We start from the raw sequence: 56,119 nt of genomic DNA on the forward strand, positions 1-56,119 counted from the left end.
GGGCGGGTATCTCACCTGAGTTGCCCTCAGCTTCGGCCCACAAGCTCAAATCAAATTGTTGAATGTCGTTAAAACGCTCCGGATGGCGTGCAGCTATGGTCATTTTATCGCCAATGAAGACCACGCCGCCTATGTCATAGTATTCCCTGTTTCCTGCGTACGACCAATCACCGTCGACGATTTCCAAAACCCAGTCAGATCCGAAGCTCGCCACCTTCTCCATTGTTGGATAAAGAAGCGATGGGACTGGCAGATGCGGCGGCGCTGGCTGCAGGGTGAGGACTCCGAAACGGTTCCTCGGTCGCGGACCCAAGACAAAGGCAAATACAGACAGGTTTGCTCCTCTGATTCTTACCAAGTCTCCCGGCTTCGTTTCGCCTAGGTCTTTGATCGAAAAATTCGCTGCGATTGACAAAACACCCTCCCTCTTTTGTCGCGCGCCAATATGCGCGGGTGTGCACGGAAGGGCAAATGATTCGCCAGATGGACGCTAATGGATGCCGGCGAATATTAGGGAAAACTTGGGGGAAATTGCCTGCGGGCAGTCTGGATAGCTGCTAAGTGATTGAAATTGCTGGTACGCCCAAGGGGAATCGAACCCCTGTTACCGCCGTGAAAGGGCGGTGTCCTAACCGCTAGACGATGGGCGCGCTCAGACGAAGCGGCTTATACTGGCGTTGCGCGCAACCGGCAACCCGTCAGGTGCCACCTTGGGCAAGTTTTTTGCGAGCTGTCGAAGCGGCACATTCGCCAGGGCTGGGCAAAGCGCCAGCATGCCTTGGCGATCAGCGGAAACGCCCATCGCTTTGTCATCCTCGGGTCTGCGCCGCCATCGCTTCGCTCCTTGCTCCGCCCGTGGATGACGAAGTGCGGAAGGCTTAGGCTAATCACGGACGTCAGGGATGGTCCAACGGAACGATCTTGGCTGCTAATAGGCCTCGTCTGCTCCGCGCCGCTAGCCGTCGCCACCGCCGCTGCGCCGGCGGCAACGCCAGTTCCAGTCGCGCTCGGGCCCGACATCGACGTGAACCGATTCTGTGTGGCAATAGGTGCCGACGCCGCCGCGGCCGGGCATGGTTCTGATGTAGCTCGCCAGTTCCCATTTCGAAACGCCGGGGACCTGGATGTCGGCCGCGGCGCAATACATGTGCAGCGAATTCTTGGCGCCGTTGGCGCGGCGGTTGCGGGCCGGGTCGCGATAGCCCGAAGTCACCGTCATCTTGCGGCCGTAGTGGCCTTCGATCGTCTTGAGCACGCGGACCAGCGACGGCTTCAGGCAAGCCACATCGACGCTCTCGTTCTGCTTGAGCAATCCGTTGGGCGCCAACCGGGCCATGCCGGCGGCGGATGCCATCTGATAGGCGCCAGCGCCTGTACCTTCGTCCTCGTTGAGGTCGACGTCGCTTTCATCGTCGAGGCCGGACTTGCGCTTGATTTCGAACAGGGCTGTCTGGCGCACGCCGGGCAGGGCGTCGCTACCGGTGATGTGGCCGGTATCGCCACCAAGCGAAGCCAGTTGCACCGGCTTTGCCGCGGAATTGGCCGAGGCAAGCGTGATGATCGGCTTTGCCGCCGCTGGCGCTTCTTTGGCCTGCACTGTTGGCTGCTCGCCCGACCGGGTGTTGATGAGGGGTGCTGATGTCGCCGAGGCCGGTGTGGTGCCAAACATCGAGGCCAGGAAACCTCTTTTCTTCGGTGCTTCGGGCTGCGGCATCTCGCCAGCCGTCACATAGACCGGATTGTCCATTGCTGGTGCGGCTGCCGGCTTCGGCGCATTCACGCCGGCATCGGCGGCAGCGATCTTTTCGGCGACCGCGTCGCTCTGCTGGGTCGCCGGTGCCTGCTGCTGCAAGGACTGAGGCGTTTGTCCGATAATCGTCTCGGTGCCGGCCGGCGTGGTCAGCGGAAAGGCGGCTTGGGGCTTGGCTATAGGGACATAGGCGACCTTCTCGGGAAGTGCCGTATCGCTCGCCGTCATCACGGTCGTCTGCTCGGTCGTGACCTCGGACGAATCGGCGACCGCGGTCGGCGTGGCGCTGGAGGCGGCATTTATGTCCGATGCCGTGGCGTTATAACCGGGCATTCCAACCGACATTGTCGGGTCGCCAGCCGAGGTGCAGGAGGCCAGAAGCAATGAACAGAGCGCTGCCACGATGGCGCGGCGTTCTCCCTTTGCGAGGCTCCATCCTGCTGATTTCAAAGCCAAATTCCCCCTCGATGTCCGGTCGGTATATCCCTGGTGCGGCACCGATACGCCGCGTCAAGGTGACCTTTGTCTCCGATCCGGAAACGAGACCTGTGTCAAATCCGCAAGCCTGGAAGTATTTTTGCGGCGATTGCCGAATTACGGCTGCTTGATGGTTGACTACACCATCTCGCCCGCTTTTGCCGGTGCGTCAACTCACCAGACATTACAGTCCGTTACACACGCACCTTCACATAGGTCCCGGGAGCATCTCCCAAGGTTTTCATATGCTTGCCGGTTTTGCGGGCGGGCACGCGGGTGTTGTCCTTGGCCTCTATCCAGTCTTGCCAGTGCGGCCACCAGGACCCTGGATGCTCGGTGGCCTTTGCAAACCACTGGCCGAAATCGCCCGTCGGCGTATCCCCGGTCCAGTACTGATATTTGTTGGATGCCGGCGGATTGACGACGCCGGCGATATGGCCGGATCCGGCCATCACGTATTCGACCTTGCCGCCGAAATATTTCGAGCCGAGGAACACCGAAAGCGCCGGTGCGATGTGATCTTCCTTGGAGGCGAGATTGTAGACCGGGATGGTGATGTCGCCGAGCGAGACCGTGTGGCCCGCCAGTTCCATCATGCCTCGCGAGAGGTTGTTCTCAAGATAGCAGTTGCGCAGGTAGAAAGAGTGATTGGCCGCGCCCATGCGGGTCGAATCGGCATTCCAGTAGAGCAGATCGAAGGGCAGGGGATCCTTGCCGCGCATGTAGTTGTTGACGACATAGGGCCAGATCAGGTCGCCGGAACGCAGCATGTTGAAGGCGGTCGCCATCTTGGTGCCGTCGAGATAGCCCTTTTCGCTCATCGACTTTTCGACCGCCGCGACCTGCTCTTCGTCGACGAACACTTTCAGGTCGCCGGCATGGGTGAAGTCGACCTGCGTGGTGAAGAAGGTCGCCGACTTGATGCGGTCGTCGCCTTCGCGTGCCATCAGCGCCAGTGCCGCCGCCAAGAGCGTGCCGCCGACGCAATAGCCGATCGCATTGACGTCGCTTTCGCCGGTGGCCTTCTCGACCGTGTCGAGGCCGTATTGAAGGCCCTCGCGGATGTAAGCCTCCCAGCCCTTGGTGCCGTGGCGCTCGTCCGGGTTGATCCAGGAGATGACGAAGACGGTATGACCCTGTTCGATCGCCCAGCGGATGAAGGATTTCTGCGGGTTCAGATCGAGGATGTAGAACTTGTTGATCCATGGCGGGCAAATCAGCAGCGGTCGCTTGAGCACCGTTTCGGTCGCCGGATCGTACTGGATGATCTCGGCGACATCGCTGCGGCCAACCACCTTGCCGGGGGTGGTGGCGATGTTCCTGCCGATCTCGAAGGGCGAGTAGTCTGCCTGGCGCAGCTTCAGGTCGCCCTTGCCGGCGGCGATGTCCTCGGCCAGCATTTTCATGCCGCGCACCAGGTTCTCACCGTTCGAGGCGACGGTTTCGCGAAACAGTTCCGGATTGGTCAGGATGAAATTCGACGGCGAGATGGCGTTGGACACCTGCTTGACGTAGAAGCCGGCCTTGTGGCGGGTGTGCTCGTCGAGGCCCTCGGCGTGCTCGACCAGATCGGCCGCCCAGCGCGAGGTGACGAGATAGGCCTGCTTGAGGAAATCGAAGAAGGCGTTGCGGCCCCATTCCGGGTCGAGGAAGCGCTTGTCGCCGCGCTCCGGCTTGACGGCGTCTTCGGTCTCTTCCGCGGCGTTGCTGGTGCGCTGAATGGCGTTGGCCCAGACCGTCATGTAGCCGGAGAACAACCGCGTCTGCGCCTCCAGCGCGCGCTGCGGATCGGACAGCCAGTATTCGCTGAGCTTGGAGAAGGTCTTCACCATGTCGACGACCGGCTCTGCGACGTGATCGCGTACCTCGCCTTTTTCACGCGGCTCGGCCCAGGCGGAAGCGGCCTTGCCGGCCTGCTCGATCATGCGCGCCATGTTCAGGGCGAAGCGTTCCGGGTCCTTCACCAGATATTGCTCGACGGTCGAAGGCTCGTCATCTTCCGCTTTGCCCGAATCGGGTGTTTTGGACATGGTTGGCGGGGTTCCTCCCGGGGCCTTTTCTTGACATATTAACATGGGACATCCGACCGGGTCCAATCTCGCTCTACCCCGGCTGCCAAGGAAACAATATGACGATTAATTTTGGCGAGACTGTTTTTTTCGGCGCCGGACGTTTTTGCCGCATCGGTGCGGCGATCGTCCTCATGGGGATTGCCGGGTGCTCGAGCACCAACACCAGTGGCCCGACGCCGGTTGCCGTGGGCGCGGGACCGAAGGATACCGGTACCTTTCCGAACCTGAACATCAAGCCGCAAGTGGCGGCGCCGCAGTTCACCGAAGCCGAGAAGAACGCCAAGCTTGCGCAATTGAAGGCGGATGAGAATTCGCAGGCGGCAAAAGGCGGCGGTCCGAAGGTCGCCAATCAGGCGGCGCTGACGGATCTCGCCAAGAAGCACGGCGATGAAACGCTGAAGCAGATCGAAGCCAAATGCGACCCCGCCCTCGACCCTACCTGCAAATAAGTATATAGCGCGCGCCCAATACCCCCTTTGCTGTCTGGAACTGCCATGGAAGAATTTCACAAGGTCCGCCGGCTTCCGCCTTACGTCTTCGAGCAGGTCAACCGGCTCAAGGCCAGCGCTCGTTCGCGCGGCGCCGACATCATCGACCTCGGCATGGGCAATCCGGACCTGCCGACGCCCAAGGCCATCGTCGACAAACTGTGCGAGGTCGTGCGCGATCCGCGTACGCACCGCTATTCCTCGTCGCGCGGTATTCCAGGCTTGCGCCGCGCCCAGGCCAACTATTACGCCCGCCGCTTCGGCGTGAAGCTCAACCCCGACACGCAAGTGGTGGCCACGCTTGGTTCGAAGGAAGGCTTCGCCAACATGGCGCAGGCGATCACCGCGCCGGGCGACGTGATCCTGTGCCCGAACCCAACCTATCCGATCCACGCCTTCGGCTTCATCATGTCGGGCGGCGTCATCCGCTCGTTGCAGGTGGAGCCCGATGACGGCTTCATCCCGGCGCTCGAGCGCGGTGTCAAGCATTCGATCCCGAAACCCCTTGCGCTGATCCTCAACTATCCGTCGAACCCGACGGCGCTGGTCGCCTCGCTCGACTTCTACAAGGATGTGGTGGCGTTCGCCAAGAAGAACGACATCATCATACTGTCCGACCTTGCCTATTCGGAGATCTATTTCGACGGCAATCCGCCGCCTTCGGTGCTGCAGGTGCCGGGCGCGATCGACGTCTGCGTCGAATTCACCTCGATGTCGAAGACCTTCTCGATGCCTGGCTGGCGCATGGGCTTTGCGGTCGGCAACGAGCGGCTGATCTCGGCGCTGACCAGGGTGAAATCCTATCTCGACTACGGCGCCTTCACGCCGATCCAGGTGGCGGCGGCACACGCGCTCAACGGCGACGGCGCCGACATCGCCGAAGTCCGCGACATCTACCACAAGCGCCGCGACGTGATGGTCGATGCCTTCGGCCGCGCCGGCTGGACCATCCCGGCACCGGCGGCATCGATGTTCGCCTGGGCGCCGATCCCGGAGCCGTTCAGGCATCTCGGCTCGCTCGAATTCTCCAAGCTGCTGATCGAACATGCCGACGTGGCGGTGGCGCCGGGTGTCGGCTTCGGCGAACATGGCGACGATCACGTGCGCATTGCGCTGGTCGAGAACGAGCACCGGATCCGGCAGGCGGCGCGCAACATCAAGCGCTTCCTGGCAACCAGCGCCAAGCAGCCTAACAATGTCGTGCCGCTCTCCGCTCATCGGTAAGCTTGCCGCAGACAATTTCGAATTTTGAGGGACGTCGCCGGACATGGCTGAAGCATTGCGTGTTGGAATTGCCGGTCTCGGTACCGTCGGCGCGTCGGTGACGCGCGTGCTGCGTGACAAGGCGGCGGAACTGACCCGGCAATGCGGGCGCGATATTGTCGTCACCGCGGTCTCGGCGCGCGACCGGAAGCGTGATCGCGGCGTTGATCTCAGTGCCGCAAAATGGTTCGACGATCCGGTCAAGATGGCCCAGACCGCCGAAATCGACGTGTTCGTCGAACTGATCGGCGGCGACGAGGGGCCGGCGCGCCTATCGGTGAAGGCAGCACTCGAAGCCGGCCGTCACGTCGTTACCGCCAACAAGGCGCTGCTCGCCAAGCATGGCGTGGCGCTGGCCGAGATCGCCGAGAAGAAGGGCGTGCTGCTCAACTACGAAGCGGCTGTGGCGGGCGGTATTCCCGTCATCAAGACGATGCGTGAGGCGATGGCCGGCAATTCGGTCACCCGCGTTTTCGGCATCCTCAACGGCACCTGCAACTACATCCTGACCCGTATGGAGGCCGAGGGCATTTCGTTCGACGCTTGCCTGAAGGACGCGCAGCGGCTGGGCTATGCCGAGGCCGATCCGACCTTCGACATCGAGGGCCACGACACCGCGCACAAGCTGTCGATCCTGACCAGCCTTGCGTTCGGGACCAGGATTGCCGCCAACGACATCTACATGGAAGGCATTTCCAACATCACCCAGGCCGACATCCGCGCGGCAGGCGATCTTGGCTACCGGATCAAGCTGCTTGGTGTCGCCCAGCGCACCGAGAGCGGCATCGAACAGCGCGTGCATCCGACCATGGTGCCGACGGCCTCGGTCATCGCGCAGGTGCATGGCGTCACCAACGCGGTGGCGATCGAGACCGACATTCTTGGCGAGCTGCTGCTGTCCGGCCCGGGTGCTGGCGGCAACGCCACCGCGTCGGCCGTCATCGGCGACATCGCCGACATCGCCAAGAGCCGGCCCGGTTTCCAGCACGGTCCGGTCTTCGGCCAGCCGGCGAAGGAGCTGAAACCCTACAAGAAGGCGCAGATGCGCAGCCATGCCGGCGGCTATTTCATCCGGTTGACCGTGCATGACCGCATCGGCGTGTTCGCGGCAATAGCCAAGCGCATGGCCGACAATGACATCTCGCTGGAATCGATCGTCCAGCACGCGGTCAACGGCGAGGCGGCGGCACAGAAGACAGTGATCCTCGTCACCCATGAGACGACGGAGGCAGCCGTGCGCAAGGCCGTCGACGGCATCACCAAGGACGGCCATCTGACCGACAAGCCGCAGGTCATCCGCATCGAGCGGGCAGGGTAGTTTTCCGCCCGGTAGCCGCGCGGGGCCACGAATCCAGCGGGCGTTGGATGTCGGTCCGATGGCGATGGCCACGACCGGAACGAATTCGCGTCGGAGCCGTTCTCTTGGTCAGCAACCAGAGGGAGCCGCTTCATGGCCGATACCAACAAATCCGATACCCCTGATATCAACGACATCCAGAAGACGCTGGAAAAGCAGATTGCCGAACTGCGCAAGGAGATCACCAAGATCAACAAGAGCATGTCGGCACGGGGCGCGGAAATGCTCGATGACGCCAGCGAGCAGGCTTCCGAGTTCTATGACACGGCGGCTACCCGCGCGTCGCGAACCGCACAGCAGTTGCGCAGCCAAGCTCAGGCTGTCTCGGAAGTGGCGCGCGAAAATCCCGGCACCACGACCGCCCTGGTCGGCGTGATCGGTTTGCTCGGCTTTATGGCCGGATTCGCCATTGGTCAGTCGACGAACGATACGTCGCGCCGCTGGTATTGACCGCGGCGCGATAGGGCCGGGTTTGCCGGCACATTTCCCTGTTTCAGCAGATCATTTTTAAGGAGGGCACTATGGCTTCATCCGCCTTGATCAGCATCCTGATCACATTCCTCGTCATCATCCTCGTTCTCTATCTGGTTCAGCGCTTGCCGCTCGACGGGCGAATGAGGCAGATCGTCCAGATCATCGTCATCATCATCGGCATCGTTTCATTGCTCAGATATCTCGCGGTCTTCTAGGCCGCAAAGGGCGCCGACTTCCATTTTTTCAACCCGGCCCGGTTCATTGCGGTCGGGCCCGCGTCGTTTTGAAATACGGTTTAATCGATTGATATTGCTGGCTATTCGATAACATCCTTGGCGGGTCTTGCCGTTGTCATGCTCGTTTGACAAAACAGGCCCGCCTCCGGCGGGAGGCAGCATTGCCAACGAGGAAATCACCAGATGAATGTGGCCCAGAACATCGTCGCCGGCCTTGACCGGATACTCACCATGGAACTGGTGCGCGTCACCGAACGGGCAGCCGTCGCGGCCGCCAGGCTGCGCGGGCGCGGCGACGAAATGGCGGCCGACCAGGTCGCCGTGGATGCCATGCGCCAGGAGCTCAACCGGCTTGCCATCAAGGGCACGGTGGTGATCGGCGAGGGCGAACGGGACGAGGCACCGATGCTCTATATCGGCGAGGAGGTCGGCACCGGGAAAGGTCCGGCCGTCGATATCGCGCTCGATCCGCTGGAAGGCACGACGATCTGCGCCAAGAACCTGCCCAATGCGCTCGCCGTCATCGCCATCGCCGAGAAGGGCAGCCTGCTGTTCGCGCCCGATGTCTACATGGACAAGATCGCCATCGGTCCGGGCTACGAAGACGGCGTCATCGACATCGATGCCTCGCCGGCCGAAAACATCGCCAATCTCGCCCGGGCCAAGGGCGTCGCCGTGTCGGACATCACTGCCTGTATCCTCGACCGGCCACGTCATGCCAAGCTGATCGATGACGTGCGCGCCACGGGCGCGGCGATCCGGCTGATCGGCGACGGTGATGTCGCCGGCGTCATCCACACCACCGATTCCGAGGAAACCGGCATCGATATCTATCTCGGCACTGGCGGCGCGCCGGAGGGCGTTCTGGCCGCGGCGGCGTTGCGCTGCACCGGCGGCCAGATGCAAGGCCGGCTGATCCTCGACACGCCGGAAAAGGTCGCTCGCGCGGCGAAGATGGGTATTTCCAATCCGAAACGGGTCTATCGGGCCGAAGACATGGCGCGCGGCGACGTGCTGTTCGCGGCCACCGGCGTCACCGACGGCAACATGCTGGCAGGGGTCAAGTTCGGCCGCAACACCATCACCACCCACACGATCGTGCTGCGCTCGTCGTCGCGGACGGTGCGCGAGATCAAGGCCCGCCATCAGGACCTGGATAAGTTCTAGGTTCACTGTTGTTGGCTCGGGTGCTTGCGGACCGGCATCGCAGTTGTTAGCCCTGTGGCTGCATAGGATGATGCTGGGCGCAGGGATTTGACGATGAAACCGTTTGACTGGCACGCGGATCCGATTTCGCGCGCCACCGCCATCACGAAGTCCTATCGCAACACCCAGAACGTGCGCCGCTTTCTCATCCGGGAATGCGGCGACGCGTTCAGGTTCGACCGGCCTTTCATGGCCTGGCTCAAGGACGGTGCCGACAAGACGATGGGCGATGCGGTCGACGAATGGCTTCGTCGCCAGGCTGAAAAGCGGAAAGCGTAGTTTTCTTGAAATCTCCCGGGACGGCGCGCGAATCGCTTGGCTTTGCCAGCCTCTGGCCTAAAGCGCGTCGCGTTCACGCGACGCGCTTTAGATTGTTGTTTATGCATGTCGTTGTCCCAAAACCGCTGCGCACTTTCGGGGCGACGTGCACTATCCTGCGGCCAACCATGAGTTGGCAAACCGTATGACCGGCGAAAAACGCCTCTTCCTCGATGTCAGGCAGTCGGTATCAGGGGTTTCCTGGGAACACCGGCTGAGCGAGCGCCAGGACATGATCGCGCTCGCCATCGCGCAAGGCCATGGCGTGCCCGACATCGTCGCGCGGGTGCTTGCCGGTCGCGGCGTCACCGCCGAGCAGACCGAGCGATTTCTCGATCCGAGGATCCGCGACCTTCTGCCGGATCCGGCATCGCTGACCGACATGGACAGGGCGGCGGCCCGCATCGCCGCCGCGGTGATGGCCAGGGAAAAAGTGGCGATTTTCGGCGACTATGATGTCGACGGCGCCGCTTCGTCGGCCTTGCTGAAACGGTTCCTCACGCATTTCTCCGTGCCGTCGGAAATCTACATCCCGGATCGCATTTTCGAGGGCTATGGTCCCAATCCCGACGCCATGCGCGAATTGGTTTCGCGTGGCGCAACGCTGATCGTCACCGTCGATTGCGGCACCAACAGCGCCGTCTCCATAGATGCCGCCAACGAGGCCGGGGCCGATGTCGTCGTGCTCGACCACCATCAGGTCGGCGGCGCCTTGCCGGCGGCAATTGCCGTCGTCAATCCCAACCGCGACGACGACCTTTCCGGGCAGGGTCATCTCTGTGCCGCCGGCGTGGTCTTCCTGGCCCTTGTGCAGACCGCCAAAATCCTGCGCGGCCGCATGGCCGATGCCACGCCGCTGGACCTGCTTTTGCTGCTCGATCTCGTCGCCCTTGCCACCGTTTGCGACGTGGTGCCGCTGACCGGCGTCAACCGCGCCTTCGTGGTCAAGGGGTTGCAGATGGCACGCCAGCAGAAGAACGAAGGGCTGGCGGCACTCGCACGGGTCTCGCGTATCGGCGAGCCGATCAACACCTTCCATCTGGCCTATTTGATCGGCCCGCGCATCAATGCCGGCGGACGCATCGGCGATGCCGCACTCGGCAGCCGCCTGCTCGCGACCGACGATCCGGTCGAGGCGCGCACCATTGCCGAAACGCTCGACCGGCTCAACCAGGAACGGCAGCTGATGGAGCAGGAGATGCTCGCGGCGGCGCGCGCCGAGGCCGATACCGAGCTTGCCGGCGGCAATGGCCCGGCCATCGTCGTCACCGCCAGCAACAACTGGCATCCGGGCATTGTCGGATTGCTGGCCTCGCGATTGAAGGATCATGCGCGCCGGCCCGCCTTCGCTATTGCCTTCAATGCAAACGGCACCGGCACCGGCTCAGGCCGCTCGGTCTCGGGCTTCGACCTCGGCCGGCTGGTGCGCGAGGCGGCCGATGCCGGGCTGATCGTCAAGGGCGGCGGCCACGGCATGGCGGCGGGCATCACCGTGGAGCGGGCGAAGCTCGGCGAGCTCAGGGCGTTTTTCGAAGAGCGGGCGGCGGCCGATGTGTTCCGGCTGCAAGGCGAGGAAAGCCTAGCGATCGACGGCGCGCTTGCCGCCGAAGGCGCGACGCTCGGCCTGCTCGACGCGCTGGAAAAGGCCGGACCTTTCGGTGCCGGGCATGCAGCCCCCGTTTTCGTGCTGCCGCGTCATCGGCTGGCCGATGCGCGGCCGGTCGGCACCAACCACATCCGCGTCGAGCTGCAGTCGGAAAGCGGCGGCCGCATCCAGGCGATCGCCTTTCGCGCCGTCGATACCGCACTCGGCGAATTCCTGTTCAAGAACCGCGGCAAGACAATCCACGTCGCCGGCTCGCTGTCGGGTAACCATTGGAACGGCAACCGCACCGTACAGTTTCGCATCACCGATGCGGCGCGCGCGTAAGGTTCTTATGGGGCCATGATCTTCTTTGAACCGCGGGTTAGTGCGGCAAAATCATGGCAGGGGCGGGCATCCGAGAAACGCTATGATCGTATCTGCTTGCGAAATTCGCCCGGCGCCATGCCGGTCGTTTTGGAAAAAGTGCGGCTGAACGAAGCGACATCCTGGTAGCCCACCCGATAGCAGATTTCTGAAATGCTCAGCTTTGTTCCCTCAAGCAGCGACCTTGCCAATTCAAGCCGTTTTTCCTGGATCCATTTTCCCGGCGTCGTCTTGAGCTCGCTGGCAAACCTGCGGGATAGCGTTCGCGCAGACATGCCAAGTCCCGCCGCGAGAAAGCTCAAATCGATTTCCCGTATCTTGTTTTCCGCGAGTCCACGCAGTTTGTACTCCAGTGGATTTGTCTCTTTCGGCAATTCTTCGAGAGGGAATTCGTAGGGGCTCTGATATTTGCGCGAAGGCGGAAGAACCAAGAGCTTTCGGACAATCCGCTCCTCCTTCGAGAAGCCAAGATCGACCAGCAATGCCTTGGCGAGTTCCAGTCCAGAAAATCCGCCGCCGCAGGTGTAAAGGCGACCGTCGCGAACAAGCATGCGCGACGAGTCCCATTGGACTTGCGGAAATCGGCTGCTTGCGTGGGACTTCAACCACCAGGATATCGTCGCACGCTTGCCATCCAACAGGCCCGTATCGGCGAGCGGATAACATGCGCCGCAATGTGCCGCGATGATCGCTTGCTGTTGCCGCGCGAGCGCGATCAGCGGTTTTGAGTGTTCACTCTCCTCGTCGAGCGAGCGCAGAAGCTCGGGAATCTCGGCGCCCGGCATCGCGATGAGAATCAGCACATCCATTTTTCGGGACGGTTGCGTCTTCGCAGGGAAGGAAATTCCGGCCGTCGAAATTGCAGGCGACGTCCTGGAAACGAACTCGCATGAAAGAACCTGCGAACCGCGGACGTCATTCACGAGCTGAAACATTTCGACCAGCGTCGAGACAACCGCCGAATAGAAATCGGAAGGCAGCCAGATCACAACGTGGATGGGCTTTGCAGTCATTCGCCGCACTCCGGGTAGCGTTTCTCCGGTTGGCAAGTTTAACACAATCTTTGTCAAAAATGCCAATTCCGAAACGGCCGTGGCGCCTCCAGGGTGGCCGAATGCGGGCCTCCCTGCCGAAGGGCGGCGGAATCGAAAGCTGGGAAAGATGCAAATGCAGAAATCGCCAAATCAAACCGATAGGAACGCGTTGAGTGCGCTGGACGTAACCGGCGTCACGCGACCGCCACGTTGGTCCGGGCTGAGGCTCGCGCTGCTGGCGTTCGCGCAGTTCATAATCGCGATCGACTACAACATCGTCTATGTCGCCCTGCCGGATATCGGCCAGGATCTCGGCTTTACGCCGCAGTCGCTGCAATGGGTGGTAAGTGCTTATGCCGTGGCCTTTGGCGGTTTTCTGTTGCTCGGCGGACGGGCGGCTGACCGGCTCGGCCCACGGCGCATGTTCATCCTGGCCCTCGTGCTCTATGGCGTCTCGTCCTTCGCAGGCGGATTTGCACCTGACGCACTCACGCTGGTGATCGCCCGGGCCGTTCAGGGCCTGGGTGGGGCGCTTCTATTTCCTGCAACGCTGGCGCTGATCAATACGAGCTTCGCGGAAGGTGCCGAACGCAATCGGGCACTGGCGGTCTGGGGTGCCACGGGGAGTGGCGGCCTGGCGGCCGGTGCCATCATCGGAGGCGTCCTGACCAATGGCTGGGGTTGGCAAGCGGTCTTCTTCTTCACCGTTCCACTGGCTCTGGGCGCCGCTCTTATCGCCGCGCCGGCTCTTCTGGCGCCCGATCCGGCAGGTAAAGGCCAGCGGCGGAGTTTTGATCTACCGGGCGCGCTGGTGGTTACCGCAGCAGCAACATTGCTGGTGTTCGGCCTGGCCAGCGGACCCGAGGTGGGGTGGAACACGGTTCGCAGCACCGGATCGCTTGTAATCGGCGTGCTGCTGCTTTGTGCCTTCATTCTCATCGAAAGACGCGTGCGCGATCCGCTCGCGCCACTGCGGCTGTTTGCCAATCGCAGCCTCGCTACGGCCATGGGGGTGAGCTTCTTTCATCACATGGCGCTGAGTTCCGGGTACTACATTCTCACGACCTATTTTCAGAACCTGCTCGGCTACAACGCACTTGCCGCCGGCTTGGCATTCGTCCCGCTCGGGATGCTGGCGATGATCGGTGGAGGGAAGGGCGCTGCATTGCTGCTTACCAATTGGGGGACTCGCGCCACGATGTTCACCGGCATGTCGATCTATGGGATCGGACTGGTGGCGATTGCTCTCGCCTTGTCGCCGGGCGGTTCGTACTGGGCCGTTCTGCCCGGGATCCTCGTCTATGGTTTTGGTGGCGGCATCGCCTTTACGACGCTGTTCGTAGCCGCCGCTTCCGGGGTTGCCGCCAACGAACAGGGGGTCGCGTCGGCGCTGGGGTCGACCTCCTTGCAGATCGGCGCGGCCTTGGGCCTGGCCGCCGTTCTTGTCGTGGCCAATGTTGGTTTGGGTGGCGAGGCCACTGCCGCATCGGATGTCGTCGACGGATTGCGTATGGCCGGATTGTTCGCCGCCGCCGCGGTTTTCCTTGGCGCGGTTCTGGCTCTGATGCTTAGGCAGAATCCGGCAATACCTCAGGATGCCGCCCCGTCCGCCGAAGCTGCGTGCTGATCCGTCGTCAGCCACCTGTGCTTGAAGCGCGTCGTGTTGAGTTTAGGCGACGCGCTTCAAGTGGTTGTTTCCTGCATTGGAAAACCTGCATCAGGCGAGGACCGTTTGCAGCCGGGTCAGTTCGCCGATCTGCGCCATCGTCGCCTGATAGCCGAGGTTGATCGCCTCGTCGGCACGGTGGAACTCGGTCAGGCCGATATGGCTGAGCTTCGGCTGCAGCGACATGTCTGGCGGATCGCCCGCAAGCCTGGCGCGCGAAATGCGGTCCTGGATGATGTTGAAGGCCTCGACCATGACGCCAGTGATGCCGAGCCGGGTCTGATGCGACCGGTGCTCGGCGTCGATCTGGCCGGGCCTCGGCGCATCCTTTTCGATGACCAGCTCGCCGGCGCTGTGTTTTATCACCGCGGCGCGCCCGAACAGGTCGTAGTGAAGATTGACCGCCACTACGAGGGGCTGCTCATAGGCGCGGCAGACCGACACCGGAACCGGATTGACCAGCGCGCCGTCAACCAGCACGCGGCCGTTGCAATCCACCGGCTCGAACACGCCGGGCAGCGCATAGGAGGCGCGCATGGCGGTGATCAATGAGCCGCTCGACAGCCAGATTTCATGGCCGGTACGGATTTCGGACGTGACTGCGACGAACGGCTTGGCCAAGTCCTCGAAACGAATGCCGGCCATGTGCTCGCGCAGCCGGGCGTCGAGCTTCATGCCGCCGAACAGGCCGCTGCCGCGCAGGTTGAGATCGAGCAGGCCGAAGATGCGGCGCTTGGTCAGGCTGCGGGCGAATTCTTCCAGTTCGTCCAGTTTGCCGGCGAGATAGCAGCCGCCGACCAGCGCGCCGATCGAGGTGCCGGCGATCATCGACACTTCGATGCCGGCTTCGTCGAGCGCGCGCAACACGCCGATATGCGCCCAGCCGCGGGCGCAACCTCCGCCCAAGGCGAGCGAAATGCCGGTCTTCCTTGGTGGTTGTGTCCCCGAAGCGCCGCCGGACGAGGACAGGCCGTTGGCCTCCCTGACATCTGGTCTGCTACGCGATGACGCCCACTCGAGCATCACGATCTCCCTTGTCCCACGGCTAATATACTGGCGGGCCGTATCGAAATGATGAATCTGTGTCGCTGGTGTCAGGCAGAAGGTTCAAGCTGGTTTCCGATATGTGTTTTCCGCATCGAACAGCGGCTTGCTGCCATCGTCGGCAAGCGTCCCCTTGCCGTCGATCAGCCCCACAGTCCGATAAAAGCATGAACGCCGGCCGGTGTGACAGGTTGCGTCGTGGCCCAACACTTTGACGCGCAACCATATGGCGTCCTGGTCACAATCCGTGAGCATCTCGACGACATGCTGAAAATTGCCTGACGTTTCGCCCTTTTTCCACAGCGCGTTGCGCGAACGCGACCAATAGTGGGCGATGCCTGTCTCCAGCGTCAGCGCCAGCGCTTGCGCATTCATGTGCGCCACCATCAACAGCATGCCGTCTTCGGCATCGGTGACGACGACCGTGACGTGGCCGGCTGCGTCGAAGCGCGGTGAAAACACCGCGCCTTCCTCCAACGCTTTCTTGTCCGACGGAGCTTTTGGAAATTCCAGTCCCGACATCGCCGGTCCTTATCTAGCGAAGTCGGTGGGGCTATCAGATCCGCCGCCACGCACCATGGTGACGAAACGAACCTGCTCTTCGGGCGTATCCTTGAAGACGCCGGTGAAGGTCGAGGTCAGCGTGGTTGAACCCTGCTTGCGGATGCCGCGCATGGCCATGCACATGTGCTCGGCCTCGATCATCACGGCGACGCCGCGCGGATTGAGCACATCCTGGATGACGCCGGCGATCTGCGCGGTCAGGGCCTCCTGCGTCTGCAGGCGATGGGCGAAGATATCGACCACGCGCGCGATCTTGGACAGGCCGACGACCTTGCCGTCGGGCAGATAGCCGACATGCGCCTTGCCGATGATCGGCACCATGTGGTGTTCGCAGTGCGAGTGGAATGTGATGTCCTTGACGATGACCAGGTCGTCGTAGCCGGCGACCTCCTCGAAGGTGCGGCCAAGCTCCTCGGCCGGGCACATATCGTATCCGCCGAACATTTCGCGAAAGGCCTTGGCCACCCGCTTTGGCGTGTCGATCAGCCCTTCGCGGTCCGGATTGTCGCCGGTCCAGCGCAAAAGCGTGCGCACGGCGGCTTCGACTTCGGCTTCGCTCGGCCGGTCGGTAACCGGCTTCTCCATATAGGCTGACTGGGGCATGAGTTTCTTGATGACGGCATCCATAAAGGCGTCTCCCGTAGTTCCTCTCGGCGGAGGAACGAGTTGAACGGACCACGACCTTTCGGTGTCGGAAACTCGCCCCGTTTCCAGCCCCGCAAGTGGCGTGAACTTCCCGGCAAGAACACTGACTTTCGTTGTCTTGTCGATACCGGACTGCCAGCATTATATAAGATCGTGACGAGCGAAAGGAAGACACGTCAGCGGCAATCGCTGTTCGCTTGGCGGCGACGGATTGGAAAATAATGATAAACGACGTCTACAATGCGAAAATTCTGGGTTTCGCCGGAAACATCGCCCGCATCGGCCGTCTCGATCATCCCGACGCGACCGCCAAGGCGCATTCCAAGCTGTGCGGCTCGACCGTCACGGTGGACCTCAAGATGCAGGACGGCGTGGTCACTGACTTCGCCCATGACGTGAAAGCTTGCGCGCTCGGCCAGGCATCGTCCTCGATCATGGCGCGGCACGTCGTCGGCGCGAATGCCGAGGAACTGCGTGCGGTGCGCGAAACGATGCTGAAAATGCTGAAGGAAAATGGCGCGCCGCCTGACGGCCGCTTCGCGGATTTGAAATATCTGGAGCCGGTGCGCGACTACAAGGCGCGCCACGCCTCGACCATGCTGACTTTCGATGCCGTCGTCGATGCCATCGGCCAGATCGAGAAGAAGCGCGCCGAAGAACAAGCGGCCTGAGGGCCGATGACTGACGGTTATAACGCACGTCTGCTTTCGGCAAATTCGCCGCGTACCCAGTCGGCGAACGCGGCGGCAGGCTCCGAAAGATCTCGCAAACTCCTGGCCACCAGCCAATAGGCGCCGGATGCGACGTCGATGTCGAACGGCTTGATCAGCGCGCCGGATGAGATTTCTCCGCCGATCTGCAAGAGATCGCCCAGTGCCACGCCATGTCCGAGCAGAGCGGCCTGCTTTGAAAGCGACGCATCCGCCAGCATCGGACCGCGCGCCGGCACGGCGTCGGCGGGTACGCCGGCGGCTTCGAACCAGCGCGCCCAACCCTGACGGTTCTCCTCGTGCAAAAGCGTGTAGCGACCAAGGTCTATCGGCCTCTCAAGGCGAGGGCCCGAGGCAAGCAGCGCCGGCGACAGAACCGGTGAATCGACTGTCGAGGCAAGCCGCTCGGCCTGGCTGCGCGGCCAGGAGTTGGCATGCGCGCTGAAGCGCAAGGCAAGTTCGGGCTGATCGCTGCGGAACTCGATCAGCCTTGGATCGACTTCGAGCGAGACGTCGATATCGGGCCGCAATTGGCGAAACCGGTTGAGCCTGGGCACCAACCACACCGAGGCAAGGGATGGTTCAACGCTAACGCGAACCACGGACTGTGCCGGCGTCGCCACCAGTTCGCCAAGCAAGGTGTCGATGGCGTCGAAACTTCTGACGAGCTGATCCAGCAGACGCCGGCCGGTGTCGGTCAGTTCGACGCGACGATGGTGACGTTCGAACAAGGGCTGGCGCAGGAATATCTCGAGCTCGCGGATCTGTCGGCTGATCGCCGCCTGCGAGACGAAAAGCTCCTCGGCGGCCCGGCTGAAGCTCAGATTCCGGCCCGCCGCCTCAAAGCTCCTCAATGCCGTCAGCGGCAGGCGTCCGCGCTTCATTCGCATAACCCAGGATTATCCGAAGTGGAAATTATACTCGTTTGAAGGCGAAGGCCAGCGGCGGTCTAATCGCGTCAAAGGAGACACACCATGATCCAGTTGCTGAGCATCCTTGGCGATGTCATGCGGATCGCAACGTTTCAATGGCGCGACGAAAGACAGCATGAAAAGTGCCGAAAAGACCCGGCCAGTCCTGGCCGCTGGGCGCCGTCAATTGGCCGGCAGCCGTGTCGGCGTTTCCGTCCGTGACGGCCGGGGCGCACAAGGAGCGGGATTGCGTTCTCCTTATGAAGCTCACATCTATCGTTTGGGAGTGCGATACGGAGACCGCAGTGGGCGACCAGCATGGACATGCGCATAGCGCCGGACCGCCAAAGCGCGGCCGCAACTGGCCCGGCCCGTGGCGCAAGACGCCAGGTCGTCTCCTCGGCACGTCAATTGTGCGCCTTTACCAGCTGACACTGTCCGGCTTTGTCGGCAATTCCTGCCGGCATCTGCCGACCTGTTCCGAATACGCTCATGAGGCGATCGCCCGCCATGGCCTGTGGGCCGGCGCCTGGATGGGATTTTTTCGCGTGCTGCGCTGCGGGCCATTCGGCACGCATGGCATCGACCGCGTGCCGGAAACCTTGGCTGAGCGCTATGTCTGGTTCACGCCATGGCGCTACTGGCGGATCGGCAGCAAGCCCGGCGAAGCGCAAGGCTGATCGAGCCGGTCACGCTCCGGCGGCTCTGCGAGTTTACGATCTGGTAGGGTTAACGCCAGCCTGCACAAAGACTGCGCATTTGAGACAAAATCGAGACAAGAGACCTCGCTAAGCCGCTCGAACACCCGTTCTGGAGCGAGCAAAAATGCGTAATTTCGACCGTCTTCCCTTCATCTTTGCCGGGATCCTTTTCCTGCTCGCCTGGCTGCTGGGATTTCCGCTGCGCGCGCAATCGGCGCCGCTGAAGGACGTCCAATGCACGGTGATCGCCGATGCGGCGAGCGGCAAGACGCTCTACCGGGATGGGGTGTGCGATCAGCGGTTCAGCCCGGCGTCGACGTTCAAGGTGCCGCTGTCGCTGATCGGTTATGATAGTGGGATCCTGGGTGACGAGCACACGCCGAGCTGGGACTACAAACCTGAATTCAAGGCGGTGAAGCGGGACCAGAAGACCGTCGATCCGGTGATCTGGGAGCGGGATTCGATTCTGTGGTTCTCCAGGGAAATCACCCGCCGGCTTGGGCCGCAAAGCTTTGCCGGCTATGTGTCGAAGTTCGACTACGGCAACGCCGACGTTTCCGGCAACCCCGGCAAGAATGATGGCCTGACCCAGTCCTGGGTGAACTCTTCCCTGAAGATCACGCCGGTCGAGCAGGTCGATTTCCTGCGCAAGCTTCTGACCCGCAAGCTGCCGGTCTCGGCCAAGGCCTACGACATGACATCAGCCATCGTCCCGACATTCCAGGCTGGGGGGTGGACGGTGCAAGGCAAGACCGGCAGCACCAAGCTGGCTAACGATGACGACAAGGTCAGGGATAAGCGCTCGCTCGGCTGGTTCATCGGCTGGGCGAATAAGGACGGCCGCCAGATCGTCTTTGCGCGGCTGGTGGTCGATACCAACCGCACCGATATGCCCAAGGGCCTCAAGACGCGGGCCGCGTTCCTGAAAGATCTGCCTCAGCTGGTGAAATGAACGCCTGACACCCGAGCCGGGCTTTACGGCGGCGGAAACTGTCCATAAAAGACAGCCGCCGCCGGACGCATCCGGCTTTTCCCTATGCATGTCGTAACTCCAAAACCGCCATACACTTTTGGGGGGCATGCATTTTAACCACCCGCGCTCGTTTGCGGGACTGGATAGGAGATACATGATGCTGAATTCCGTTTCCCTGACATTTCCCGATGGCTCCGTCCGCGAATACGACGCGGCGATGACCGGTGCTGGTCTGGCCGAATCGATCTCGAAATCGCTGGCCAAGAAGGCCGTCGCCTATGCCATCGACGGCACCGTGCGCGACCTCGGTGATCCGCTGGGCAAGTCCGGCAAGGTCGAGATCGTCACCCGCGACGACCCGCGCGCGCTGGAACTGATTCGCCACGACGCGGCGCACGTGCTGGCGGAAGCCGTGCAGGAACTGTGGCCGGGAACGCAGGTGACCATCGGGCCGGTGATCGAGAACGGCTTCTATTACGACTTCGCCCGCAATGAGCCGTTCACGCCTGATGATTTCCCGGTGATAGAGAAGAAGATGCGCGAGATCATCGCGCGCAACAAGCCGTTCACTAGGGAAGTCTGGTCGCGCGACAAGGCGAAAAAAGTGTTCGCCGACAAGGGTGAGCGCTACAAGCTGGAGCTGATCGACGCCATTCCCGAGGACCAGGACCTCAAGATCTATGCGCAGGGCGACTGGTTCGACCTCTGCCGTGGCCCGCACATGGCCTCGACCGGGCAGATCGGCAACGCCTTTAAACTGATGAAGGTGGCCGGCGCCTATTGGCGCGGTGACTCGAACAACCCGATGCTGACGCGCATCTACGGCACCGCCTGGGCCGACCAGGCGCAGCTCGAAGCCTACCAGACGATGCTGGAGGAGGCCGAGAAGCGCGACCACAGGAAGATCGGCCGCGAGATGGACCTGTTCCATTTCCAGGAAGAGGGGCCGGGCGTCGTCTTCTGGCACGCCAAGGGCTGGAAGATGTTCCAGAACCTGGTGAACTACATGCGCCGCCGCCTCGACGAGCAGGGCTATCAGGAGGTCAACGCGCCGCAGGTGCTCGACAAGAGCCTGTGGGAGACGTCAGGCCACTGGGGCTGGTATCGCGACGCCATGTTCAAGGTGACAGTCGCCGGCGACGATACCGATGACGACCGGGTCTTCGCGCTGAAACCGATGAACTGTCCGGGCCATGTGCAGATTTTCAAGCATGGGTTGAAGTCTTACCGCGATCTACCCGTAAAACTTGCGGAATTCGGCAATGTGCATCGCTATGAGCCATCCGGCGCGCTGCACGGGCTGATGCGCGTGCGCGGCTTCACGCAAGACGACGCGCACATCTTCTGCACCGAGGAACAGCTGGCGTCGGAGTGCCTGCGCATCAACGATTTGATCCTGTCGACCTATGCCGATTTCGGCTTTGACGAGATCAGCGTCAAGCTGTCGACACGGCCGGACAAGCGCGTCGGCACCGACGAGGCGTGGGATCACGCTGAGGCGATCATGGGCAGCGTGCTGGAAACGATCAAGACGCGTTCCGGCAATCGCATCAAGACCTCGATCAATCCAGGCGAGGGCGCCTTCTATGGGCCGAAGTTCGAATATGTGCTGAAGGATGCCATCGGCCGCGAATGGCAATGCGGCACGACGCAGGTCGACTTCAACCTGCCGGAGCGGTTTGGTGCCTTCTATATCGGCTCGGATTCGGAGAAGAAGCAGCCGGTGATGGTGCACCGCGCCATCTGCGGCTCGATGGAGCGCTTCCTCGGTATCCTGATCGAGAACTATTCCGGCCATTTCCCGCTGTGGTTCGCTCCGCTGCAGGTGGTGGTGGCGACGATCACGTCGGACGCCGACGGCTATGCGACAGAGGTCGTGGCAAAGCTGAAGGCCGCCGGCCTGTTGGCGGAAGCGGATTTGCGCAACGAGAAGATCAACTACAAGGTCCGCGAACACAGCCTAGCCAAGGTTCCGGTCATCCTCGTTTGCGGCAAGCGCGAGGCTGAGGAGCAGACCGTCAACATGCGCCGGCTGGGTTCACGCGACCAGGAATCGCTTGGTCTTGACCAGGCGATCGCGCAGTTGGCCGAAGAAGCTGTTACACCCGACCGCAGGCGCAAACGCGCGGCCTGATCGGCACAGTTCCGACCAAATGGCGGTGGAGCGATCCACCGCCATTTTCATATCCATGTCACGCCGACCTTGTAACGAGCCCATATGCTCAAGCTGAAATTGCGCGAACGACCTTTTCCCGAGCTTTCCTATGCCAATCCGCGCCAGCCGGCGCTGACGCGCTGGTTCATTCATTCGGTCGAAGGTCTTTCGGGCCGCGACCGCTACACCGCGTCTTACGATTTCTGGCGCCGTCAGGTCGTACCGACCGGCGAACGCGTGTTCAGCCGCATGCTCGACCTGATCGATGTGCGGGTACGAACCGCCGATCAATGGCCACCCGCACAATTGCCGGATACGCCGCTGGTGATCGTCGCCAATCATCCGTTCGGTATCGGTGACGGCATTGCGGTGCTGTCATTGGCCGAACAACTCGGACGCCCGTTCCGGGTGATGATCCACAAGGATTTGCTCAAGATCCGCGAGATGGAGCCTTACTCGCTGACGATCGACTTTTCCGGGACCAAGGACGCGCTGAAGAACAACATGGCCGTGCGCCACGAGGCGGTGCGGCTGCTCAAGGAAGGCGTCACCATCGTGGTGTTTCCGGCCGGCGGCGTCGCCACCGCGCCAAAAGGTTTTGGCCGGGCGCGCGACCTGCCGTGGAAGATGTTTCCGGCGCGTCTCATTCAGGAGGCAAAAGCATCGGTCATTCCGATGCATTTTTCCGGGCAGAATGGCAGGCTGTTCCATCTGGTCAGCGGGCCGATGAACATGGCCGAACGCGACGGCCGGGTGGCGAAATTCGTCGGCAAGGCGTCGCTGACATTGCGTACATCGTTGCTCATTCCCGAATTCGCGCGGCTGTCCGGCAAGGCGATCGAGGTGCGTGTCGGTGAGGTGCTGAGCTGGAGCGAACTGGAGCCGTTGCGCGACCGCAAGGCATTGCTCGACCGCCTTTATCGCGGCGTGTTCGACCTGGCGCCAGTCGTGACGCGCCGCCGCATTCCGTTCCTGCCGGCGCGGACCAAGCTGGCTGCCTGAAGTCAGGAAACGAAGGGCTAATCAGCGCCTTCTTCAGGATCCATCGCCGCGGCCTCGGTGGCCAGAACCTCGATCTCCTGGTTCTGACCGGCCACGACCGTGAAATCCTTCTGGTAGATGCGGTCGCGGTTCTTGGCGATGATGGTGTAGTCGCCCTCGGCCAGAACCATCGACGCGAAGGCGCCGACGGTTTCCTTGATCGGATCGCCGGATTCGTTGAGCAGCGACCAGGAGGTGTCGGCGATCGCCTCGCCACCGGTTTCGCGCACCAGCTTCATCGTGATCTCGGCGGCGTGGTGCTCGACGGTGGCTTCGGTCAGCTTGCCCGCCTCGACGCGGATGTCGGAGCGGATGACCGCGTTGACCGCGCCATAGGTCGAGACGACATGGTAGATGCCGGCGTTAAGCCGCACGACGCTGTTTGGCTCGACATCAGGAATGATCAGCGCGCGGTCGCCATTGGCCTCGGCGGTGCCCTCGTAGATCGAAAAGCGCAGTTTCTTCGCCGGAATGCGCACACCGCCGGACAGCACCGCGTCGAGCTTGAGGCCGCCGGCGTCGAGCACGAGGCTCTCGCGCTTGGCGTCCTTGCCGACAGTGATACGCTTGGTGGCGCCGGCCCGGCCGTAGGAGGCGTGAACCAGATAGCTGCCGGGTTCGAGTTGGAAGACGGCGGTGCCGCCATGGGCGGAGGCGACCATCGGCAATTTGCCGTTGACGGCTTCGGGCCTGAAGACCCGCCAGACGATGCCGCGGGTGATATCCGAACCCTTGTCGGTCAGTTGGGCGGACAGTGTGATGGCGCCGCCGCCGCTCAGCGCCAGCGACCTCTCGCCTTTCGGCGTCGCATAGCTCGAGATTCCCGGGAGCTTCAGGTCGCTTACGCCATCGACGTTCTGCGCCATGGCGAACGAAACCGGCGCCATGAACAGCAGGGCGCCGAGCCAGACCAGGAAAAGACGGACAGTCCCCTCAAACATGCCTTGCGTTGAAGCTCATGGCGGTGGCAATTTCAAGGCTTAAGAGTCCGATCGATACGACTCTTCCGTCCGGCGTATACTACGCCAATGCCCGAGCCGCCCGAATTCCCGATGGTGCGCTTCAGCTCAAAACAGAATGTTTAGGAGACTTGCGCCCATGGCGTCGCCGATCATCGACTTCCTGCTGACCCGAAACTCCGCGCCGATCCCTGATTTGAAGGAGCCGGCGCCGAGCGATGCGGAGATCGCGACGATGATCGCCGCCGCCTCGCGGGTGCCCGACCATGGCCGATTGGAGCCATGGCGCTTTATCCTGTATCGTGGCGACGCTCGTATCGAGATCGGCAGACAGTTGGCCGCGCTTGCCGAGCAGCGGGAGGGACCCTTGCCGGAAGGCCGCCGTAACCAGGAACTGGCGCGGTTCTCGCGCGCGCCGCTGGTGATCGGCGTCGTGTCGATCCCCAGGGAGAATCCAAAAATCCCGCAATGGGAAATGTTCCTGTCGGGCGGCATGGCGGCGATGAACCTGATGATATCAGCCAACGCGCTGGGTTATGGCACCAACATGATCAGCAACTGGTATTCGGATGTGCCGGAGGGCAGGGCGCTGCTCGGGCTGGCACCGCAGGAGCGCGTCGTCGGCTTCATCCATATCGGCTCCTTTGCGGGGCCGGCGCCGGAGCGGCCACGGCCAGATCCGGCAACGCTTTACCGCGACTATTCGGGGCCGTGGGCGGACTGAATGTTCTACGAACCTTCAAAGGGCCACGGTCTGCCGCACGACCCTTCGAAGGCGATCGTGGCGCCGCGTCCGATCGGCTGGATTTCAACGCTGAACAAGGCCGGTGAGGTCAATCTCGCGCCGTACTCCTTCTTCAATGCCGTTTCGACACGGCCGTTCATCGTCTGGTTCTCCTCCGAGGGCGAGAAAGACAGCGCCTCCTTCGCGCAGGAAACCGGTGAGTTTGTCGCCAATCTGGTCAGCCGCGATCTCGCCGACAAGATGAACCGCACATCGGTCAGTGCACCGCGCGGCTTCAATGAATTCATTTATGCCGATCTTGCCATGGAGCCGTCGCGCCTGGTCGCGCCACCGCGGGTGGCGGCGGCGCCGGCGGCACTCGAATGCCGGGTGACGGAGGTCTTTCGGCCAAAGGCGCTGGACGGATCGCCGACAAGTGCTGTCGTCGTCGCCGGCGAAGTGGTCGGCGTATACATCGACGACGCCTTCCTGACAGACGGTCTGTTCGACATCACCAAGGCGGGCAACGTCGCTCGCCTCGGCTATATGGACTATGCCAGCGTCGACGAGGTGTTTTCGATGCGCCGGCCACGCTGGGACAAGGACTAACCGTTGGAGTCGGCCGCCGTCCGCCGCGTCGGCGCATTCCTTGGCCGTGAGCACGCGAATGCGATTCCCCTTTATTTGAACACAGGCTAAGAGAGCGGCATCGGCGATGCGCTGGCATTGGCGCATCGACCTTGGGGATATTGCGGGGCACCGGCTACATGAAGAAACGAGACTCGCTGGGAACCCGGCTGCGCTACGGGTTTGACAAGAGCATGGCCGCCGGCCCGATCGCGCTGATCGGCTGGCTTGCCGTGGTTTCCCTGCTGATCATCATCGCCGCCGCGGGTTTCCTTGCGGTGACCCGCATCGCGCCTGAAGGCGGCGAGCCGCTGAACTTTGTCGAAGCGTTCTGGGAATCACTGATGCGCACGCTCGATTCCGGTACAATGGGCGGCGACGCTGGCTGGGCCTTCCGTCTCGTTATGCTGTTTGTCACGCTTGCCGGCATCTTCGTCGTGTCGGCCCTCATCGGCGTGCTGAGCGCCGGCGTCGACAGCAAGCTCGATGAATTGCGCAAAGGCCGCTCGCGGGTGCTGGAGACCGATCACACCATCATCCTCAACTGGTCGCCGTCGATCTTTGACGTCATCTCCGAACTCGTCATCGCCAATGGCAGCCGCCGCCGTCCGCGCATCGTCGTCATGGCCAATATGGACAAGGTCGAGATGGAGGACGAGATCGCGGCCAAGGTCGGCAAACTGGGCAACACGCGCATCATCTGCCGCAGCGGCGACCCGACCGATCTCTACGACCTGGCCATCGTCAATCCGCAGACCTCGCGGTCGGTCATCGTGCTGTCGCCGGACGGTGACGATCCGGATTCGCAGGTCATCAAGACGGTGCTGGCGCTGGTCAACGACCCGAACCGGCGCACCGCTCCCTACAACATCGCCGCCGAGATCCGAGATGGCAAGAACGCCGAGGTCGCGCGCGTCGTCGGCGGAGCCGAGGTGCAGCTCGTGCTGGCCGATCAGCTGATCTCGCGCATCGTCGTGCATTCAAGCCGGCAGTCGGGCCTCAGCGGCGTCTATTCGGAGCTGCTCGATTTCGACGGCTGCGAAATCTACACGACCGAGCAGCCGGACCTCACCGGCAAAACTTTCGGCGAGGCCGTGATGGCGTATGAACACTGCGCGCTGATCGGGCTTTGCGACCAAAAGGGGCGCGTCAATCTCAACCCGCCATCGGACCTGGTGATCGGCAAGGACATGCGCGCTATCATCATCGCCGAGGACGATGCGGCGATAAGACTGGGGAGCGCTGGGATCAAGATCGACGCGGCGGCGATCCTCGAGCCGCGGCCCGTCGAGACGAAGCCGGAGCGCACGCTTGTCCTCGGCTGGAACCGGCGCGGTCCGATCATAACCTACGAACTGTCGCGCTACGTCGCGCCTGGTTCGATCTTGACCATCGCGGCCGATACGCCCGGCCTCGAGCAGGAAGTTGCCGGCCTGCCCGTCGCCGGTGACAATCTGTCAGTTTACTGCCGCGTCACGGACACGTCGAGCAGCACCGCGCTGGCAAGTCTGGACGTGCCTTCCTACGACCACGTGCTGGTCCTCGGTTATAGCGAAACCATGGCAGCGCAGCCCGCCGATACGCGCACGCTGGTAACGCTGCTGCATCTGCGCAAGATCGCGGATGATGCCGGCATGCACATAAGCATCGTCAGCGAGATGATCGATGTGCGCAACCGAGAGCTTGCGGCAGTGACCAAGGCCGATGATTTCGTCGTCAGCAACAGGCTGGTCAGCCTGATGCTGGCGCAGGCGTCCGAGAACCAGCACCTTGCCGCGATCTTCGATGACCTGCTCGACGAGAAGGGCTCCGAAATCTACATGCGTCCGATCGCCGACTATGTCGCCATCGATCAGCCGTTGACCTTCTGGACGATCGCGGAATCGGCGCGGTTGCGGGGCGAAATCGCCTTAGGTTACCGGCGCATTCGCGCCGGAGAGGCCGACCAGCGGGCGCTGGGCGGCGTCACCGTCAACCCGCTGAAGTCGGAAACGCTGGCCTATCTGCGGGAAGACCGGATCATCGTGCTGGCGCGGGACTGAGACCAGAGCGGTTCACCGTTTCACGAAAACGCCGAACCGCTCTAATTCCCTTTTTGACGCAGTTTCGGACAGAAAACCGTTTCACACTTTTCCTGGAGATTGCTCTAAGCGGAAACGCCGGCCGCCCTGGCACGCGCCAGAAGCCGTTCGGCCAGCCGCAGATGCGGGCGGTCGTACATCTCGCCGTCGATGCCGACGACGCCGGGATTTCCGGCCGCCTTGAACGCCGCGACGATTGCCGCCGATTGTCTCACCGCCTCGACCGACGGCGTGAAGGCGGCGTTGATGACCGGCACCTGATTGGGGTGGATCGCCATCTTGCCGGTGAAGCCATCGCGCTCGGCTTCAGTGCACTCCGCTTCGAAGGCCGCCATGTCGCGAAAATTCGGAAAGACGGTGTCGATCGCCGCTACCTCCGCCGCACCGGCGGCGAGTATGGTCATGATGCGAGCGTGGCGGAACACGTCCGTGTAGCGGCCGCGCTCGTCGCGGGTCGAGTGCGCGCCGATCGCCGCCGACAGATCCTCCGCGCCCCAGGTTAGACCTGCAAGCCGCGCGCTTGTCCCGGCATAGGTCGCCGCCGCCAGCACGCCTGCCGGCGTTTCGGTGATGATCGGCAGGATCTTGATCACGCCGTCGGCGAGACCGTTTTCGGCCTCGTGCACCCTGAGTTTTGCCGAGAGATGCTGCACATCCTGGCCGCTGTTCGACTTGGGCAGCATGATACCGTCGGGTCTTGCCGGCACCAGAGCGGCTAGATCGTCATCGGTCAGCCCGGTCGACAGATCGTTGACCCTGACATAGATGGCCGAACTGGTTTGCGCCCTGCGCTTGGCGAGGAAGCGCGCCGCCACCTCGCGCGCCAGCGCCTTGTTGTGCGGCGCCACGGAATCCTCAAGATCGACGATGACGACATCGGCGCCGGCACCAAGGCCCTTTTCCAGCTTCCTCTCGGAATCGCCGGGGACGAACAGCAGCGAACGCATGCTTCAGGCCGCCTTTTTCAGCATCATTGCTTGCCTCGTGCATTTGGCGACGAGATCGCCATGCTGGTTGTAGGCGCGATGCTCGAATTCGACGATGCCGCGATCGGGTTTCGACCTGGATTCGCGCACTGAAATGACGGTGGTTTCGACCCGGATGGTGTCGCCATGGAAGACCGGATGCGGAAACACGGTTTCCTTCATTCCGAGATTGGCCACCGTGGTGCCGACGGTGATGTCATTGACCGAGATGCCGATCATCAGGCCGAGCGTGAACAGCGAGTTGACCAACGGCTTGCCCCATTCGCTCCTGGCGGCAAAATCGAAATCGATGTGCAGCGGCTGCGGGTTCAGCGTCATCATCGAAAACAGCATGTTGTCGCTTTCGGTAACGGTCTTGCGCAGCGTGTGCTGGAAGACCTGGCCGACAACGAACTCCTGGAGATAAAGCCCGGCCATATCCTGCTCCTCTGCTGCCATGGGGTTGATAAGCGCTGCATTCGGTGCTCGCAAGCCAGTTAATGAACATGGTGAACCGTTCGTAAACCATTTCTGCCTACCGTCCTGACCGGGGCCAGAAACCTTCTGGCAAGGGGCTTAAGCAGACGGGCATGGTTGTTGTTTCGCATTTCCTGAAATGGATCTACACGGCCAGGGTGTCGGAACGCGCCGCCGCCGCCAGCGCGTTGGCCCGAGCCTATGTCAATTCCGACCTGCCTTTCGAGGATCGTTGCGCCGCCGAAGCGGCGCTGACCCTGCTGCTCGACGATGCCTCGTCGAAGGTGCGTCTGGCGATGGCCGAGGCGCTGTCCATGAGCCACTACGCGCCATTGCAGATCATCAGCGTGCTGGCGTCCGACCAGCCGGAAGTCGCCGGGGTAGTGCTGGCGCGCTCGCCGCTGCTCACCGACGCCGACCTGATCAACCGCGTGGCCTCAAGTCCGAAGGCGACGCAGAAACTGATCGCCGACCGGCCGGTCGTCTCGATGGCGCTGTCGGCGGCCATCGCCGAGATCGGCGAGGCGGAAGCCTGCGCCGTGTTGCTTGCCAACAGCGGCGCCGACATCGCCTCGCTCAGCTTTCGCCGCATGGCCGAACGCCACGGCCATCTGCCTCTGGTTCGTGAGGCGCTGATCTCGGACGCCCGGCTGCCTGCCGACTGCCGGCATATGCTGCTCGTCAAGCTCGGCGAGATGCTGAAAACATCGCCGCTGGTCATGGCAATGATGGGCGCGGCGCGCGCCGATCGCGTCATGCGCGACGCTTGCGTCAAGGCTTCGGTGACGCTGATCGAGGGCACGCGCCAAGAAGAACATGCCGCACTGATCGAGCATCTCAGGCTGCGCGGCGATCTCACCGCCAGCTTCCTCATCCGCACCATCGCGCATGGCAAGGTCGATTTCTTCGGCTCGGCGCTGGTCGCGCTCAGCCAGCAGTCCGAACAAAGGGCGAGGGCGCTGCTTGCTGGCGGGCACGATGTCGCCTTGCAGGCGCTGTTCCGCAGCGCCGGCCTCGCCGCCGCAACGCACGCCATCATCCTGCGCGCACTTAAGATCTGGCGCGAGGTCGCCAACGGCAAGCGCGTCGCCGGTGTGCAGGAGGTCAGCTGGCTGATGCTGAAGGAGGTGGGTGGACAGTCGGCGGAAGGCGATCTGGCCGCGCTGGTCAAGTCGATCCATCTCGATGCGCTGCGCGAGAACGCGCGAGGCCACGCGCTGGCGATCGCCGCCGCCTAGCTTTGGATCCATTTGACGGCTGGACGGTTTCGATGCCATTGCGTTGTCGAAGTAAAGAATTGGTATTATGTTTTGAGCATGCGCCATCCATCCTCAAAGCGTCTCGCGGTACCGACCGAGATCAAGCCACTGATCGATAAAATCCGGGTTCGCCTGAACCCCGATTCTATCTGGCTGTTCGGCAGCCGAGCACGGGGCGACAATCGGCCCGATAGCGACTGGGATATTCTCGTTGCGTTGCCGGATGATGCTAGGCCGGAACTCCTGGACCCGCTCATTGGTTGGGAAATCCAACACGAAATCGGAATTCCAGCGACTATCCTGTCCACTACATCGAGCGCTTTGGCGGCAAGTTGGGATTCGCGAAATACGATCGCGTATGACGTTGCTCGGGACGGGCGTCGATTGGATGTCTGACCAGTGGACCATCGCCAGCGCTCTTCGATTGGCGAATGGTTGTATCAGGGATGCACGCACTCTGGCTGCATCAGGGTCTCGCAACGCCGCCTATCTCAGCCAACAGGCGATCGAGCAGATAATCCGGGCGCTGGCGACCTCGGAGGCAATTCACATCGAACGTCACGATGCACATCAGTTGGACAAGATTGTAAGGCGATTTCCGGACGATCACGCCGAGAAAACGGCGTTGAAGTCACTCGTTTGGCTGGAGGCGTATGCGACCACTTTCAGATATACGTTGCCTTCAGGCCAGATACCTCGTGCGCCTGACAAGGCAAAGCTTCAGGAAGCCATAGGCGGTATCTCGAGCCTTATCGCGCGGGTCGCGGAGCACTTCAAGGTCGATCTTGACGATGAATCAAAGCCAGCCGAGAACGGGACGCCTATGCGCAGATCCAGCCAGCAATGACATTCGCTAAGGCCTGTTGCTCGCGAAGAAATCAGGGAAATCCTCCATCGCCGCGGCGATGATGCGCAACGATGCCGCTATCTGCAGCAATTCGCCGGCGCCGTTTCGTTGGGCGATGCTCGCCGCATATTGGCGGGCGACGGCGACGGTCGACGTCCGCGGATCGCCGGGGGCGCGGAAGAGGAGTTCGCGCGCCAGCCCCCGCAGGAAGTTCGTGATCGAAAGCGCGGTCTCGGATGGGATGGCATGGCTTTGGCTTGCTCCGCGCAGCCGCAGGATCTCCAGGCCGACGGTGACGGCGGCGACGCCACCGCCCAGGACCGCATCGCCCTTGCTGCCGGCGTTCTGCACCAGCGGCATCAGTTGATTGATGCGGTCATAGGCGAGGCTCTCGAAGGCCGAGCGCCTCGGCACCCGCTCATGCAGGCAAAGCCGCGCCAAATCCTCGCGCATGGCGCGCACGATGCGGTTGGCCGCAAGCCACGGATCGGCGGGCAGCACGACGATGAAGACGCCGATCGCCAGCAGAATGCCGACCAGGATCGACGCCGAGCCGGCGAAGAAGGGCACGGGATCATAGGTCATCGCCTGATGCGGACTGAGAAAGGCGAGGAAGTTGATAGCGAAGGCCGTCGCCACGCCGACATAGCGTGGATTGGCCATCGCCAGCGCCGTGGGCACCAGGATCGGCACGACAAACAGCATGAACCAGTCGAAGCCGGGCAAAGCGGGCAACGCGATCTGACCGACAAGAAAGGCAAAGGGCAAAGCGAGCAGTGTTCCCTTGAAGAAGCCCCAGGCGACTTGCACGGGATCGGGGCGGGCAGCAAACAGGCTCGATACGACGGCAACGAGAATGACCGTGCCGGCCGCTTCCGACCATTTCGTCGTCAGCCAGAAGGCCGCGACCAGCAAGGTGGCAAGGGAAGCGCGGATAGCGTTGCGCGATGCGCCGGAGTAATCGCGATGCACGACCAGCGCAGGCTGCCTGCTGCCCCGGATCGGGCGCGTCGCAGGCGCGCGCAAGGCGTCGAGGCCGCGCAGCACCTGCTTGAACGCCTCGGCGAAATCGGCGGCGATGGTGAGGCGTGTGATGGTGCCGACCCTGTCGTCACCCTGGTCGATCGAGGCATCGGGCATTTGCCGGGCCTTGGCCGTGATGGCGTCGAGCCGCGCTACCCAGGGCGTGGTGTCGTCCAGCGCGCCGGGCTTTGTCGACAGCTCGCCGACCAGCGACTGCAATTCCGAGCGCACCGGAATGAGTGCGGCGTTCCTGGGGGCGGCGTGCGAATGCAAAGCACGGGCCGCCGAGAGGGCCGAGAGCAGCTGTCCGATGGTGAGCCGGACCGGATGGGCGCGCGGCGCGAAGCTCGGCGCTTCGAGCCTTGCATAGGCGCGCATCTCGCCGAGCGTCTGGGTGTCGGCGACCAGCTTTCGGTGCAGGCCGGACAGCGTTGCAGGATCGCCGCCGGAGAACGCACCGGCCGCGTAAGTCGCAAGATCGAGAATGCAGCGCTTCAGGCGCGAGACGATGGCGTTGCTGGCCAGTCTTGGCAGGATCATCCGGCTTGTCAGGCCGGCGCAGACGATGCCGAGCACGATCTCGCCACAGCGCGCGACCGCGAGGTTGACGACGAGATGCGGCTGTCCGAAGGCGGGCAGACCGATAATCATCGCGGTATAGCCGGCAAGGGCGGCACCATAGGCTTCGGGATTGCGCAGCAGTGACGAGACGAAGGTGCAGATGCCGATCCAGATGGCAAGCGCCGTCACCAGCACCCACGGGCCGGTGCCGAACACCGTGGTGATGCCGATCGCCGCGGCACCGCCGACCAGCGTGCCGAGCAACCGGTAGAAGCCTTTCGCCAGCACCATGCCGGCAACCGGCTGGGCGACGATAAACACCGTCATCATGGCCCATTGCGGATGGTCGAGCTTCAGCGCGTAGGCGGCCAGCAGCGCGATCAGGCCGGCCGAAACGGTGCGCAGGGCAAAAATCCAGTCCGAGCGCGTCGGTTGCGTGAACCCCGCCAAACTCGTCTCGAAATAACCCTTCAGCCGCGCCGAGATCACATGCCGGTCTCCGTATCAGAAGCGCAAGCTAGAGCAATTCCAGGAAAAGTGTGATACGGTTTTCCCGGGAAAAGCGCATAGCGCTTTCCCTTGGGAATTGCGTCAAAACAAGGAGATAGACCGGCTGGCGGCTAGATATCCAGCACTTCCGTCTCGGCGAATTCGGCGCGTTCCTGGATGAAGCGGAAGCGAGCTTCCGGCTTGGTGCCCATCAACGCATCGACAGCGTCCTTGGTCGCTGCTTCGGCGTCGATCACATCGATCCGAAGCAGCGTGCGCTTCCTCGGATCCATGGTGGTTTCCTTGAGCTGGGCGGCCATCATCTCGCCCAGACCTTTGAAACGGCCAAGCTCCACCTTGCCGCGCCCAGTGAATTCGGTGCGCAGGAGCTCTTCCTTGTGCGCGTCGTCACGGGCATAGGCGACCTTGCCGCCTTGCCGGATAGAGTAAAGCGGCGGCACCGCGAGATAAAGGTGGCCGCCACGCACCAGCGCCGGCATCTCCTGGTAGAAGAAGGTGATCAGCAACGAAGCGATGTGGGCGCCGTCGACGTCGGCGTCGGTCATGATGATGACGCGGTCGTAGCGCAAATCCTCGTCGCGGTATTTCGACCGCGTGCCGCAGCCGAGCGCCTGGATCAGGTCCGAGATCTGCTGGTTGCCGGCGAGCTTGTCGTTGCCGGCGCTGGCGACGTTGAGGATCTTGCCGCGCAATGGCAACACAGCCTGGCTGGCGCGGTCGCGCGCCTGCTTGGCCGAGCCACCCGCCGAGTCACCTTCGACGATGAAGAGTTCCGCACCGGCTGCGGCATTCTGCGTGCAGTCGGCGAGCTTGCCGGGCAGCCGCAGCTTGCGTACCGCGCTTTTGCGCGACACTTCCTTTTCCTGGCGGCGGCGCACCCGTTCGTCGGCGCGTGCGATCACCCATTCGAGCAGCTTTGACGCTTCCTGCGGATTGTCGGCCAGCCAATGGTCGAATGGGTCGCGGATCGCGGTCTCGACGATGCGGATCGCCTCGATCGTCGCCAGCCTGTCCTTGGTCTGGCCGACGAATTCCGGCTCGCGGATGAACACAGACAGCATGCCCGCCGCCGAGATCATGACGTCTTCCGAGGTGACGATCGAGGCGCGCTTGTTGCCGACGAGATCGGCATAGGCGCGCAGGCCCCGCGTCAGCACATTGCGGAAGCCGGCCTCGTGGGTGCCGCCTTCGCCGGTCGGAATGGTGTTGCAGTAGGAATTGATGAAGCCGTCGCCGCCGAACCAGGTCACCGCCCATTCGAGCGCTCCATGGCCGCCTTGTTTCTCGCTCTTGCCGGCGAAGATTTCGCGCGTCACCTGGAACTCGTCGCCGAGCGACGCCTTGAGATAGTCCTTCAGGCCGCCGGGAAAGTGGAATTCCGCCTTGGCCGGCGTCTGGTCCTTCTCCTTGATCAGCGACGGGTCGCAGGTCCAGCGGATTTCGACGCCGCCGAACAGATAGGCCTTCGAGCGGGTCATGCGGTAGAGCCGCGCCGGCTCGAACGCCGCGCCCTTGCCGAAAATCTGCTCGTCGGGGTGGAAGCGGGTTTTTGTGCCGCGCCGGTTGTGGACCTCGCCCAAATGCTCCAGGCCGGTCACGGGAACGCCGCGCGAAAAGCGCTGGCGATAGAGTTGGCGGCCGCGCGCGACCTCGACCTCGAGATGGTCCGACAGCGCGTTGACCACGGACACGCCGACGCCATGCAGGCCGCCCGATGTCTCGTAGACCTTGGAGTCGAACTTGCCGCCCGAATGCAGAGTCGTCATGATGACTTCGAGCGCTGGCTTCTTGAACTTCGGATGCAGGTCGACCGGGATGCCGCGGCCATTATCGGTGACGGTGAGATAGCCGTCGGCCGAGAGCTCGACATCGATGAAGGTGGCATGGCCGGCCACCGCTTCGTCCATCGAATTGTCGATGACCTCGGCGAACAGATGGTGCATCGCCTTGTCGTCGGTGCCGCCGATATACATGCCTGGCCGGCGCCGCACCGGCTCCAGCCCTTCCAGCACCTCGATGTCGGCGGCGCTATAGCCCTCGCTGCCGTCCTTTGTCACGGCAGGACGCTTCGTGGCCTGCACCAGCGGATCCGCCGGACGTGCCGGTGTGCGAACCGGCTGCGGCTGCTTGTCCAAATTCCCGAAGAGATCGTTGTTGTCGTCCATGCCTGCCATAGGGTCCGGTGCTGCGAATCACCTCGCGATACTGCCACGCTTTTCAGCGCCAAGCGACCGAGGTTCCTGTTCCGTTCGGGGATCCGGCCCCTCTTACCCCAAAACCATTCGATAACCAAGCAGGCGGAAATAGATCCAATACCGCCACACAAGATTCCTAATTCTTTAACAATGCCGCCTACCCTGAGCCCAACAAAACAAGAAACTGCGGGCATCAGGGGTTTCGGCGTGAGGGGCAAGGCCATATCGATGATCGGCATCGCCGCCGTTTTTGGCGCGATCTCGATCTTCGCCGCGGATTTCTGGGTCAAGAGCCAGGCCAAGGCCGATTCCGAGGAGAAGACGTCGTCGATCACGGCACCTGTTGTGCCCGGGGTGGAGTTCAAGACCATTGTGGTGGCCAATGCGCCGCTGCGTTACGGCATGGAACTCGACCGGGTGCAGCTCAGAGAAATCCCGTGGTCGCAAGAGTCCGTGCCGCAGGGTGCCTTCACCACCATCAATGCGTTGCTCGCCGATGGCAGTCGCGTGGTGCTGTCGCCGATCGAGGTCAACGAACCGGTGCTGCTGACCAAGCTGTCTGGACCAAATGGCCGCGCCACGCTTTCCAACATGATGACGCCAGGAATGCGGGCGGTGACTATCCGAACCGATGAGATCGCCGGGGTTGGTGGCTTCATCACGCCGGGCGACAGGGTTGATGTCGTGCTGACACGCGATGCCGGCGAAATCCAGGAAGTGGCCAAGAACGCTCAGGGCGCCGCCGGTTCCACCATCACCTCCGAGATCGTTGTTGCCGACGCCAAGGTGCTGAGCGTCGGGCAGGGGGCCGACGAGCGCCAGACGACGCCGCAGATTTCCAATTCCGTGACCATCGAGGTGACGACCGACGGCGCGCAGAAGGTGGCGCTGGCCCGCACCGTCGGCACCTTGTCCTTGTCGCTTCGGTCCTCCAGCGAGGGCGGCGACGGCAAGAATGGCGTCACCACCATCTCTTCCTTCGGTGGATCGGTAGCCTCGAATGTGCAGGGCGCTGCCGGTTCGCTGTTCGATGCCGTGGTGAAAGAGCCGGAAAAACCGAAGTTCAAGACCGTCATCGTGACGCGCGGCACAAAGGCCGAGGAATACCAGGTTCCTTCGCGGGACCAGAAATAGAAGCCAGTGGGGACTGGGTGAGGGACGGGACAATGCTGGGGCTGATCATATATAGGGTCATGGGGCGGTTGCGCGTTTTGCGCGCTGCGGCTGTCGCGGCTTCGGTGGCTGCCGCCGCGGTGCTGGCCTTCGGCACCTCGGCAAGGGCCGACAACGACATCGTTTATGTGTCGTCGACCAAGAACGCGTCGATCAAGGTTGCCAAGGGCAAGCCGAAGACGATCATGACCAGTGCCGCCTTCTACCAGATCGTCATCGGCGATCCGGAGATCGCCAACGTCAATCCGCTGACCGACAAATCCTTCTATGTGCTCGGCAACAATCTCGGCACCACCGGTATTGCGCTGTTCGATGAGAAGAAGCAGCTTGTCGGCACCGTCGACATCGAGGTGACGCTCGACACCGACCAGTTGGCCAGCACCATTCGAGCCAGCGTGCCGGATGCCAGGATCAAGGTCGGCTCGGCCAATGGCCGTGTCGTGCTGTCGGGCGAGGCGGATGACGCGGTCGCCGCCGAAAAGGCAAACAAGATCGCGATGCGCTTTTCCGGCACCGAGGAGGTGATCAACTCCGTCAATATCTCGTCATCGCAGCAGGTCCAGCTCAACGTTCGCTTCGTCGAAATCAACCGGCAGGCGGGCCAGGATCTCGGCGCCAAGTACGCCGCCAATTTCGCCTACGGCCTTGGTGGCCGTGATGTGACTATCGATCCGGGTACGGTGCCGGCCGCCGGCACCGGCGAGATCATCGGCCGGCTTTTGTCGAATGGTGTGTCGATCGATATCGCCATCAAGGCTCTGGAAGAGCGCGGCCTGGCGCGGCGGCTGGCCGAGCCGAACCTGATCGCCCGGTCTGGCCAGACGGCGAGCTTCCTCGCCGGCGGCGAATTTCCGATCCCGGTCTCCGAGGACAACGGCAAGATCTCGGTCAGCTACAAGAAATACGGCGTCAGCCTGGATTTCACGCCGACCGTCCTGAAGGACGGGCTGGTCAGCCTGGACATCGCGCCGGAAGTCTCCTCGATCGACGCTTCGGCCTCCTACAATATTGGCACCATCTCGGTTCCCGGCTTCATTGTGCGCCGTGCCAGGACGTCGGTCGACCTGAAGAACGGCCAGAGCTTCATGATCGCCGGATTGCTGCAGTCGCAAAACGACATCACCACCTCGCGCATTCCCGGTCTCGGCAAGATGCCGGTGCTTGGGGCACTGTTCTCCTCGAAATCCTATCAGCGGCGCGAGACCGACCTGGTCATCATCGTCACCCCCTATCTGGTCAAGCCGGTCGATCCGTCGAAGAAGCTCGTCGAGCCGACCGACGGCACGCAGCCGGCCAGCAGCGCCGACTATTTTCTCAACAACACCGAGGAAGTGAAGACGTCCGATGCCAACCGCGCGCTGGCAATGGCCGACGGCAGCGTTGCTCAGCCGGCCGCCGTCACCACGGTCGGGCATTTCCTCGACCTGCCGAAGGACTGAAGCCATGCGTCTGGTCTTGAGATCGAGTATCGCCTTGCTGCTGGCCAGCCTTGCCGCCGGCTGCACCAGCGACGACTACGTGCGCAGCGAGGGGCCGACGACCGGCGCAGGCGAGGCGCAAGCCGCCAACACTGTCATGCAGATGGTCGATCCCTGGAAATATGGGGTCCAGAACACCAGACTTCTGGTGCCCGCCCAGAGAGGCAGCGCGGCGGCGGTCACCCCCGATCAGGCGGCCGGTGCGAAAGCGTCGCAGTCCACCACGAGCAACTGATTCAACGGGCAACTGGTCAACGGGCGACCTGACAGGCTGAGAGAATGGCAAACGGCATCAAGACCAGGAAGATCCTGCTCGTATCGACCGACAGGACCTTCGTGCAGGACACGCGGACCGCGTTCGCGGCCTCCGAGATCATCCAGCTCTCGACAGTGGAGAAGAATGTCGTCGAGCTGCGCGGCGAGATTCAGGAAGCCGACTTCGGTGCCATCATCGTCGACATGGATGCGGCGAGACTGGAGGAGGTCGAGTCGCTGCAGCGCATCATGCGCCGGCTGGAGGACAAGGTGCCGGTCGTCGTCGTCACGCAGGAGTTCAACGCGGCCGCGGTGCGCATTCTGGTGCAGCTCAAGGTCGCGGATTTCCTGGTCAAGCCGATCACTACCGCCGATCTCGTGCGCTCCGTGGTGCGTGCGCTGCAGGGCCCCGGGCGCGAGGAAAACACCGAGTCGCAGATCTACACCTTCATGCCGGCAGCAGGCGGCGTCGGCACCACGACGCTGGCGCTACAAACCGCCTTCCAACTGCATCATTCGGTGACGCGCGGCGCGTCGACTTGCGTGGTCGACCTCAATTTCCAGCAGGGCGCCTGTGCCGAATATCTCGACCTCGAACCGCGCTTCGACATCACCGAGATCGAAAACCAGCCCGAACGCCTCGACCGCCAACTGCTCGACGTGATGCTGTCAAAACACGCCAGCGGGCTCTGCGTGCTGGCTGCCCCCACGCATCCATCGGAAATGCGCTCGTTCAAGACCGATGTCGTGGTGCGCATGCTCGATCTCGTCTCGGCCTATTTCGACAATGTCGTCATCGACATGCCGCGCACCTGGTTTCCATGGACGGAGACCGTGCTGCTCGGTTCCAACAAGCTCTACATCGTCGCCGAGATGACGGTGCCGTGCCTGCGCCATACGCAGCGGCTGATCCAGGCGGTCTACGAGACCGCCGGCAAGGAAGTGAAGCCGAACGTCATCGTCAATCGCTTCGAACAGAAGATGTTCGACAACGGCATCAAGCAGGCGGACGTCCAGGAAATCCTCGGCGAGCATTTCGTCGGTGGCATCGCCAACAACTACCGGCTGGTGCGCGAGGCGGTCGATCGCGGCGTGCCGTTGCACGAGATCGATCCGAACGCCAATGTCATCAACGATTTGAAGAAGATCATCCTGCCGGAGGAGGCAATCCCAACCCGAGCGAAATCGCGCTCGCTGTTTGGCATGGGCCGTGGATTGTTGAAGAGGAAGGCCGGATGACCAGCCGCTTTTCCACCCTGCAGAACCGCGATTCACGTCCGCAGCGCGCGCCTGAGCCGATGCCGGTCGCCCATCATGCCGTCGTCATTCCGACGAGCCGAAAGGCGTTGCCGGCCAAGCCTGAAGCAGCGCCGGCAAAGAATGCCAACAAGGTGCTCGATGCGCGCGTTCGTATCCACAGGCTGCTGCTCGAGGAGATCAATCTTGTCGCGCTGGAGCGTTTGCCCAAGGATGAGATGCGCCGGCAAGTGTATGATTTCGTGTCGGAAAAGACCAAACAGGAGCGCATGGCGATCAACACCGTCGAGCTTGACGCGCTGGTTGACGACATCGTCGACGAGATGGTCGGTCTCGGTCCGCTCGAGCCGCTGCTCAAGGACCCCGACATCAACGACATCCTGATCAACGGCCACCTGAACTGCTTTGTCGAAAAGAGGGGCAAGCTGCAGCCGGTCCACATTCCATTCAAGGACGAGGCGCATCTCTTGCGCATCGTCAACAAGATCGTTGCCGCGGTCGGGCGCCGCGTCGACGAATCGCAGCCGATGGTCGATGCGCGCATGCTGGACGGCTCGCGTTTCAACGCGGCCATCCGCCCGGTGGCGGTCGACGGACCGCTGGTGTCGATCCGCAAATTCTCCAAGAACAAGCTCGGCCTGCACAAGCTGGTCGAATTCGGTGCCATCACACAGAACATGGCCGAGGTGCTGGCGGCGGCCGTGCATGCCCGCAAGACGACGATCATTTCGGGCGGCACCGGCACCGGCAAGACGACCATGCTCAATGCCCTGTCGGCCTTCATTCCGGAAGATGAGCGCCTGATCACCATCGAGGACGCGGCCGAGCTCCAGCTGCAGCAACCGCATGTCGCGCGCATGGAGACGCGCCCCGCCAACATCGAAGGCCATGGCGAGCTGAAGCAGCGCGACCTGGTCAAGAACGCGCTGCGCATGCGTCCCGACCGCGTCATCCTCGGCGAGTGCCGCGGCGAGGAGGCCTTCGACATGCTGCAGGCGATGAACACCGGCCACGAAGGCTCGATGGCGACTATCCATGCCAATACGCCGCGCGACGCCATTTCGCGGCTTGAGCAGATGCTTGGCATGACCGGCATGCCGATGACGGTGCAGTCGATCCGCAGCCAGATCGCCAGCGCGCTCGACCTCATCGTCCAGCTGACGCGCCTGTCCGACGGCAAGCGCAAGGTGACCAGTGTCGCCGAGGTGACGGGCATGGAAGGCGACGTCATCCAGATGCAGGAGATCTTCCGCTTCGTGCGCACCGGCATGGAGGCAGACGGCAAGATCCTCGGCCACTATGAGGCGACTGGCATCCGGCCGCGATTCCTCGAGGATCTGCGCGCCATGGGCATCGAGTTCCCCGGACGATATTTCGAACCCGGCCGGCCGCAGGAGTAGCCAAGTGTTCGACGGACTCAGCGCGATTTATGTCGTCTATGCCGCGGCGGCGCTGACCGGCATCCTGATCGCCGAGGCCTGCTACCTGCTTTATGCAGGCCGCAGCGACAAGCGCACCGCCATCAACCGGCGCATGAAGCTGCAGGAAAACAAGATCAGCCAGGAGCAGGTGCTTGTGCAACTGCGCAAGGAGCGCGGCCTTGACGCGGGCACGCCGCTGTTTTCGCCGGACCGGTTCCGCGCTCTGCGAACCCAGTCGGGCATGATCATGCCGCTGTCGAAATTCCTGATGATCACCTGCGGCGTGGCGATGGCCATGGCCTTGGTCGCCATCTGGTACGGCTTGCCGCCGCTGATGGGGCTTGTCCTGTTCGTGGTGCTTGTGCCGGTGCTGCCGGTGCTGACGTTGCGTTTCAAGCGCAAGCGCCGGGTGAAGCGGTTCGGCATGCAATTGCCGGAAGCATTGGAACTGATCACGCGCGGCCTGAAGGCTGGCCATCCGGTGCCGGTGGCGATCGCCATGGTGGCGCGCGAGATGCCCGACCCGATCGGCACCGAATTCGGCGTCATCGCAGACGAAGTGACCTACGGTTCCGATCTGGTTTCGGCATTGAACTCGCTGTTCGACCGGGTCGGCCAGGAGGATCTGCCGCTGTTCGTCACCGCCGTCTCGATCCAGACCAGTTCGGGCGGCAATCTGCGCGAGATCCTAGACGGCCTGGCGACGACGATCCGCGAGCGTGGCAAGCTACGCCGCAAGGTGCGCGCCATTGCGACAGAAGGCCGAATGTCGGCCTACATCCTGACGGCGGTCCCGGTGTTGCTGTTTACCGCCATCATGGCGCTGATGCCGGGATTCTACCGCGACGTCTGGGACGAGCCAAAGACATGGTACCTGATGGGTGGCTCGATCACCTGGCTGATGCTGGGCAATTGGATGATGTTCAAGATGTCGAATTTCAAGTTCTGACATGCAGGGCTTCATCGAATTCCTCGCCTCGCTCGCGCCGACCTCGTTGATGCCGGTGGCCATCCTGCTGCTGGCCGCGGGCGCTGCCGCCGTTGCCTGGCCGATGATGGCGGCGAAGGGCGATCGCAACGAGGTCAAGCGCCGGCTCAAGGTCGATGACGGTCCCGTGGCCGCGAAATCCGAACCTGCGCAGAAGAAGAATACCGGCGTCGTGCGCGAGAAGGCGGTGAAGAGGGCACAGGAATTCTACGCCAAGAGCGATCCGGAAAATGTCGCCCGGCTGCGCATGAAGCTCATCCAGGCGGGATATATGGAGCCGCGCGCTGTCGGCACATTCTTCCTGATCCGGTTCACCGCTATGATCGGCACGGCAATCGGCGTCTTTGTGCTCAACCGCTGGATGGCCAGCCCGGACGCGACGATGGCCAGCCGCTGGACATTCGTCATCCTGTCAGGAGCGGCCGGCTATTTCCTGCCCGGCCTGGTGCTGAGCCAGAAAGTGCGGGAACGCAGGCGTGAGTACCGCAACGGCTTTCCCGATTTCATGGACCTGATGATCGTCTGCTCGGATGCCGGCATGAGCATGGAGGCCGGCATCGAGCGCGTCTCCAGGGAACTCGCCAAGACCTACCCCGCGCTCAGCCAGAACCTGCAGCTGGTGTCGCTGGAGCTGAGGGCCGGTCGCAGCCTTGACGATGCGCTGAAGGCACTCGCCGATCGCCTCAGCCTGGACGAGGTGCGTTCCTTCGCCACGCTGCTGCAACAGTCCAAGGAACTCGGCACCAGCCTGTCGGGCGCGCTGCGCGTGTTTTCCGACGACATGCGCCACAAGCGCATGTCGCTGGCCGAGGAAAAGGCGCACGCCTTGCCGGCCAAGATGTCGGTGCCGGTGGTGGTATGCATCCTGCCGGTGGTGTTGATGATCGCGGCCATTCCAGTCATCGTCAAAATGACGGCGCATTAGCAGCGCCCACGAAAGTCCTAGTAAGGGGCTGACAACCCGTTATTCTGCCCGAACTCGGCCCTGCGACGTGAGAACCCCATGCGAATGCTGTTGCGCACTCTCTTTCTCTTCGTCGGCCTTACCACGGCCAGTTCGCCGCCCGCATGGGCTGCGGCCGACGACTGCGGCGATGCTTCCGCCTTGGTGCGGCAGGCCTATCCCAAGGCTCAAAAGAGCGCCGACGGCGGCTCGTACACGCTCGAACCCCATATCAGCATCGCCCTGACGCGTCCGGATAGCGACACGCCATTTGGCCTGGTCTGCAAGATCTGGCCCGCCCATGACGACCTGCTGTTGGTCGCGGTGCCGCTGATCGACAGCGCCCAGTCCCGCGACGACGGGCATGTCGGCGATATCGAGCTTCTGGTCGTCGACAGGAACAGCCTGCAGGTGCGCCAGCGCCTGCTCCAGCCCGGGCTGATAGCCGACGATGCCATCGCCATCCGCAAGATCGAATTCGATACCGGCCGCTATAGGCTGGCGTTCGATGTCAGCGCCTTCGGCCTGCGCATCGAAATGGCAAGCCATTCGCAGCCCAACCCCTTCAGGGAAACCGACCTGCGGCTCTATGCGCTCGCCGGCGATGCCTTGCGCGTGGTGCTCGACGGCTTCGTCGTGGCCGGCTTTGGCGGCGAAGGCGATACCAATTGCGCGGGATCCTTTGAGTCGAGCCAGGTCAGCCTGGCTATGAGCCCGGCAAGCCACCGTGGCTATCACGACATCACCGTGGCCGAGCGGGCGGATACGGACAATCCGTCCGTCGACGAGAATGGCGAGTGCCAGTCTCATCCCGGCAAGTCCGTGAAGCGCGCCTACCGGCTGCGCTATGACGGCAGTCGATACCAGTTTCCCGAGGGGCTCAAAGCCTTGGAGCCGTGAAAGCCTTCGTGGTTAATGGCTGGTGTGCCCGAAACCAAATTTTAGCGGCGTTTCGGCACCGAAGTTTAATCGCCGCTAATGTAGCGTGTTTCCTTGAGAACGACCCGGCAAATCGGGCGATGAGGCAGGGGCATGCGTCACAATAACTTCACGGCAATGGCCGCTATGGCGGCCGTCTTGATGATGTCTGGCTGCACGACGGGCGGCGTCGACACCACCAAGACCACCGCGATCCCACCGGCGGCAAAGAACATCGACACGTCCGATCTGGCGCAAGGCAAGGCGCAGTTTCGCGACGCCAATTACGGCCTCGCCGAAAAGCACTTCCGCAAGGCCGTCGAGTTGAAGGCGGACAATGCCGAGGCCTGGATGGGGCTCGCCGCTTCCTATGATGAACTCGGCCGCTTCGACTTCGCCGACCGCGCCTACGCCCAGCTTTTGAAAGTCGCCGGCCGCAAGCCGCAGATCGTCAACAACATGGGCTATTCGCAACTGCTGCGCGGCAATCGCAAGAAGGCCAAGGCGCTGCTGCTCGAGGCGAAGGCGGGCATGGCGGATCCCACCGTCGTCAACGCCAACCTCGCCTTGCTGAACAAGGGCTGATCTGGCCGTTGCGTCTTGGGTCCGGTTTCGGGACACAGGGCATCGACGCTTTGTAAACCCTATCGGCAGGTTGCGTCGAAAGATCGGCTGAAAACTCGTATCTGACGGCTGCCGCTGACCTAGAATGCAGCGCAACCCGCCTACGCTGGAGAGGCCTTCGCCCGATATGCTGGACTTCAGTTCGCTCCTGCTCGCAGCCGCGCTGTCGGGCATCTGCCTTAGCGTCACCATGTTCGCGATCTGGTTCACCGCGCCCAAGGCGGGCTTCGTCCTGACGGCGGCATGCGGCATTCTGATGCTCGTCGCGCATGTGATCCTGTTCTGGCGATGCACCAAGGATCCCGATCCGCTGCTTTGCCAGATCGTGCTTGCGCTGCTCACTCTGGGGTTCCTGATCCTCTGTGTGTCAGCCATGCAATATCTGGGCGTGCCCGGCTACAGACGTGCCGTTGCACCGTCGCTTGCCGCCATGGCTGTCTGTGCCGTGGTGACGTTCCTGGGCCTTGACGGCGTCGGCTTCATCGTCACCTACATCACGGTGACGGCGCTGCTGTCGGCGATCGGCGCCATGTTCTGGATCAACGGCAGTCACGATCGCCGCATCCTGCTTGTGGTTTCGTTTCTGAGCGGCACCTGCGCGGTGTCGTTCGCGCTTTGTGGCGCGGTTCTGCTGACCAAGGGGCAATGGACGCTGGCGGTCGCGCCAGACAATTGGGCAGAACGATTGAATTCCGTCGTGGCGGTGGCCTGCATGACCGGACTCGGCGCCTTGACGCTCTCCCTCCACCATCTGCAGGCACAGATCGAGCTGAAGGCCGAGACCATGACCGACCCGCTAACGGGTTTGTTGAACCGCCGGGCGTTGACGTCGCTCTACGGCGAGCGGAGTTTCGGTCCGTTCATGTCCGTCGTCATGTTCGACCTCGATCATTTCAAGCGGACGAACGATGTCTATGGTCACCCGGTCGGGGACCAGGTTTTGTGCCGCTTCGCCGCGGTGATCAAGAAATATGCCAGGACGGGTGTCGACGCCTTTCGCCTGGGCGGCGAGGAATTCGCCGTCGTCATGTCGCGAATGACGGAAGAGAAGGCCCATGATCTCGCCAGCAAGATCTGTGTGGCCTTCGGCACCGAGATCGTCGCCACCCAACTCGGCAAGTTGCGCAGCACGGTCAGCGGCGGCCTCGGCTTTGGCGAGGCCGACGGCAGCAGCCTCGATAAGGTGCTGACCGAGGCCGATACGGCGCTCTACGCCGCCAAGCACGCCGGTCGAAATTGCGTCGTCAGCCGCAACCGGATGGGCGAGGCCGATCCGATCAAGCCGGCCTTGCGCTCAGCGTAGTCTGAGGGCTATTCCGCCGCGCCCAGATAGTCCGACAGGGGCGGGCACGAGCAGACCAGGTTGCGGTCGCCGGCGACATTGTCGATGCGTGAGACAGGTGGCCAGTACTTGGCTGCCGTGTCGGCGTCGCCGGCGGGATAGGCCGCCTCCAGGCGCGAGTAGGGATGGGTCCACTGGCCGGCCAGCACCTCGGCGGCGGTGTGCGGCGCGTTGACCAGCGGATTGTCGGCCAAAGGCCATTCGCCCCTGGCGACTTTCGCTGCCTCGCCTGATATGGCGATCATAGCCTCGCAGAAGCGGTCGAGTTCCCGCTTGGGCTCGGACTCGGTCGGTTCGACCATCAGCGTGCCGGCGACCGGGAACGACATTGTCGGCGCGTGGAAGCCGTAGTCGATCAGGCGCTTGGCGACGTCGTCGACGCTGATGCCGGCGCTGTCCTTGAGCACGCGGGTGTCGAGGATGCATTCATGCGCGATGCGATCGTGCCTACCCTTGTAGAGAAGTGGGAAGTGCGGCGCGAGGCGTGTCGCCACGTAATTGGCCGAGATGATGGCGGTCTCGGTCGCCTGCTTCAGGCCGGAGGCGCCCATCATGCGAATGTACATCCAGGTGATCGGCAGGATCGAGGCGCTGCCGAACGGCGCGGCCGACACGGCGTGCGCGGAACCCTCGGTGACATGTCCCGGCAGATAGGGCTCCAGATGCGCCTTGACGCCGATCGGGCCGATGCCCGGGCCACCGCCGCCATGAGGGATGCAGAAAGTCTTGTGCAGGTTCATATGACAGACGTCGGCGCCGATATCGGCGGGCCGCGCCAAGGCGACCAGGGCGTTGAGGTTGGCACCATCGAAATAGACCTGGCCGCCATGCTCGTGGATAAGGGCGCAGAGGTGGCGTGCACCTTCCTCGTAGACGCCATGCGTCGAGGGGTAGGTGAACATCAGCGCCGCGAGATTCTTGGAATGCTCGTTGGCCTTGGCCCTCATATCGTCCATGTCGATATTGCCGTCCTCCAGGCAGCGCACGACGACAACGCTCATGCCGGCCATCGCCGCGCTCGCCGGATTGGTGCCATGCGCGGAGGAAGGAATCAGGCAGACGGTGCGATGGCCTTCGCCGCGCGAGCGATGATAGGCGCGGATTGCGAGCAGGCCGGCATACTCGCCCTGGCTGCCGGCATTGGGCTGCAGGCTAACGGCGTCGAAGCCGGTGATCTCCGACAGCCATCCTTCCAGTTCGTCGATCATGGCGCGATAGCCGGCCGAATGGCTTGCCGGCGCGAAGGGATGCAAATTGGCGATTTCAGGCCAGCTTACCGGCATCATTTCCGCCGCCGCGTTGAGCTTCATGGTGCAGGATCCGAGCGGGATCATGGCGCGGTCCAGCGCCAGGTCCTTGTCGGCCAGCCGGCGCAGGAAGCGCATCATCTCGGTTTCCGACTTGTTTTCGTGGAAAACAGGCTGGGTCAGAAACTCCTTGCCGCGCGGCTTGCCGGGCACCGTGCTGCCCGCTGAGGAACCCGCCTTGGCGCCGAACAGGGCCGCGATCGCCTCGAGATCGACATCGGTCGAGGTTTCGTCGAAGCTGATGCCGACATGGTCGGCATCGATGACGCGCAGCAGCCGGCCGGTCTTTTCAGCCGCGGTGGCGATCTGCGCCGCCTTGCCCTTGGTCTCCACCGTCACCGTGTCGAAACGGCTGGCGCCGATCACCGACACGCCTGCCGCTTCGAGGCCGCTTGCCAGACGATTGGCCAGCGCGTGGATACGCCCGGCAATCCCCTGCAGCCCGGCGGGGCCGTGCCAGATGACATAGGCGGTCGCCATGTTGGCAAGCAGCGCCTGCGCGGTGCAGATGTTGGATGTCGCCTTGTCGCGGCGGATATGCTGCTCGCGTGTCTGCAAGGCAAGCCGGTAGCCGGGCCGGCCTTTGCTATCGGTGGATTGGCCGACCAGGCGGCCGGGCATCAGCCGCGTCAGTCTGTCGGAGACGGCGCAATAGGCGGCGTGCGGCCCGCCAAAGCCCATCGGCACGCCAAAACGCTGCATCGGGCCGACGGCAATGTCGGCGCCGAGCTTGGCCGGCGCGTCGGTCAGCGTCAGGCCGAGCGGGTCGGCGATGAAGACGACGATGGCACCGGTCACCCGGGCCTTTTCGATGGCTGCCTTGTGATCGCCATAGACGCCAAACGTATCCGGCCAGGAGACGAGCAGGGCGGCGGTGTTGTCGTCGATCGTGTCGCCATTGATCTCAATGCCGAGCGGCTCGGCGCGGGTGCGCACCACGTCCAGCGTCTGCGGATGCGGCGTGCCGGCAAATGCGATCTTGGTGCGCTTGTCGCGGTGGTGGCGCAAGGCGATGCCGACGGCTTCGGCGACCGCGGTCGCTTCATCGAGCAAGGAGGCCGATGCCACCGGCAGGCCGGTCAGTTCAGTGACCAGCGTCTGGAAGTTGAACAGCATCTCGAGCCTGCCCTGGCTGATCTCGGCCTGATAGGGCGTGTAGGCCGTATACCAGGCCGGATTCTCGAACAGGTTGCGCTGGATCACCGGCGGCACATGGACGCCGTGATAGCCGGCGCCGATGAAGCTCTTCAGCACCGTATTCTTGGCCATGGTCGCCGACAATTCGGCCAGCGCCTCCGCTTCGCTGGCCGGCGCGGGCAGGGTCAGCGGCGAGTCAAGGCGGATCGACTGCGGCACTGCCTGACTGATCAGCGTCTCGACGGACGGAACGCCGATCACGGCAAGCATGGCTCTGACATCGTTGACATCAGGACCGATATGGCGGGCCGAGAAGGGAGTGAGTGCTGCGGTCATGTCAATACGTCCTGATATCAGCCGATACGAGCTTTGTAGGCGGCCTCATCCATGAGGCTGGCGAGCTGGCTTTCGTCGGCAAGCTTCATCTTCCAAAGCCAGCCGGCCCCGGTTGCTGCCGAATTGACCAGTGATGGATCCGACGACAGCGTGCCGTTGGCTTCGGTGATCTCGCCATCGACCGGCGCATAGACATCGGATGCCGCCTTGACGGATTCGACGACGACGGCGGTATCGCCCTTGCTCAGCTTCTTTCCGATCTCCGGCAGTTCGACGAAGACGAGATCGCCGAGTTGCTCCTGCGCGTAGTCGGTGATGCCGACAGTGGCGATGCCGCCCTCGACGCGGAGCCATTCGTGATCTGATGTGAAATAGGTCGTTGCCATTGAAATCATCCTTTGCGGTAGCGATGCGGTCTGAAGGGCAGGGAGCTGATATCGACGGGGATCTTCGTGCCGCGAACATCGGCGAAAACCCGTGTTCCGGGCTTGGCCAGTGATGCCGTGACATAGCCCATGGCGACCGGATGGCCGGCTGACGGGCCGAAGCCGCCTGACGTGACATGGCCGGCGGGCTTGCCGTCGGCGTCAAAGAGCGCGGCACCGGCGCGCACCGGCTGGCGGCCTTCCGGCTTCAGCCCGACCCGCTTCTGCGCGGGTCCCCGTTCCACGGCGGCGCGCAGCGCATCGGCGCCGATGAAAGCGCCGGTGGCCCGGATCTCCTTCGGGATCGCCCACATCAGTGCGGCGCTGGCCGGGTCGGTCTCCGGCGTGATGTCCTGGCCGTGCAGGCAGAGCCCTGCTTCCAGCCGCAGGCTGTCGCGGGCGGCCAGCCCGATCCACAGCACGCGTTCATCGCCGAGCAGCTTCGCAACGAGATCGCGCGCATCGGCCTCCGGCAGGCCGATTTCAAAACCGTCCTCGCCGGTATAACCGGAGCGGCTCATGAACCAGTTCTTCCTCGGTTCGACCCCATGCATGAACAGCAGCGAGCCGGTCTCGATGCCGGCGCGGGAAAGGGCCGCCCACGCTTCAGGACCCTGGATGGCAAGGAAGACGCGGTCGAGCGGCTCGACCCTGACGTCGAAATCCGCGGCAAGCGCACGCAAATGCTTTTCGTCGGCGACGGCGTTGCCGGCGTTGGCGACCACCATGAACCTGATATCGCCCAGCCTGGTGACGATCAGATCGTCCAGGATGCCGCCGGCTTCGTTGAGGAAGAAAGACAGTTTGGATTGCGAGATTTCGAGCGCGCCGGCGTCCAGCGGGCAGGCGCGGTTGAGCAACGCAACCGCTTCCGGCCCGCTGACCTCGAACAGTTTCATATGCGAGATGTCGAACAGGCCGGCCTGTTCGCGGGTGTGAAGGTGTTCCTTCATGACGCCGGCCGGATAGGTCAGCGGCATCGACCAACCGGCAAAGGCGCCAAAGCGCGCACCTGCGGCCACATGGATATCTTCGAGGGGAAGGTGTTTTGTGTCGTCGCCCGTCATGTCATCTCCAGAGTCGCACGCAATCGGTCGCGAATGGCGACCAGTCCGTGCCCCTCTGTCTGAAGCCTGAGAGACTTGCGCAGCCGGAACTCTGTCAGCGGCGCTTACACCTTCGGCGCGGGGGCAAGCCCCGACTTTCCAGAGTGTCTTTCCCGTCTACGGTTCTTTTGCCTGAGAGATTTCGGGCGATTTCCCCTTCGGCGTCAGCTTTCGCTGCTCTCTCCCGCAAACAGGTAGGACTCAGACCCTGAGTCCTCGACGCGCCATCCATAGCTTGTGCGCGACTGCTTGTCACCTGTCAGCGACATCTAAAGCGCGTCGCGCTGGCGATGCGCTTTAGATCCTTGTTTTGATGCCTGTCGTTCGCCCAAAACCGCGGCACACTTTTGGGCGACATGCATTGGCCGACAAGCCTTCGCTAACCACGCCGTTTGCCGGTTTTTCAAGACACTGCTGATATGTTGGCGGCCATGACGCTTTGGGGCCGGCATTGGACGGCGGCGGACGGGGACGACAAATGGGCGAATTGATCATGAGTGCGCCGGTGGCCGGGCTGACCTCGAAAAGCCGCATCGCCGCGGAGGACGTGGCGATGTTGCGCCATGAGGTGTTCGGCGACGGTGTGGTGACGCGCGGCGAGGCCGAGGCACTGTTCGCGCTCGATGCCACGCCGAAGGACAAATGCCCGGAATGGCCGCTTTTCTTCATCGAGGCGGTCACCGACTACATCGTCCACCAGGAAAAGCCGTCGGGCTATATCTCGCAGGACAATGCCGACTGGCTGATCCGCACGATCTCGCGCGACGGGATGGTCGACAGCCGGACCGAACTCGAATTGCTGGTGCACGTGCTGGAAGCGGCGAGATCGTCACCGGGCCAGCTTTGCGTCTATGCGCTGCAACAGGTCGCCCACGCGGTCATCGACGGCAAGGGGCCGCTGATGCTCGGCGGCGCACTGGTTCCCGGGCTGATCGCCAAGGCGGAGGTCGAGTTGCTGCGCCGTATCCTCCACGCCCACGGTGGCGACGGCAACATTGCCATCACGCGCGCCGAGGCAGAGGTGCTGTTCAAGATCAACGAGCGGACCGCCCAAGCCAGCAACGATCCGTCCTGGAACGAGCTGTTCGTCAAGGCGATCGCCAATTTCGTCATGTGTTCCGCCGGTTATGAAGCGCCGACGCGCGATGTGGCACTACGCCGTGATGCCTTCCTCGAACACGCCGATCCGGAAATCGGCGGCTTCTTCAGCCGGATGGTCTCCGGCGGCCTTGCCGGCATCATGGAGGCCTATCGGTCCCCTGATGACATCGAAGCGGAGTGGGAAGCCAAGAACAGGGCGGCCGAGGCCCTGGCGCGCCGCGCCGAGACGATCGATGCCGGCGAAGCCGGCTGGCTGGTCGAGCATATCGGCGTGGACCGGCCTCTGTACGAGAATGAACGCGCGCTGCTGACGCTGATCAAGCACGCCTCGCCGGAAATCCATCCGGTGCTGAGGCCGCTGCTCGACAAGGTTGCCTGACCGGTCAAGGGTCGCATGATCAGATCTGGGTTGCCTGATCAGATCTGGTCGGCGTCGATGTATATCCGGGCGAGGCCTTCCCTCACGGTCGACATGGCATCGGCGACACTGATGGCGATGTGGTCATGCATCAGCCTGGCGGCCCTGTCGGCATCGCGGGTCACCATGGCTCGGGCGATCTCGCTGTGTTCGGTGTAGGTCGTCGACAGTCGCCGGTGCTTCTCCACTTCGATCTTGCGAACGAAATGGATGCGCGTGTTGATGCCTTCGAGCATGCGCGCCAGTTCGGGATTGCCCGACAGCCTGGCGATGCGGATGTGAAATTCCTCGTCCCTGGCGGTCAGTTCGGCGCTGGAAAATGAGTCGGCGCGCGCCATGGTGAGCGCCCACCAGTCGACGAGCGCGGCGAGTTCCTCATTGGTTGCGCGCTCAATCGCCAGCCTGACGGAGCGCTCCTCGAGCACGGCCCGCACGTCGGAAAGATTGACGATCTCGTCGACATCGAAGCCGCGGCAAAAGAAGCCGCGATTGGTCTGGAAGGTGATGAGTTCCTCCGTGACCAGCCGCTGGAGGGCCTCCCGGATCGGGCTGCGGCTGACATTCAGCTTCGCGGCAAGCGCCACTTCGTTGATGCGTTCGTTCGGCTTGAAGCGATAGTCCATCGCCATGCGACGGATCTCTTCATAGACACGCGGGCCGGTCTTGATCGGCTTCGGTGCCAACGCCGCGCTGTTGTCCTGGTTGGTTTGCCTGGTGGATCGGAGCATGATGTCCGTCAAGCCTTTGCGGCACTCGGTTCGCTGAACCGGGCCTGTGTGGGAAGGATACCATCGAGGGCGATCGGCGCGGCCCGGCCGGCGATCAGGTCGGCGACGATGCGGGCCGAGCCATGCGCCATGGTCCAGCCGATGTGGCCGTGGCCGGTGTTCAGCCAGAGGTTTTTGATGTTGCGCAGGCCAAGGACCGGCAGGTTGTCGGGCGTCATCGGTCTCAGGCAGGCCCGCATTTCGGCGCGGTCATAGGCGATGCCGCGCGGGAACAGGTCCTGCGTCACGCGCTTCATGAAGGCGAAATCCGAGGGTTTGTGGCTGCGATCATAGCCCGCGAACTCCGCGGTGGCGGTGACGCGGATGCGATCGCCCATCGGCGTGATGGCAACGAGATTGTGCTCGTCGATAACGGGAAGTTTTGGAGCCAGGGCCGGGTCGACGATTGGAATGGTCAGCGAATATCCCTTGACCGGATAGATCGGCAGACCAAGGCCGATCTTGCGGGCGAGGATCGGGCTCTCCGCGCCCAAACACAGAACGTAGGCGTCGGCCAGAAACTCTCGCTTGTCGGTGACGATCCGGGCAATCGCGTCGTTTCTGCGTTCGATCCCGACGATCCTGGTGCCGGTCAGGATCTTGCCGCCCCTCGTTTCGACGATGGCCGCCAGCGCGCGCGTGAACTTGGCGGCATCGCCGGTTTCGTCGGTCGGACACAATATGCCGCCGGCAATGCTGCCGCGCGACGAAGCCAGCGCCGGCTCGCGGTGAACGATTTCCCGCGCGTCGACAATGCGGATCTCCTGGCCGTCGGCTTCCAGCAGTCGCATGTTGGCGACGCCCTTGTCGAGCGCCTGACGGCTGCGGTGGAAGTAAAGAATGCCGGCCGACGTCCTGTCGTATCGGATCGCCTCCTCCCTGACGACCGCCTGCAGGACCGATTGGGAATGGACCGCAAGCCGATGTTTGAGGAGGGTGTTGCGGCGCGCCCTGGCGGCCGTGCATTGCATGAGGAAGCGCAGCGACCAGCTGTAGAGATGCGGGTCGGCGGAGAGTTTGAAACGAAGCGCCTGGTCTTTCAGGAAAAGCGACTTCAGCAGGGTTTTGGGGGCGGACGGCGATGACCAGACGAAGGAGTGGCCGGGCGCGATCATGCCGGCATTTGCCCAGCTTGCGCCCTCGGCCACCCGCGGTGCCTGCTCGATAACGGTGACGGCGTGGCCGTCCTTTTGCAACTGATAGGCCGTGGTGATCCCGACCACGCCCCCGCCCAAGATCAATACGCGCATTGCCGTCCCGAATGGCTGTCGTTCTATTGTCGACAATTCAATAGGAAGACGCCGGTCCTTGTCAACGGCGCATGGACAAGCGGTCCACTCAAACGCATAATGCAAGCATTTCCTGGTGCCAAATCTGCGCGGAGCCCTTGACACCTCTGGCATTGTTGCCGTTTCTATTGTCGACAATTCTGATTGGGATCAGGAAAGGGGGACTGTACCATGGACGCCCCGGGTACCCGCGCCGACAACGCGCTTGTCCTCGACAAGGAACACATTCCCTTCAAGACCGACGACGGTATCGGCACCCGCGCCAATCTCGGCCTGCTCGTGCTGCGGACCGACCAGACCATCGAGGATGAATTCCGCTACGCGCTGCCCGCGAACGACATCGCGCTGTACGAGGCTCGTCTTTACAGCGATGTCGAGATCACGCCGGAAAACCTGATGAAGATGTCGGCCGTCATCCCCGCAACGGTCGGCCTGTTGCCCGACGTCAAGTTCGATGTGATCGGCTTTGCCTGCACGTCGGGAGCGCTTGTCATTGGTGAAGACAAGGTTGCCGCGCGCGTTCACGAGGTGCTGCCGGGCGTGCAAGTGACCAACCCGGTGACGGCGGCGCGGGCCGCGCTGAAGGCCCTGGGCGTCTCGCGGATCGCGCTGCTCACCCCTTACCTCGCGAAAATCAATCACTCGCTACGGGCATCGCTGATGGCGCGGGGGAGGGATATTCCGGTCATGGGCTCCTTCAACGAAGCGGACGACAATGTCGTTGCGCGCATCACGCCGGCATCGGTCAAGCAGGCCATTTTGGAGATCGGCGCGTCGAGCGACTGCGAGGCCGTGTTCGTTTCCTGCACCAGCATGCGCGTTGCCCGGGTCATCGAGGAGGTCGAGAAGGAGCTGAAGAAACCGGTCACATCGAGCAATCATGCACTTGCCTGGCATATGCTGCGACTTGGCGGCATTAGCGAGCAGATTGCCGGAAAAGGCGAGCTGTTTCGCCGCTCGCTGTAAGCGCGGTCATTTCAAGCCGAGGCGCTTGCGGTGTGCGGTTCATATCCCGCCGTACCAGTCGTAGCCATTGTCTTCCCAATAGCCGCCCCTGCCGCCGCCGATAGTGGCGAAGCCGTCGACCAGCTCGATCTTATAGAGATATTTCGGCATCTTATAGCCGAGCTGGCGTTCCACACGAACGCGCAGCGGCGCGCCGTTCTCGACCGGCAGCGGCTTGCCGTTCACGCCATAAGCGAGGATCGTCTGCGGGTGATGGGCATCGATCAGGTCGATGCTGCCGTAATATTTGATGTCTCCGGAGAGGCCGCGGTCGATCGTGTCGAGGCAATGGAACATGACGTAGCGTGCCTGCGGCTTGACCATCGCCTGGTCCAGCACCAGTGACAGCGGCGTGCCGGTCCATTTGGCGATGCAGCTCCAGCCTTCGACACAGTCATGGCGCGTGATCTGGGTGCGGCTCGGCATGTTCATCAATTGCTCACGGCTGAGCGACAGCGGCTTTTCGACCAGGCCTGAAACTTCCAGCCGCCAGTCGGCGAAGTTGTTGGCGAGCAGGCCTTTGTAGACATCATCATCGGGAGCGGTGACACCGTTCGGCCGCTGCGGCTGGCGGATGTCGGCTTCGGTGAATTCCGGCGCCAGGGCGTCATGTCCGGCAAGCAGGCGCTGTGCCCGGTATGTCAGGTCATTGGCGTTTTCGAGAAAACCGCGCAAGCCGCTGCCAACGCTCAACTGGCTGTCGAAGGCATCGCAGCCCGACAGCATGATACCGGAGGCGCCGAGACTGGCACCCGTCAGGAATTTGCGGCGACTGATCTCAAACTTCGCCATGTCACGCACTCCTCTCGGTTGTCTTGTCGTCCTGTGCGGATGGATCGGTGCGGTACCAGCCGGTGATGATCGAACGCAGTTCGTTTATCGGGCCGGCGGCGAGGATCATCAGGATATGAACGACGAAGAAGGCGACCAGCAGCACCATGACGGTGAAATGGATGGTGCGTGCCGTCTGCCGGCCACCGAGCAGATCGTTGAGATACGGCAGCACTGAATTCATGCTTGGTGACATCGCCAGGCCGGTGATGATCATAAGCGGCAACAGCACGAACAGCACGCCGCCATAGGCCATCTTCTGCAGCGTGTTGTATTCCCGCGTATGATGGAATTTGAGTTTCGCGTGGTCGACGATGTCCCGCGGCAGGCGCTTGAGATCATCGAGGCGTGGCGTGAGATCGCGGCGCAGATGGCCGTTCACAGTGCTGGCGACCAGCCAGACGATCAAGGTCGTAGTCAGTATCCAGGCAAAGAAGAAGTGGATGACGCGGGCGGTGCCGAGGTCATAATGGGACGGTATGGTCGCCCAGGCTGGAAAGGCGCGGGATGTCTCCTGGCCCGCCGGCCCCGACCAGCCGAGTACGCCTGTGGTGTCGAAGCGTTTGCCGAAGATCTCGGTGTAGCCACGCGGTCCGGCGTCGGTGTTTTCGGCACCGATGGCGAAGATCGTATTGTTGTAGCCGAAGCCTGACTCCTTGCCGATATAGAGCTGCGGGCGGGCATTGAAGATCTGCAGGCCGGACAGCAGCATGAAG

53 protein-coding genes, 1 tRNA gene and 1 riboswitch (2 of these 55 cut by a window edge) are annotated in these 56,119 nt (G+C 62.7%); of the genes, 33 read left to right on the plus strand and 21 right to left on the minus strand.

Translation table 11 applies throughout. The annotated features are described in order from the left end of the window. The 4 genes from NKH03_RS03635 to NKH03_RS03650 form a co-directional block, all read right to left on the minus strand. A protein-coding gene (locus NKH03_RS03635) for a hypothetical protein (RefSeq protein WP_352967152.1) crosses the window boundary here: on the minus strand, positions 1–415 show its 5' portion. The gene continues 98 nt to the left of window position 1, outside the view; the window shows 415 of its 513 coding nt (coding positions 1–415); it begins with the start codon at positions 413–415; the stop codon falls past the left edge of the window. 160 nt (positions 416–575) lie between these two features. Further along, a tRNA-Glu gene (locus NKH03_RS03640) sits at positions 576–650 on the minus strand. Positions 651–955: 305 nt separating this feature from the next. Then, positions 956–2,206: a YcbK family protein gene (locus NKH03_RS03645; protein WP_352872139.1), complete on the minus strand. Its 1,251-nt coding sequence runs from the start codon at positions 2,204–2,206 to the stop codon at positions 956–958. Between the two features lie 215 nt (positions 2,207–2,421). Next, positions 2,422–4,257, minus strand: coding sequence for a PHA/PHB synthase family protein (locus tag NKH03_RS03650; protein WP_352967153.1), 1,836 nt, complete (start codon positions 4,255–4,257; stop codon positions 2,422–2,424). Positions 4,258–4,355: 98 nt separating this feature from the next. On the opposite strand from NKH03_RS03650, the gene NKH03_RS03655 reads away from it, so the two are divergent. The 8 genes from NKH03_RS03655 to recJ all read left to right on the plus strand — a co-directional run bounded on the left by NKH03_RS03655 (position 4,356) and on the right by recJ (position 11,571). Continuing rightward, complete coding sequence (locus NKH03_RS03655; protein ID WP_352967154.1) at positions 4,356–4,748, plus strand: hypothetical protein; 393 nt, start codon at positions 4,356–4,358, stop codon at positions 4,746–4,748. Between the two features lie 45 nt (positions 4,749–4,793). Beyond that, a complete protein-coding gene (locus NKH03_RS03660; RefSeq protein WP_352607046.1) occupies positions 4,794–6,011 on the plus strand; it encodes an LL-diaminopimelate aminotransferase in 1,218 nt (405 codons plus the stop codon). Between the two features lie 43 nt (positions 6,012–6,054). Then, complete coding sequence (locus NKH03_RS03665) at positions 6,055–7,368, plus strand: homoserine dehydrogenase (RefSeq protein WP_352967155.1); 1,314 nt, start codon at positions 6,055–6,057, stop codon at positions 7,366–7,368. Positions 7,369–7,500: 132 nt separating this feature from the next. Beyond that, a complete protein-coding gene (locus tag NKH03_RS03670; protein WP_352967156.1) occupies positions 7,501–7,857 on the plus strand; it encodes a hypothetical protein in 357 nt (118 codons plus the stop codon). A gap of 71 nt (positions 7,858–7,928) precedes the next feature. Next, positions 7,929–8,096 carry a Thivi_2564 family membrane protein gene (locus tag NKH03_RS03675; protein ID WP_352872144.1) on the plus strand — a complete coding sequence of 56 codons (168 nt, stop codon included), beginning with the start codon at positions 7,929–7,931 and terminating at the stop codon, positions 8,094–8,096. Between the two features lie 204 nt (positions 8,097–8,300). Next, positions 8,301–9,284 (plus strand): class II fructose-bisphosphatase, encoded by a 984-nt coding sequence (gene glpX, locus NKH03_RS03680; protein WP_352872145.1) that lies wholly within the window; start codon positions 8,301–8,303, stop codon positions 9,282–9,284. Between the two features lie 93 nt (positions 9,285–9,377). After that, positions 9,378–9,602, plus strand: a complete 225-nt coding sequence (locus NKH03_RS03685) for a DUF6434 domain-containing protein (RefSeq protein ID WP_352967157.1) — start codon at positions 9,378–9,380, stop codon at positions 9,600–9,602. Between the two features lie 184 nt (positions 9,603–9,786). Then, on the plus strand, positions 9,787–11,571 hold the full coding sequence (recJ, locus tag NKH03_RS03690; RefSeq protein WP_352967158.1) for a single-stranded-DNA-specific exonuclease RecJ: 1,785 nt from the start codon (positions 9,787–9,789) through the stop codon (positions 11,569–11,571). A gap of 80 nt (positions 11,572–11,651) precedes the next feature. On the opposite strand, the gene NKH03_RS03695 is transcribed toward recJ, so the two are convergent. Further along, entirely contained in the window at positions 11,652–12,623 is a 972-nt protein-coding gene (locus tag NKH03_RS03695) for a GlxA family transcriptional regulator (RefSeq protein WP_352967159.1), read from the minus strand. A 154-nt stretch (positions 12,624–12,777) separates the two neighbouring features. On the opposite strand from NKH03_RS03695, the gene NKH03_RS03700 reads away from it, so the two are divergent. Next, positions 12,778–14,271 carry an MFS transporter gene (locus NKH03_RS03700; RefSeq protein WP_352967160.1) on the plus strand — a complete coding sequence of 498 codons (1,494 nt, stop codon included), beginning with the start codon at positions 12,778–12,780 and terminating at the stop codon, positions 14,269–14,271. A gap of 90 nt (positions 14,272–14,361) precedes the next feature. Here the strand turns inward: NKH03_RS03700 and NKH03_RS03705 are convergent, their stop codons facing one another. From NKH03_RS03705 to folE, 3 genes are all read right to left on the minus strand, one after another. Continuing rightward, positions 14,362–15,333: a patatin family protein gene (locus tag NKH03_RS03705; protein ID WP_352879637.1), complete on the minus strand. Its 972-nt coding sequence runs from the start codon at positions 15,331–15,333 to the stop codon at positions 14,362–14,364. 84 nt (positions 15,334–15,417) lie between these two features. Further along, on the minus strand, positions 15,418–15,876 hold the full coding sequence (gene hisI, locus NKH03_RS03710) for a phosphoribosyl-AMP cyclohydrolase (RefSeq protein ID WP_352872153.1): 459 nt from the start codon (positions 15,874–15,876) through the stop codon (positions 15,418–15,420). A gap of 9 nt (positions 15,877–15,885) precedes the next feature. Continuing rightward, positions 15,886–16,545 carry a GTP cyclohydrolase I FolE gene (gene folE, locus NKH03_RS03715; protein ID WP_352872154.1) on the minus strand — a complete coding sequence of 220 codons (660 nt, stop codon included), beginning with the start codon at positions 16,543–16,545 and terminating at the stop codon, positions 15,886–15,888. 239 nt (positions 16,546–16,784) lie between these two features. Between folE and NKH03_RS03720 the strand changes: the two genes are divergently transcribed. Further along, on the plus strand, positions 16,785–17,234 hold the full coding sequence (locus NKH03_RS03720) for an iron-sulfur cluster assembly scaffold protein (protein WP_352872155.1): 450 nt from the start codon (positions 16,785–16,787) through the stop codon (positions 17,232–17,234). Between the two features lie 17 nt (positions 17,235–17,251). Here NKH03_RS03720 and NKH03_RS03725 read toward each other — a convergent pair whose 3' ends face one another. Then, the gene (locus tag NKH03_RS03725) at positions 17,252–18,157 is read right to left on the minus strand and encodes a LysR substrate-binding domain-containing protein (RefSeq protein WP_352967162.1); all 906 of its coding nucleotides are present in this window, start codon (positions 18,155–18,157) and stop codon (positions 17,252–17,254) included. Positions 18,158–18,247: 90 nt separating this feature from the next. On the opposite strand from NKH03_RS03725, the gene NKH03_RS03730 reads away from it, so the two are divergent. The 5 genes from NKH03_RS03730 (at position 18,248) to NKH03_RS03750 (ending at position 23,015) form a co-directional block, all read left to right on the plus strand. Further along, the gene (locus NKH03_RS03730) at positions 18,248–18,406 is read left to right on the plus strand and encodes a hypothetical protein (RefSeq protein WP_352967163.1); all 159 of its coding nucleotides are present in this window, start codon (positions 18,248–18,250) and stop codon (positions 18,404–18,406) included. Between the two features lie 83 nt (positions 18,407–18,489). Further along, positions 18,490–18,864 (plus strand): membrane protein insertion efficiency factor YidD, encoded by a 375-nt coding sequence (yidD, locus tag NKH03_RS03735; protein ID WP_352967164.1) that lies wholly within the window; start codon positions 18,490–18,492, stop codon positions 18,862–18,864. 145 nt (positions 18,865–19,009) lie between these two features. Further along, on the plus strand, positions 19,010–19,837 hold the full coding sequence (gene blaOXA / locus NKH03_RS03740; RefSeq protein ID WP_352967166.1) for a class D beta-lactamase: 828 nt from the start codon (positions 19,010–19,012) through the stop codon (positions 19,835–19,837). 178 nt (positions 19,838–20,015) lie between these two features. After that, positions 20,016–21,992, plus strand: a complete 1,977-nt coding sequence (gene thrS / locus NKH03_RS03745) for a threonine--tRNA ligase (RefSeq protein WP_352967208.1) — start codon at positions 20,016–20,018, stop codon at positions 21,990–21,992. An 84-nt stretch (positions 21,993–22,076) separates the two neighbouring features. Further along, on the plus strand, positions 22,077–23,015 hold the full coding sequence (locus NKH03_RS03750) for a lysophospholipid acyltransferase family protein (protein WP_352967167.1): 939 nt from the start codon (positions 22,077–22,079) through the stop codon (positions 23,013–23,015). Between the two features lie 17 nt (positions 23,016–23,032). On the opposite strand, the gene NKH03_RS03755 is transcribed toward NKH03_RS03750, so the two are convergent. Then, the gene (locus NKH03_RS03755; RefSeq protein WP_352872159.1) at positions 23,033–23,995 is read right to left on the minus strand and encodes an RgsD C-terminal domain-containing protein; all 963 of its coding nucleotides are present in this window, start codon (positions 23,993–23,995) and stop codon (positions 23,033–23,035) included. Between the two features lie 157 nt (positions 23,996–24,152). On the opposite strand from NKH03_RS03755, the gene NKH03_RS03760 reads away from it, so the two are divergent. From NKH03_RS03760 to NKH03_RS03770, 3 genes are all read left to right on the plus strand, one after another. Continuing rightward, the gene (locus tag NKH03_RS03760; RefSeq protein WP_352967168.1) at positions 24,153–24,737 is read left to right on the plus strand and encodes a nitroreductase family protein; all 585 of its coding nucleotides are present in this window, start codon (positions 24,153–24,155) and stop codon (positions 24,735–24,737) included. Continuing rightward, the gene (locus NKH03_RS03765; RefSeq protein WP_352967169.1) at positions 24,738–25,346 is read left to right on the plus strand and encodes a flavin reductase family protein; all 609 of its coding nucleotides are present in this window, start codon (positions 24,738–24,740) and stop codon (positions 25,344–25,346) included. It begins immediately after the preceding gene. 158 nt (positions 25,347–25,504) lie between these two features. After that, positions 25,505–27,406, plus strand: coding sequence for a CASTOR/POLLUX-related putative ion channel (locus NKH03_RS03770; RefSeq protein ID WP_352967170.1), 1,902 nt, complete (start codon positions 25,505–25,507; stop codon positions 27,404–27,406). A 104-nt stretch (positions 27,407–27,510) separates the two neighbouring features. On the opposite strand, the gene NKH03_RS03775 is transcribed toward NKH03_RS03770, so the two are convergent. Both NKH03_RS03775 and NKH03_RS03780 read right to left on the minus strand, forming a co-directional pair. Further along, entirely contained in the window at positions 27,511–28,392 is an 882-nt protein-coding gene (locus NKH03_RS03775; protein WP_352967171.1) for an HpcH/HpaI aldolase/citrate lyase family protein, read from the minus strand. 3 nt (positions 28,393–28,395) lie between these two features. Further along, positions 28,396–28,848: a MaoC family dehydratase gene (locus NKH03_RS03780; RefSeq protein WP_352967173.1), complete on the minus strand. Its 453-nt coding sequence runs from the start codon at positions 28,846–28,848 to the stop codon at positions 28,396–28,398. Positions 28,849–29,000: 152 nt separating this feature from the next. On the opposite strand from NKH03_RS03780, the gene NKH03_RS03785 reads away from it, so the two are divergent. From NKH03_RS03785 to NKH03_RS03795, 3 genes are all read left to right on the plus strand, one after another. Next, entirely contained in the window at positions 29,001–30,125 is a 1,125-nt protein-coding gene (locus NKH03_RS03785; protein WP_352967174.1) for a DUF2336 domain-containing protein, read from the plus strand. A gap of 78 nt (positions 30,126–30,203) precedes the next feature. Next, the gene (locus NKH03_RS03790) at positions 30,204–30,542 is read left to right on the plus strand and encodes a nucleotidyltransferase domain-containing protein (RefSeq protein ID WP_352872168.1); all 339 of its coding nucleotides are present in this window, start codon (positions 30,204–30,206) and stop codon (positions 30,540–30,542) included. Then, positions 30,505–30,993: a HEPN domain-containing protein gene (locus tag NKH03_RS03795; RefSeq protein ID WP_352967176.1), complete on the plus strand. Its 489-nt coding sequence runs from the start codon at positions 30,505–30,507 to the stop codon at positions 30,991–30,993. Before NKH03_RS03790 ends, NKH03_RS03795 begins: the two co-directional genes overlap by 38 nt. Positions 30,994–30,999: 6 nt before the next feature. On the opposite strand, the gene NKH03_RS03800 is transcribed toward NKH03_RS03795, so the two are convergent. Both NKH03_RS03800 and parE read right to left on the minus strand, forming a co-directional pair. Continuing rightward, complete coding sequence (locus NKH03_RS03800) at positions 31,000–33,066, minus strand: FUSC family protein (protein WP_352967177.1); 2,067 nt, start codon at positions 33,064–33,066, stop codon at positions 31,000–31,002. A gap of 131 nt (positions 33,067–33,197) precedes the next feature. Next, positions 33,198–35,252, minus strand: coding sequence for a DNA topoisomerase IV subunit B (gene parE, locus NKH03_RS03805; RefSeq protein WP_352967178.1), 2,055 nt, complete (start codon positions 35,250–35,252; stop codon positions 33,198–33,200). A 237-nt stretch (positions 35,253–35,489) separates the two neighbouring features. Between parE and cpaB the strand changes: the two genes are divergently transcribed. The 10 genes from cpaB to NKH03_RS03855 all read left to right on the plus strand — a co-directional run bounded on the left by cpaB (position 35,490) and on the right by NKH03_RS03855 (position 45,642). Next, positions 35,490–36,416, plus strand: a complete 927-nt coding sequence (gene cpaB, locus NKH03_RS03810; protein ID WP_352967179.1) for a Flp pilus assembly protein CpaB — start codon at positions 35,490–35,492, stop codon at positions 36,414–36,416. Between the two features lie 32 nt (positions 36,417–36,448). Then, positions 36,449–37,894 carry a type II and III secretion system protein family protein gene (locus NKH03_RS03815; protein WP_352967180.1) on the plus strand — a complete coding sequence of 482 codons (1,446 nt, stop codon included), beginning with the start codon at positions 36,449–36,451 and terminating at the stop codon, positions 37,892–37,894. Positions 37,895–37,898: 4 nt separating this feature from the next. Beyond that, on the plus strand, positions 37,899–38,168 hold the full coding sequence (locus NKH03_RS03820; RefSeq protein WP_352967181.1) for a hypothetical protein: 270 nt from the start codon (positions 37,899–37,901) through the stop codon (positions 38,166–38,168). 44 nt (positions 38,169–38,212) lie between these two features. After that, entirely contained in the window at positions 38,213–39,427 is a 1,215-nt protein-coding gene (locus tag NKH03_RS03825; RefSeq protein WP_352879617.1) for a CpaE/TadZ family protein, read from the plus strand. Beyond that, positions 39,424–40,845, plus strand: a complete 1,422-nt coding sequence (locus NKH03_RS03830; RefSeq protein WP_352967182.1) for a TadA family conjugal transfer-associated ATPase — start codon at positions 39,424–39,426, stop codon at positions 40,843–40,845. Before NKH03_RS03825 ends, NKH03_RS03830 begins: the two co-directional genes overlap by 4 nt. Positions 40,846–40,849: 4 nt before the next feature. Further along, positions 40,850–41,815 (plus strand): type II secretion system F family protein, encoded by a 966-nt coding sequence (locus NKH03_RS03835; protein ID WP_352967183.1) that lies wholly within the window; start codon positions 40,850–40,852, stop codon positions 41,813–41,815. Position 41,816: 1 nt separating this feature from the next. After that, the gene (locus NKH03_RS03840) at positions 41,817–42,779 is read left to right on the plus strand and encodes a type II secretion system F family protein (RefSeq protein WP_352872181.1); all 963 of its coding nucleotides are present in this window, start codon (positions 41,817–41,819) and stop codon (positions 42,777–42,779) included. 78 nt (positions 42,780–42,857) lie between these two features. Then, positions 42,858–43,697 (plus strand): PA3715 family protein, encoded by an 840-nt coding sequence (locus NKH03_RS03845; RefSeq protein ID WP_352967184.1) that lies wholly within the window; start codon positions 42,858–42,860, stop codon positions 43,695–43,697. A 132-nt stretch (positions 43,698–43,829) separates the two neighbouring features. Further along, on the plus strand, positions 43,830–44,300 hold the full coding sequence (locus tag NKH03_RS03850) for a hypothetical protein (RefSeq protein WP_352967185.1): 471 nt from the start codon (positions 43,830–43,832) through the stop codon (positions 44,298–44,300). Between the two features lie 166 nt (positions 44,301–44,466). Further along, positions 44,467–45,642 (plus strand): GGDEF domain-containing protein, encoded by a 1,176-nt coding sequence (locus NKH03_RS03855; protein WP_352967186.1) that lies wholly within the window; start codon positions 44,467–44,469, stop codon positions 45,640–45,642. An 8-nt stretch (positions 45,643–45,650) separates the two neighbouring features. On the opposite strand, the gene gcvP is transcribed toward NKH03_RS03855, so the two are convergent. From gcvP to gcvT, 3 genes are read right to left on the minus strand one after another with little or no spacing between them, the layout of a single operon-like run. Further along, positions 45,651–48,461, minus strand: a complete 2,811-nt coding sequence (gene gcvP, locus NKH03_RS03860; RefSeq protein ID WP_352967188.1) for an aminomethyl-transferring glycine dehydrogenase — start codon at positions 48,459–48,461, stop codon at positions 45,651–45,653. 17 nt (positions 48,462–48,478) lie between these two features. Further along, a complete protein-coding gene (gcvH, locus tag NKH03_RS03865) occupies positions 48,479–48,847 on the minus strand; it encodes a glycine cleavage system protein GcvH (protein ID WP_352872186.1) in 369 nt (122 codons plus the stop codon). A 5-nt stretch (positions 48,848–48,852) separates the two neighbouring features. Further along, complete coding sequence (gcvT, locus tag NKH03_RS03870; RefSeq protein ID WP_352967189.1) at positions 48,853–49,953, minus strand: glycine cleavage system aminomethyltransferase GcvT; 1,101 nt, start codon at positions 49,951–49,953, stop codon at positions 48,853–48,855. 149 nt (positions 49,954–50,102) lie between these two features. Further along, positions 50,103–50,189, minus strand: a riboswitch (glycine riboswitch). Between the two features lie 281 nt (positions 50,190–50,470). Here gcvT and NKH03_RS03875 point away from each other — a divergent pair. After that, entirely contained in the window at positions 50,471–51,472 is a 1,002-nt protein-coding gene (locus tag NKH03_RS03875; RefSeq protein WP_352967190.1) for a hypothetical protein, read from the plus strand. Positions 51,473–51,510: 38 nt separating this feature from the next. Here NKH03_RS03875 and NKH03_RS03880 read toward each other — a convergent pair whose 3' ends face one another. Continuing rightward, positions 51,511–52,239, minus strand: a complete 729-nt coding sequence (locus NKH03_RS03880; protein WP_352967192.1) for a GntR family transcriptional regulator — start codon at positions 52,237–52,239, stop codon at positions 51,511–51,513. 8 nt (positions 52,240–52,247) lie between these two features. Then, on the minus strand, positions 52,248–53,528 hold the full coding sequence (locus NKH03_RS03885; RefSeq protein WP_352967193.1) for a D-amino acid dehydrogenase: 1,281 nt from the start codon (positions 53,526–53,528) through the stop codon (positions 52,248–52,250). A gap of 210 nt (positions 53,529–53,738) precedes the next feature. Here NKH03_RS03885 and NKH03_RS03890 point away from each other — a divergent pair, with 210 nt between their 5' ends. Further along, positions 53,739–54,533 (plus strand): maleate cis-trans isomerase family protein, encoded by a 795-nt coding sequence (locus NKH03_RS03890; protein WP_352967194.1) that lies wholly within the window; start codon positions 53,739–53,741, stop codon positions 54,531–54,533. 39 nt (positions 54,534–54,572) lie between these two features. Here NKH03_RS03890 and NKH03_RS03895 read toward each other — a convergent pair whose 3' ends face one another. Next, positions 54,573–55,364, minus strand: a complete 792-nt coding sequence (locus tag NKH03_RS03895; RefSeq protein WP_352967195.1) for a molybdopterin-binding protein — start codon at positions 55,362–55,364, stop codon at positions 54,573–54,575. A 1-nt stretch (position 55,365) separates the two neighbouring features. After that, a protein-coding gene (locus tag NKH03_RS03900) for a cytochrome b/b6 domain-containing protein (RefSeq protein ID WP_352967197.1) crosses the window boundary here: on the minus strand, positions 55,366–56,119 show its 3' portion. Its footprint extends 128 nt past the window's final position; only the last 754 of its 882 coding nucleotides appear in the window; the start codon falls outside the window, past its right edge; it ends in the stop codon at positions 55,366–55,368.

The organism is Mesorhizobium sp. M1406 (assembly GCF_040317555.1).
Classification (GTDB): domain Bacteria; phylum Pseudomonadota; class Alphaproteobacteria; order Rhizobiales; family Rhizobiaceae; genus Mesorhizobium.

Bases quoted from the DNA above. Each gene is read 5' to 3' on its own strand.
- NKH03_RS03650 (WP_352967153.1), bottom strand. From the start codon at position 4,257: ATGTCCAAAACACCCGATTCGGGCAAAGCGGAAGATGACGAGCCTTCG.
- NKH03_RS03655 (WP_352967154.1), top strand. From the start codon at position 4,356: ATGACGATTAATTTTGGCGAGACTGTTTTTTTCGGCGCCGGACGTTTT.
- NKH03_RS03660 (WP_352607046.1), top strand. From the start codon at position 4,794: ATGGAAGAATTTCACAAGGTCCGCCGGCTTCCGCCTTACGTCTTCGAG.
- NKH03_RS03665 (WP_352967155.1), top strand. From the start codon at position 6,055: ATGGCTGAAGCATTGCGTGTTGGAATTGCCGGTCTCGGTACCGTCGGC.
- NKH03_RS03670 (WP_352967156.1), top strand. From the start codon at position 7,501: ATGGCCGATACCAACAAATCCGATACCCCTGATATCAACGACATCCAG.
- NKH03_RS03675 (WP_352872144.1), top strand. From the start codon at position 7,929: ATGGCTTCATCCGCCTTGATCAGCATCCTGATCACATTCCTCGTCATC.
- glpX (WP_352872145.1), top strand. From the start codon at position 8,301: ATGAATGTGGCCCAGAACATCGTCGCCGGCCTTGACCGGATACTCACC.
- NKH03_RS03685 (WP_352967157.1), top strand. From the start codon at position 9,378: ATGAAACCGTTTGACTGGCACGCGGATCCGATTTCGCGCGCCACCGCC.
- recJ (WP_352967158.1), top strand. From the start codon at position 9,787: ATGACCGGCGAAAAACGCCTCTTCCTCGATGTCAGGCAGTCGGTATCA.
- NKH03_RS03695 (WP_352967159.1), bottom strand. From the start codon at position 12,623: ATGACTGCAAAGCCCATCCACGTTGTGATCTGGCTGCCTTCCGATTTC.
- NKH03_RS03700 (WP_352967160.1), top strand. From the start codon at position 12,778: ATGCAGAAATCGCCAAATCAAACCGATAGGAACGCGTTGAGTGCGCTG.
- NKH03_RS03705 (WP_352879637.1), bottom strand. From the start codon at position 15,333: ATGCTCGAGTGGGCGTCATCGCGTAGCAGACCAGATGTCAGGGAGGCC.
- hisI (WP_352872153.1), bottom strand. From the start codon at position 15,876: ATGTCGGGACTGGAATTTCCAAAAGCTCCGTCGGACAAGAAAGCGTTG.
- folE (WP_352872154.1), bottom strand. From the start codon at position 16,545: ATGGATGCCGTCATCAAGAAACTCATGCCCCAGTCAGCCTATATGGAG.
- NKH03_RS03720 (WP_352872155.1), top strand. From the start codon at position 16,785: ATGATAAACGACGTCTACAATGCGAAAATTCTGGGTTTCGCCGGAAAC.
- NKH03_RS03725 (WP_352967162.1), bottom strand. From the start codon at position 18,157: ATGAAGCGCGGACGCCTGCCGCTGACGGCATTGAGGAGCTTTGAGGCG.
- NKH03_RS03730 (WP_352967163.1), top strand. From the start codon at position 18,248: ATGATCCAGTTGCTGAGCATCCTTGGCGATGTCATGCGGATCGCAACG.
- blaOXA (WP_352967166.1), top strand. From the start codon at position 19,010: ATGCGTAATTTCGACCGTCTTCCCTTCATCTTTGCCGGGATCCTTTTC.
- thrS (WP_352967208.1), top strand. From the start codon at position 20,016: ATGCTGAATTCCGTTTCCCTGACATTTCCCGATGGCTCCGTCCGCGAA.
- NKH03_RS03750 (WP_352967167.1), top strand. From the start codon at position 22,077: ATGCTCAAGCTGAAATTGCGCGAACGACCTTTTCCCGAGCTTTCCTAT.
- NKH03_RS03755 (WP_352872159.1), bottom strand. From the start codon at position 23,995: ATGTTTGAGGGGACTGTCCGTCTTTTCCTGGTCTGGCTCGGCGCCCTG.
- NKH03_RS03760 (WP_352967168.1), top strand. From the start codon at position 24,153: ATGGCGTCGCCGATCATCGACTTCCTGCTGACCCGAAACTCCGCGCCG.
- NKH03_RS03765 (WP_352967169.1), top strand. From the start codon at position 24,738: ATGTTCTACGAACCTTCAAAGGGCCACGGTCTGCCGCACGACCCTTCG.
- NKH03_RS03770 (WP_352967170.1), top strand. From the start codon at position 25,505: ATGAAGAAACGAGACTCGCTGGGAACCCGGCTGCGCTACGGGTTTGAC.
- NKH03_RS03775 (WP_352967171.1), bottom strand. From the start codon at position 28,392: ATGCGTTCGCTGCTGTTCGTCCCCGGCGATTCCGAGAGGAAGCTGGAA.
- NKH03_RS03780 (WP_352967173.1), bottom strand. From the start codon at position 28,848: ATGGCCGGGCTTTATCTCCAGGAGTTCGTTGTCGGCCAGGTCTTCCAG.
- NKH03_RS03785 (WP_352967174.1), top strand. From the start codon at position 29,001: ATGGTTGTTGTTTCGCATTTCCTGAAATGGATCTACACGGCCAGGGTG.
- NKH03_RS03790 (WP_352872168.1), top strand. From the start codon at position 30,204: ATGCGCCATCCATCCTCAAAGCGTCTCGCGGTACCGACCGAGATCAAG.
- NKH03_RS03795 (WP_352967176.1), top strand. From the start codon at position 30,505: ATGACGTTGCTCGGGACGGGCGTCGATTGGATGTCTGACCAGTGGACC.
- parE (WP_352967178.1), bottom strand. From the start codon at position 35,252: ATGGACGACAACAACGATCTCTTCGGGAATTTGGACAAGCAGCCGCAG.
- NKH03_RS03815 (WP_352967180.1), top strand. From the start codon at position 36,449: ATGCTGGGGCTGATCATATATAGGGTCATGGGGCGGTTGCGCGTTTTG.
- NKH03_RS03820 (WP_352967181.1), top strand. From the start codon at position 37,899: ATGCGTCTGGTCTTGAGATCGAGTATCGCCTTGCTGCTGGCCAGCCTT.
- NKH03_RS03825 (WP_352879617.1), top strand. From the start codon at position 38,213: ATGGCAAACGGCATCAAGACCAGGAAGATCCTGCTCGTATCGACCGAC.
- NKH03_RS03830 (WP_352967182.1), top strand. From the start codon at position 39,424: ATGACCAGCCGCTTTTCCACCCTGCAGAACCGCGATTCACGTCCGCAG.
- NKH03_RS03840 (WP_352872181.1), top strand. From the start codon at position 41,817: ATGCAGGGCTTCATCGAATTCCTCGCCTCGCTCGCGCCGACCTCGTTG.
- NKH03_RS03845 (WP_352967184.1), top strand. From the start codon at position 42,858: ATGCGAATGCTGTTGCGCACTCTCTTTCTCTTCGTCGGCCTTACCACG.
- NKH03_RS03850 (WP_352967185.1), top strand. From the start codon at position 43,830: ATGCGTCACAATAACTTCACGGCAATGGCCGCTATGGCGGCCGTCTTG.
- NKH03_RS03855 (WP_352967186.1), top strand. From the start codon at position 44,467: ATGCTGGACTTCAGTTCGCTCCTGCTCGCAGCCGCGCTGTCGGGCATC.
- gcvP (WP_352967188.1), bottom strand. From the start codon at position 48,461: ATGACCGCAGCACTCACTCCCTTCTCGGCCCGCCATATCGGTCCTGAT.
- gcvH (WP_352872186.1), bottom strand. From the start codon at position 48,847: ATGGCAACGACCTATTTCACATCAGATCACGAATGGCTCCGCGTCGAG.
- gcvT (WP_352967189.1), bottom strand. From the start codon at position 49,953: ATGACGGGCGACGACACAAAACACCTTCCCCTCGAAGATATCCATGTG.
- NKH03_RS03875 (WP_352967190.1), top strand. From the start codon at position 50,471: ATGGGCGAATTGATCATGAGTGCGCCGGTGGCCGGGCTGACCTCGAAA.
- NKH03_RS03880 (WP_352967192.1), bottom strand. From the start codon at position 52,239: ATGCTCCGATCCACCAGGCAAACCAACCAGGACAACAGCGCGGCGTTG.
- NKH03_RS03885 (WP_352967193.1), bottom strand. From the start codon at position 53,528: ATGCGCGTATTGATCTTGGGCGGGGGCGTGGTCGGGATCACCACGGCC.
- NKH03_RS03890 (WP_352967194.1), top strand. From the start codon at position 53,739: ATGGACGCCCCGGGTACCCGCGCCGACAACGCGCTTGTCCTCGACAAG.
- NKH03_RS03895 (WP_352967195.1), bottom strand. From the start codon at position 55,364: ATGGCGAAGTTTGAGATCAGTCGCCGCAAATTCCTGACGGGTGCCAGT.